The organism is Streptomyces sp. NPDC096132, assembly GCF_044763345.1.
Lineage (GTDB): Bacteria > Actinomycetota > Actinomycetes > Streptomycetales > Streptomycetaceae > Streptomyces.
In genome coordinates this window covers 196592-253105 of the sequence record NZ_JBIWGA010000004.1, presented here as the reverse complement: position 1 = coordinate 253105, position 56514 = coordinate 196592, and the positions used below count along the sequence as shown (strand labels likewise).

General features: G+C 72.3%; 53 protein-coding genes (1 of these 53 running past the window's edge). 19 read left to right on the top strand and 34 right to left on the bottom strand.

The features are described 5' to 3' along the window. On the bottom strand, positions 1–509 hold the 5' portion of the coding sequence (locus ACIRF9_RS11820) for a response regulator transcription factor (RefSeq protein ID WP_189292051.1). Its footprint begins 154 nt before the window's first position; the window shows 509 of its 663 coding nt (coding positions 1–509); the start codon lies at positions 507–509; its stop codon lies off the left edge, out of view. A 311-nt stretch (positions 510–820) separates the two neighbouring features. Continuing rightward, positions 821–1489 (bottom strand): DUF3000 domain-containing protein, encoded by a 669-nt coding sequence (locus ACIRF9_RS11815; RefSeq protein WP_403819437.1) that lies wholly within the window; start codon positions 1487–1489, stop codon positions 821–823. Between the two features lie 175 nt (positions 1490–1664). On the opposite strand from ACIRF9_RS11815, the gene hemE reads away from it, so the two are divergent. Beyond that, the gene (gene hemE, locus ACIRF9_RS11810; RefSeq protein ID WP_403819435.1) at positions 1665–2732 is read left to right on the top strand and encodes a uroporphyrinogen decarboxylase; all 1068 of its coding nucleotides are present in this window, start codon (positions 1665–1667) and stop codon (positions 2730–2732) included. Between the two features lie 34 nt (positions 2733–2766). Here the strand turns inward: hemE and ACIRF9_RS11805 are convergent, their stop codons facing one another. Beyond that, complete coding sequence (locus ACIRF9_RS11805; protein WP_403819434.1) at positions 2767–3579, bottom strand: rhomboid family intramembrane serine protease; 813 nt, start codon at positions 3577–3579, stop codon at positions 2767–2769. Between the two features lie 125 nt (positions 3580–3704). Here ACIRF9_RS11805 and ACIRF9_RS11800 point away from each other — a divergent pair, with 125 nt between their 5' ends. Continuing rightward, positions 3705–3974, top strand: a complete 270-nt coding sequence (locus ACIRF9_RS11800) for a hypothetical protein (RefSeq protein WP_403819432.1) — start codon at positions 3705–3707, stop codon at positions 3972–3974. Between the two features lie 104 nt (positions 3975–4078). Here ACIRF9_RS11800 and ACIRF9_RS11795 read toward each other — a convergent pair whose 3' ends face one another. Then, positions 4079–5476: an FAD-dependent oxidoreductase gene (locus ACIRF9_RS11795; protein ID WP_403819431.1), complete on the bottom strand. Its 1398-nt coding sequence runs from the start codon at positions 5474–5476 to the stop codon at positions 4079–4081. A gap of 27 nt (positions 5477–5503) precedes the next feature. Beyond that, complete coding sequence (locus ACIRF9_RS11790; protein WP_403819430.1) at positions 5504–6469, bottom strand: DUF4349 domain-containing protein; 966 nt, start codon at positions 6467–6469, stop codon at positions 5504–5506. Positions 6470–6631: 162 nt separating this feature from the next. Here ACIRF9_RS11790 and hemG point away from each other — a divergent pair, with 162 nt between their 5' ends. Together hemG and hemQ are read left to right on the top strand one after the other, a co-directional pair. After that, positions 6632–8152 (top strand): protoporphyrinogen oxidase, encoded by a 1521-nt coding sequence (gene hemG, locus ACIRF9_RS11785; RefSeq protein WP_403819428.1) that lies wholly within the window; start codon positions 6632–6634, stop codon positions 8150–8152. Between the two features lie 5 nt (positions 8153–8157). Further along, the gene (hemQ, locus tag ACIRF9_RS11780; protein ID WP_403819426.1) at positions 8158–8889 is read left to right on the top strand and encodes a hydrogen peroxide-dependent heme synthase; all 732 of its coding nucleotides are present in this window, start codon (positions 8158–8160) and stop codon (positions 8887–8889) included. A 77-nt stretch (positions 8890–8966) separates the two neighbouring features. Here the strand turns inward: hemQ and ACIRF9_RS11775 are convergent, their stop codons facing one another. From ACIRF9_RS11775 to zapE, 13 genes are all read right to left on the bottom strand, one after another. Next, on the bottom strand, positions 8967–10565 hold the full coding sequence (locus ACIRF9_RS11775; RefSeq protein WP_403819424.1) for an alpha/beta hydrolase: 1599 nt from the start codon (positions 10563–10565) through the stop codon (positions 8967–8969). Positions 10566–10760: 195 nt separating this feature from the next. After that, entirely contained in the window at positions 10761–11555 is a 795-nt protein-coding gene (locus ACIRF9_RS11770) for a TIGR04222 domain-containing membrane protein (protein WP_403819422.1), read from the bottom strand. 90 nt (positions 11556–11645) lie between these two features. Beyond that, a complete protein-coding gene (locus ACIRF9_RS11765) occupies positions 11646–12392 on the bottom strand; it encodes a DUF4142 domain-containing protein (protein WP_403819421.1) in 747 nt (248 codons plus the stop codon). 87 nt (positions 12393–12479) lie between these two features. Further along, positions 12480–13823 (bottom strand): DUF692 domain-containing protein, encoded by a 1344-nt coding sequence (locus tag ACIRF9_RS11760; protein ID WP_403819420.1) that lies wholly within the window; start codon positions 13821–13823, stop codon positions 12480–12482. A gap of 117 nt (positions 13824–13940) precedes the next feature. Then, positions 13941–14657, bottom strand: a complete 717-nt coding sequence (locus tag ACIRF9_RS11755; RefSeq protein WP_403819419.1) for an aminoacyl-tRNA hydrolase — start codon at positions 14655–14657, stop codon at positions 13941–13943. Between the two features lie 52 nt (positions 14658–14709). Beyond that, on the bottom strand, positions 14710–14889 hold the full coding sequence (locus tag ACIRF9_RS11750; protein WP_403819418.1) for a hypothetical protein: 180 nt from the start codon (positions 14887–14889) through the stop codon (positions 14710–14712). Positions 14890–14917: 28 nt separating this feature from the next. Further along, complete coding sequence (locus ACIRF9_RS11745; protein ID WP_403819416.1) at positions 14918–15811, bottom strand: polysaccharide deacetylase family protein; 894 nt, start codon at positions 15809–15811, stop codon at positions 14918–14920. 78 nt (positions 15812–15889) lie between these two features. Then, positions 15890–17290 (bottom strand): PhoX family protein, encoded by a 1401-nt coding sequence (locus ACIRF9_RS11740; RefSeq protein ID WP_403819414.1) that lies wholly within the window; start codon positions 17288–17290, stop codon positions 15890–15892. A 90-nt stretch (positions 17291–17380) separates the two neighbouring features. After that, positions 17381–18232, bottom strand: a complete 852-nt coding sequence (locus ACIRF9_RS11735) for a slipin family protein (protein ID WP_403819412.1) — start codon at positions 18230–18232, stop codon at positions 17381–17383. A gap of 103 nt (positions 18233–18335) precedes the next feature. Beyond that, on the bottom strand, positions 18336–19844 hold the full coding sequence (locus ACIRF9_RS11730; protein ID WP_403819410.1) for a SulP family inorganic anion transporter: 1509 nt from the start codon (positions 19842–19844) through the stop codon (positions 18336–18338). An 8-nt stretch (positions 19845–19852) separates the two neighbouring features. Next, the gene (locus ACIRF9_RS11725) at positions 19853–20434 is read right to left on the bottom strand and encodes a carbonic anhydrase (protein ID WP_403819409.1); all 582 of its coding nucleotides are present in this window, start codon (positions 20432–20434) and stop codon (positions 19853–19855) included. Between the two features lie 109 nt (positions 20435–20543). Next, positions 20544–20951, bottom strand: a complete 408-nt coding sequence (locus ACIRF9_RS11720; protein ID WP_403819408.1) for a hypothetical protein — start codon at positions 20949–20951, stop codon at positions 20544–20546. Between the two features lie 154 nt (positions 20952–21105). Then, positions 21106–22254, bottom strand: coding sequence for a cell division protein ZapE (gene zapE, locus ACIRF9_RS11715; protein WP_403819406.1), 1149 nt, complete (start codon positions 22252–22254; stop codon positions 21106–21108). Between zapE and ACIRF9_RS11710 the strand changes: the two genes are divergently transcribed. From ACIRF9_RS11710 to msrB, 4 genes are all read left to right on the top strand, one after another. Beyond that, positions 22253–23035 carry a pyrimidine reductase family protein gene (locus ACIRF9_RS11710; protein ID WP_403819405.1) on the top strand — a complete coding sequence of 261 codons (783 nt, stop codon included), beginning with the start codon at positions 22253–22255 and terminating at the stop codon, positions 23033–23035. The two genes, zapE and ACIRF9_RS11710, sit on opposite strands and share 2 nt — an antisense overlap. A 132-nt stretch (positions 23036–23167) precedes the next feature. Further along, positions 23168–23641, top strand: coding sequence for an indole-3-glycerol phosphate synthase (locus ACIRF9_RS11705; RefSeq protein WP_403819404.1), 474 nt, complete (start codon positions 23168–23170; stop codon positions 23639–23641). An 88-nt stretch (positions 23642–23729) separates the two neighbouring features. Next, complete coding sequence (gene murC, locus ACIRF9_RS11700; RefSeq protein WP_403819402.1) at positions 23730–25115, top strand: UDP-N-acetylmuramate--L-alanine ligase; 1386 nt, start codon at positions 23730–23732, stop codon at positions 25113–25115. Positions 25116–25128: 13 nt separating this feature from the next. After that, positions 25129–25536, top strand: a complete 408-nt coding sequence (msrB, locus tag ACIRF9_RS11695; RefSeq protein ID WP_403819400.1) for a peptide-methionine (R)-S-oxide reductase MsrB — start codon at positions 25129–25131, stop codon at positions 25534–25536. A gap of 6 nt (positions 25537–25542) precedes the next feature. Here msrB and ACIRF9_RS11690 read toward each other — a convergent pair whose 3' ends face one another. The 3 genes from ACIRF9_RS11690 to ACIRF9_RS11680 form a co-directional block, all read right to left on the bottom strand. Beyond that, positions 25543–26610 (bottom strand): YbhN family protein, encoded by a 1068-nt coding sequence (locus ACIRF9_RS11690; RefSeq protein WP_403819399.1) that lies wholly within the window; start codon positions 26608–26610, stop codon positions 25543–25545. A 202-nt stretch (positions 26611–26812) separates the two neighbouring features. Further along, on the bottom strand, positions 26813–28267 hold the full coding sequence (locus ACIRF9_RS11685) for a sensor histidine kinase (RefSeq protein WP_403819397.1): 1455 nt from the start codon (positions 28265–28267) through the stop codon (positions 26813–26815). Continuing rightward, positions 28264–28956 carry a response regulator transcription factor gene (locus ACIRF9_RS11680; RefSeq protein WP_403819395.1) on the bottom strand — a complete coding sequence of 231 codons (693 nt, stop codon included), beginning with the start codon at positions 28954–28956 and terminating at the stop codon, positions 28264–28266. Before ACIRF9_RS11680 ends, ACIRF9_RS11685 begins: the two co-directional genes overlap by 4 nt. A gap of 152 nt (positions 28957–29108) precedes the next feature. Between ACIRF9_RS11680 and ACIRF9_RS11675 the strand changes: the two genes are divergently transcribed. Genes ACIRF9_RS11675 through ACIRF9_RS11665 form a run of 3 tightly spaced genes read left to right on the top strand, consistent with a single transcriptional unit; the run spans position 29109 to position 31900 of the window. Continuing rightward, on the top strand, positions 29109–30446 hold the full coding sequence (locus ACIRF9_RS11675; RefSeq protein ID WP_403819393.1) for a ferric reductase-like transmembrane domain-containing protein: 1338 nt from the start codon (positions 29109–29111) through the stop codon (positions 30444–30446). Positions 30447–30456: 10 nt separating this feature from the next. Then, positions 30457–31161 (top strand): FMN-binding protein, encoded by a 705-nt coding sequence (locus ACIRF9_RS11670; protein ID WP_403819391.1) that lies wholly within the window; start codon positions 30457–30459, stop codon positions 31159–31161. A gap of 1 nt (position 31162) precedes the next feature. After that, positions 31163–31900, top strand: coding sequence for an FAD:protein FMN transferase (locus ACIRF9_RS11665; protein ID WP_403819389.1), 738 nt, complete (start codon positions 31163–31165; stop codon positions 31898–31900). Positions 31901–32308: 408 nt separating this feature from the next. Here ACIRF9_RS11665 and ACIRF9_RS11660 read toward each other — a convergent pair whose 3' ends face one another. Beyond that, a complete protein-coding gene (locus ACIRF9_RS11660; protein ID WP_403819387.1) occupies positions 32309–34378 on the bottom strand; it encodes an ArnT family glycosyltransferase in 2070 nt (689 codons plus the stop codon). Further along, positions 34375–35235 (bottom strand): dolichyl-phosphate beta-glucosyltransferase, encoded by an 861-nt coding sequence (locus tag ACIRF9_RS11655; protein WP_403819385.1) that lies wholly within the window; start codon positions 35233–35235, stop codon positions 34375–34377. The genes ACIRF9_RS11660 and ACIRF9_RS11655 overlap by 4 nt, the downstream gene beginning before the upstream one ends. A gap of 225 nt (positions 35236–35460) precedes the next feature. On the opposite strand from ACIRF9_RS11655, the gene ACIRF9_RS11650 reads away from it, so the two are divergent. The 3 genes from ACIRF9_RS11650 to ACIRF9_RS11640 are packed head-to-tail and all read left to right on the top strand — an operon-like array spanning position 35461 to position 37942. Beyond that, positions 35461–36600 carry an ABC transporter ATP-binding protein gene (locus ACIRF9_RS11650; RefSeq protein WP_403819913.1) on the top strand — a complete coding sequence of 380 codons (1140 nt, stop codon included), beginning with the start codon at positions 35461–35463 and terminating at the stop codon, positions 36598–36600. After that, positions 36597–37277: an ABC transporter permease gene (locus tag ACIRF9_RS11645; protein ID WP_403819383.1), complete on the top strand. Its 681-nt coding sequence runs from the start codon at positions 36597–36599 to the stop codon at positions 37275–37277. Before ACIRF9_RS11650 ends, ACIRF9_RS11645 begins: the two co-directional genes overlap by 4 nt. After that, the gene (locus ACIRF9_RS11640; RefSeq protein ID WP_403819381.1) at positions 37274–37942 is read left to right on the top strand and encodes an ABC transporter permease; all 669 of its coding nucleotides are present in this window, start codon (positions 37274–37276) and stop codon (positions 37940–37942) included. The genes ACIRF9_RS11645 and ACIRF9_RS11640 overlap by 4 nt, the downstream gene beginning before the upstream one ends. Positions 37943–38007: 65 nt before the next feature. Here ACIRF9_RS11640 and ACIRF9_RS11635 read toward each other — a convergent pair whose 3' ends face one another. From ACIRF9_RS11635 to ACIRF9_RS11620, 4 genes are read right to left on the bottom strand one after another with little or no spacing between them, the layout of a single operon-like run. Further along, positions 38008–38607, bottom strand: coding sequence for a GTP-binding protein (locus ACIRF9_RS11635; RefSeq protein ID WP_403819380.1), 600 nt, complete (start codon positions 38605–38607; stop codon positions 38008–38010). Further along, complete coding sequence (locus tag ACIRF9_RS11630; RefSeq protein ID WP_403819378.1) at positions 38594–39034, bottom strand: DUF742 domain-containing protein; 441 nt, start codon at positions 39032–39034, stop codon at positions 38594–38596. Before ACIRF9_RS11630 ends, ACIRF9_RS11635 begins: the two co-directional genes overlap by 14 nt. 31 nt (positions 39035–39065) lie before the next feature. Continuing rightward, complete coding sequence (locus ACIRF9_RS11625; RefSeq protein WP_403819376.1) at positions 39066–39542, bottom strand: roadblock/LC7 domain-containing protein; 477 nt, start codon at positions 39540–39542, stop codon at positions 39066–39068. Further along, on the bottom strand, positions 39539–42370 hold the full coding sequence (locus ACIRF9_RS11620) for an ATP-binding protein (RefSeq protein ID WP_403819375.1): 2832 nt from the start codon (positions 42368–42370) through the stop codon (positions 39539–39541). The genes ACIRF9_RS11625 and ACIRF9_RS11620 overlap by 4 nt, the downstream gene beginning before the upstream one ends. A 345-nt stretch (positions 42371–42715) precedes the next feature. Between ACIRF9_RS11620 and ACIRF9_RS11615 the strand changes: the two genes are divergently transcribed. Continuing rightward, a complete protein-coding gene (locus ACIRF9_RS11615) occupies positions 42716–43675 on the top strand; it encodes an ABC transporter substrate-binding protein (protein ID WP_403819373.1) in 960 nt (319 codons plus the stop codon). 9 nt (positions 43676–43684) lie between these two features. After that, a complete protein-coding gene (locus ACIRF9_RS11610) occupies positions 43685–45862 on the top strand; it encodes an aromatic amino acid lyase (protein ID WP_403819371.1) in 2178 nt (725 codons plus the stop codon). Positions 45863–45884: 22 nt separating this feature from the next. Here the strand turns inward: ACIRF9_RS11610 and ACIRF9_RS11605 are convergent, their stop codons facing one another. Beyond that, on the bottom strand, positions 45885–47255 hold the full coding sequence (locus ACIRF9_RS11605) for a glycoside hydrolase family 43 protein (RefSeq protein ID WP_403819370.1): 1371 nt from the start codon (positions 47253–47255) through the stop codon (positions 45885–45887). Positions 47256–47412: 157 nt separating this feature from the next. Between ACIRF9_RS11605 and ACIRF9_RS11600 the strand changes: the two genes are divergently transcribed. Then, complete coding sequence (locus tag ACIRF9_RS11600; protein ID WP_403819369.1) at positions 47413–47862, top strand: ankyrin repeat domain-containing protein; 450 nt, start codon at positions 47413–47415, stop codon at positions 47860–47862. Here the strand turns inward: ACIRF9_RS11600 and ACIRF9_RS11595 are convergent. The 6 genes from ACIRF9_RS11595 to ACIRF9_RS11570 all read right to left on the bottom strand — a co-directional run bounded on the left by ACIRF9_RS11595 (position 47834) and on the right by ACIRF9_RS11570 (position 54186). Then, on the bottom strand, positions 47834–48433 hold the full coding sequence (locus tag ACIRF9_RS11595) for a GTP-binding protein (protein WP_403819367.1): 600 nt from the start codon (positions 48431–48433) through the stop codon (positions 47834–47836). The genes ACIRF9_RS11600 and ACIRF9_RS11595 overlap by 29 nt on opposite strands. Next, on the bottom strand, positions 48420–48776 hold the full coding sequence (locus ACIRF9_RS11590) for a DUF742 domain-containing protein (RefSeq protein WP_403819365.1): 357 nt from the start codon (positions 48774–48776) through the stop codon (positions 48420–48422). The genes ACIRF9_RS11595 and ACIRF9_RS11590 overlap by 14 nt, the downstream gene beginning before the upstream one ends. 1 nt (position 48777) lies before the next feature. Continuing rightward, a complete protein-coding gene (locus ACIRF9_RS11585) occupies positions 48778–49212 on the bottom strand; it encodes a roadblock/LC7 domain-containing protein (RefSeq protein WP_055638744.1) in 435 nt (144 codons plus the stop codon). A gap of 11 nt (positions 49213–49223) precedes the next feature. Next, positions 49224–51965: a nitrate- and nitrite sensing domain-containing protein gene (locus ACIRF9_RS11580; protein ID WP_403819363.1), complete on the bottom strand. Its 2742-nt coding sequence runs from the start codon at positions 51963–51965 to the stop codon at positions 49224–49226. 69 nt (positions 51966–52034) lie between these two features. Continuing rightward, complete coding sequence (locus ACIRF9_RS11575; RefSeq protein ID WP_403819361.1) at positions 52035–53057, bottom strand: substrate-binding domain-containing protein; 1023 nt, start codon at positions 53055–53057, stop codon at positions 52035–52037. Between the two features lie 328 nt (positions 53058–53385). Then, on the bottom strand, positions 53386–54186 hold the full coding sequence (locus ACIRF9_RS11570) for an SAM-dependent methyltransferase (RefSeq protein WP_403819360.1): 801 nt from the start codon (positions 54184–54186) through the stop codon (positions 53386–53388). A 194-nt stretch (positions 54187–54380) separates the two neighbouring features. Between ACIRF9_RS11570 and ACIRF9_RS11565 the strand changes: the two genes are divergently transcribed. Then, entirely contained in the window at positions 54381–54734 is a 354-nt protein-coding gene (locus tag ACIRF9_RS11565; protein ID WP_403819358.1) for an ArsR/SmtB family transcription factor, read from the top strand. Continuing rightward, positions 54685–56514: cation-translocating P-type ATPase (locus ACIRF9_RS11560; protein ID WP_403819356.1), on the top strand; the 1830-nt coding region annotated here is incomplete at its 3' end. The genes ACIRF9_RS11565 and ACIRF9_RS11560, both read left to right, overlap by 50 nt.

The window sequence follows — 56514 nt, the reverse complement described above, 5'->3', positions numbered from 1 at the left end:
ACCAGGCGCAGCACCTCGACCTCGCGGCCGGAGAGCTCGCGGTAGCCGCCCGGGTGGCTCGGGGCACCCGGGGGGCGGCGGTGCAGACGGGCGGCCGCTGCTCCGATGGGGGCAGCACCGGGCCGGGTGGGGAGCCCGACGTTGGTGCGGGTGCCGGTGACGACATAGCCCTTGACACCGCCCGCGAGGGCGTTGCGCACGGCGCCGATGTCGTCGGCGGCGGAGAGGGCGAGTCCGTTGGGCCAGCCCGCGGCGCGGGTCTCCGAAAGGATGGTGAGACCGGAGCCGTCGGGGAGGTGGACGTCGGCGACGCAGATGTCGCGGGGGTTGCCGATGCGGGGACGAGCCTCCGCGATGGACGAGGCCTCGATGACGTCGCGCACACCGAGGGCCCAGAGATGTCGGGTGACGGTGGAACGCACGCGCGGGTCGGCCACGACCACCATCGCGGTGGGCTTGTTCGGGCGGTAGGCGACCAGGCTTGCGGGCTGCTCGAGGAGAACGGACACCAGGCCTCCTGGGTGGGGGACGGAGCCGGTTCGGGGGGCTTGTGGGGAGAGAGCCGGGACGAACCGTGCTTTCAAGGTCACAGTCGTCTTCGGCAGCGGACCCGGCGTCCTTTAGAAAATGATCACGATCTAGTGAGTAACAATACGTGCAATTCGGACACGCGATCGATCATCCGAAGATCGAATCGGTTTGGGTGTATGTCGTACGGGATCGAAAGTGGCCGTATCGACAAAGAGATGGTCAATGAGGACGGCCAAACGGGTCGGTCGCCGTTTCCCGGCGACCGATACACCTGTATGAGTTACATCCGTCAGCGCGGCTGCGGCCCCCGCCGCTGCGGCAGCGTCACCACCGACGCGTCCCCCGGGCCGGCCGGCGGCAGCCCCGCCACCTGGGCCAGCAGATCGCACCAGGACGCCAGATGCGCCCCCGAGTCCGGCACCCCGCCCAGCCCCTCACGGGGCGTCCAGGAGGCCCGGATCTCGATCTGCGAGTTCGCCGGGCGCTCGGCCAGACCACCGAAGTAGTGCGAGCTCGCCCGCGTGACCGTCCCGCTCGGCTCGCCGTACCCGAGACCGCGCGCCTGCAGCGCCCCGGTCAGCCAGGACCAGCACACCTCCGGCAGCAGCGGATCCGCGGCCATCTCCGGCTCCAGCTCGGCCCGGATCAGGGTCACCAGCCGGAACGTGCCGCGCCAGGCGTCGTGCCCGTCCGGGTCGTGCAGCAGCACCAGCCGCCCGTCGGCCAGATCCTGCTCACCGTCCACGACGGTCGCCTCCAGCGCGTACGCGAACGGGGCGAGCCGCTTGGGCGCCGGGGCCGGCTCGACCTCGATCTGCGGCCGCAGCCGCACAGCCCTCAGCGCGTCGACGGCGGCCCGGAACGGCAGCGGTGCCGACCTGCTCCCATCGCGGTCCCCCTCGTTCGCCTCGTCCATCCCGCCAGCGCCGTCCGACAGTCGTCCCTGAGCCGCAGCCATGCGGGGAAGATTAAGGGGAACTGCGGCCTCGTGCAGGGCATGACACCCGCCCGGAGGTCACGGGCGGCTGCGCGCTGGGCGAACACGCGCCCCGGCCGCAAGGGCCGAACGGGTATGTCCGGGGCACGGCAGGGGGCGGCGTCGGCGCCCGCGGCGCCGTGCGAGACTTGCCGACGTGAGCCTGAACGAGAGCCCTGCGGGCCGGCAGCCGACAGCGACGTACGACAGCGCCTTCCTGAAGGCGTGCAGGCGCGAACCCGTGCCGCACACGCCCGTGTGGTTCATGCGGCAGGCCGGACGCTCCCTGCCGGAGTACCGCAAGGTCCGCGAGGGCATCCCGATGCTCGAGTCCTGCATGCGGCCCGACCTGGTCACCGAGATCACCCTCCAGCCGGTGCGCCGGCACAACGTGGACGCGGCGATCTTCTTCAGCGACATCGTCGTCCCGCTCAAGGCCATCGGCATCGACCTCGACATCAAGCCCGGCGTCGGCCCGGTCGTCGAGCACCCGATCCGCACCCGCGCCGACCTCGCCCGGCTCCGCGACCTCACCCCCGAGGACGTCTCCTACGTCACCGAGGCCATCGGCCTGCTCACCGCCGAGCTCGGTGCCACCCCGCTGATCGGTTTCGCCGGCGCGCCTTTCACCCTCGCGAGCTACCTCGTCGAGGGCGGCCCGTCCCGCACGTACGAGAACGCCAAGGCGATCATGTACGGCGACCCGCAGCTCTGGGCCGACCTGCTCGACCGCCTCGCCGACATCACGGCCGCGTTCCTGAAGGTCCAGATCGAGGCCGGCGCGAGCGCCGTCCAGCTCTTCGACTCCTGGGCCGGCGCGCTCGCCCCCGCCGACTACCGCCGCTCGGTGCTGCCGGCCTCCGCGAAGGTCTTCGACGCCGTCGCCGGGTACGGCGTCCCGCGCATCCACTTCGGCGTCGGCACCGGCGAGCTCCTGAAGCTCATGGGCGAGGCCGGCGCGGACGTCGTCGGCGTCGACTGGCGCGTCCCGCTCGACGAGGCCGCCCGGCGCGTCGGCCCCGGCAAGGCGCTCCAGGGCAACCTCGACCCGACCGTCCTGTTCGCCGGCACCGAGGCCGTCGAGGCCGAGACCCGCGAGGTCCTCGACACGGCCGCCGGCCTGGAGGGCCATGTCTTCAACCTCGGCCACGGTGTGATGCCGTCCACCGACCCGGACGCCCTGACCCGCCTCGTCGAGTACGTGCACACCCAGTCCGCCCGCTAGGGAACCGGGCGGAGAGAGCGTCCGCCCCGGCCCCTCACCACGTGTGCCGGGGCCGGGCCCGTCGGCCGAACAGCAGGCCCCGTGGCTCCGGTGGCGGAGGCGTGCCCGGCTTGAGGGGCCAGGCCAGGAGCATGCCCGCGAGGAAGCCCACGATGTGCGCCGCGTACGCCACGGTGCCCGCGTCGGAGACGCCCTCGCCGGAGGAGTACACCGCCTGGAGCACGAACCAGAAGCCCAGCACCAGCCAGGCCGGCAGCCGCAGCGGCAGGAAGACCAGGAAGGGGACCAGGACCCACACCCTGGCCTTCGGATACAGCACCAGGTAGGCGCCCAGCACCCCCGCGATCGCCCCGGACGCGCCGATCAGCGGGTCCGTCGAGTCGGCGTTCAGCAGCGCGAAGCCGTACGACGCCGCATAGCCGCAGGCGACGTAGAACAGCGCGAAGCGGATGTGGCCCATGCGGTCCTCGATATTGTTGCCGAAGATCAGCAGGAACAGCATGTTGCCCAGCAGGTGCAGCCAGCCGCCGTGCAGGAACATCGCGGTGAGGACGCTCAGCGCCGGGGACTTGTCGTAGTCCGGCGGGCCCAGCAGACAGCCGCCGCCGCGGACGGCTCCTGTCGGGACGATCTGGGGGAGCTGATGGTGGATCAACTCGCGCGGTACGGCCGCGTAGTGCTCCAGGAAGGCGTGCAGATGACACGTCTGGGCCAGGGTGCTGTCGCCGGCCACGGAGCCGGACAGGCCCGGCATGAACAGGAAGACGAGGACGTTCGCCGCGATCAGGGCGTACGTCACCACCGGCGTGCGGCGCACCGGGTTCACGTCATGGACGGGGATGACCACAAGGAAGTACTGCCCCCGATCCGTTCGGCGAATCGGTGAACACGGCTCCCGGCGGGCGCGTATGAACCGGCAACCGTCCGCGGCACGGGGAAGGCGGGTCGCGGGGACGACGTGAGGAACAGGCGATGAACGACCGAGTTACTCCTCCGATGCACGCCACGCCCGACGGCGAGGCGGAGATCGCACTGGTCATCAGGCTGCCGTGGGAGGACGTGGCGCGGCTCGGCCAGGAGGCCGGGCGGCTTGCTTCGCAGATGCAGCGGCCGGTGACGCTGGATGAGGCCGTTTCGCACCGGCTGCGGTCGCGGCCGGCCGCGGCTGCGCATGCGAAGCCGGCCGAGCAGCCCGCTGCGGCGCCGGTTTCTGCGTTGCCGCGGCTGAGCGGTACTGCGTAAGGAGCGTTGTCGGGTGCGGGTGCGTGGGGGCTGGTCGCGCCCACGCGGCGGAGCCGCAAAGGGACACAGCCCCGCGCCCCTGCGTTGGCCGCCCTCGCGGTCGGCTAAAAGTTCCGCACCTTTGCCGCCGCCTTTCGTGCCGCCACCAGTACCGGGTCCCACACCGGGCTGAACGGTGGGGCGTAGCCCAGGTCCAGGGCGGTCATCTGGTCGACCGTCATGCGTGCCGTCAGTGCCACCGCCGCGATGTCCACCCTCTTGCCCGCGCCCTCCCGCCCCACGATCTGGACGCCCAGGAGGCGGCCCGTGCGGCGTTCGGCGAGCATCTTGACCGTCATGGGGGAGGCGCCGGGGTAGTAGCCGGCACGGCTGGTGGACTCGATGGTGACCGTCTCGTACTGGAGACCCACCCTGCGCGCGTCCTTCTCCCGCAGGCCCGTGCGGGCGATCTCCAGGTCGCAGACCTTGCTGACGGCGGTGCCGACGACGCCGGGGAAGGTGGCGTAGCCGCCGCCGACGTTGGTGCCGATGACCTGGCCGTGCTTGTTGGCGTGGGTGCCCAGCGCGATGTGGCGCTCCTGGCCGGAGACCAGGTCGAGGACCTCCACGCAGTCGCCACCCGCCCAGATCGTCCCGTCGGCGAGCGGGCCGCGCACCCGCATCGCCAGGTCGGTGAGGAGACCTCCGTGCGTGCCGAGGGGCAGGCCGGCGGCCTCGGCCAGGGTGGTCTCCGGGCGGACGCCGATGCCGAGGACGACCACGTCCGCCGGGTACTCGGCGTCCTTCGTGACCACCGCCCGTACCCAGCCGTCCTCGCCGGTGAGCAGCTCGGTGACCTCGGCGTCGTCGACCATGGTGATGCCCAGGCCCTCCATGGCCTCGTGGACGAGGCGGCCCATGTCCGGGTCCAGGGTGGACATCGGCTCGCTGCCGCGGTTGACGACCGTCACCTCGTAGCCCCGGTTGATGAGCGCCTCGGCCATCTCCACGCCGATGTAGCCCGCGCCGACGACCACGGCCCGCTTGCCCCGCGCGCGTGTCAGCGTGTCGAGCAGCGCCTGCCCGTCGTCCAGCGTCTGCACCCCGTGCACGCCCCGCGCGTCCATGCCCGGCAGATCGGGCCGGATCGGGCGGGCCCCGGTCGCGATCACGAGTTTGTCGTACGACGTCCAGTACGTCGATCCAGCACCGGAATCGACGTCACGCGCGTGTACCCGCCGTCCGGCCACGTCGATCTCCGTGACCTCGGTGCGCAGCCGCAGGTCGATCCCGCGCGCGCGATGCTCCTCGGGGGTGCGGGCGATCAGGTCGTCCCGGTCGGTGACGTCGCCGCCCACCCAGTACGGGATGCCGCACGCGGAGAAGGACGTGAAGTGACCGCGTTCGAAGGCGACGATCTCCAGCTCCTCCGGTCCCTTGAGCCGGCGGGCCTGGGACGCCGCGGACATGCCCGCGGCGTCCCCGCCGATGACGACCAGTCGTTCCCGTCCTCGCATGCTCATGCGAACACGCTACGGGGGAGGCGTATTTCAGTCCTGCTCGGGCGTGCCCGGCGCACCCGCGGTGCCGGTCGAGCCCGCGGCACCCGCCGTGCTTGTCGTGCTTGTCGTGCTTGTCGTCTCCGGCTTCCGGCGGCGCGGCAGCCGCAGCCAGGCCAGCACCAGCAGGACCGCCGCCGCGAGGAACGGCAGCACCGCGCCGAGGACGACGGCGAGCCAGCGCAGCATCGTCACGAAGGCGTCCCAGCCGCCCGCCAGCGCGTCCAGGAACCCGGGTTCGTCGTCCTCGGCGGCCTTCTTCTCGGCCGGCTTCTCGGACAGGTTCAGCGTGATGGTGGCCAGGCTGGTGCGGTCCTTCAGGGACGCCTGCTGGGCGAGCAGCGCCTCCAGGTCGGCCTCACGGCTGCTCAACTCGCCCTCCAGGGCGACCACGTCACTCAGTTTGGTGGCGCGGTCCATGAGCTCGCGGACCCGGGCGACACTGGCGCGCTGCGACTTGATGCGGCTGTCGACGTCGACGACCTGGTCGGTGACGTCCTGGGCCTTCGCCGTGCGCTCCAGCAGCTTGCCCGCGCCCTGGAGGTCGGTGAGGACGTCGTCGTAGCGCTCGACGGGCACCCGCAGTACGACACGGGTGCGCTCGGCGCCTTCCTCGTCCCGGGTGGTGGTCTCGTCGCCGACGTAGCCGCCCGCGTTCTCGGTGGTGGCACGGGCCTCGTCGAGGGCCTTCGGCACATCCTTGACCTGCACGGTCAGGGAGGCGGTGCGGATGATGCGGTTCGCGGTGAGCTTCGGCGCCGAGGAGGCCTTGGAGCCGCTCGCTTCCGCACCCTGCTTGGCGTCCTCCTGGACGCCGGCGTCCCCGGCGGCCTTGGCGGCGGAGTCGGAGCTTCCGCCCGAGCTGGCGGCGCCGCTGCACCCGGTGAGCGCGAGGGCGGCGGCGAGCAGGATCCCGGCCACCGTGTGGACCGGCCGTACCGAACGTCGTGTGCGCATGTGGGCGTACCCCCCGAGGGTCGTGGTGACGACTGACGTTCCTTCGACGCCCGGGCCGGTCCGGACGTTGGGGGGAGTCGGTTCCGAAGCGGTCACGGTCGGGACTCGACAGGGCCACATGGCCCTGGCCGGGCTGTCGGTGGGGTCTGAGAGAGTGGGGGCATGAGCGCAACGGGTACGGCTGCGGGGCAGCACGTCGTCGTCATCGGAGCCGGGATCGCCGGTCTGGCCGCCGCCCACCGGCTGCTGGAGCGCGGGGCGCGGGTGACCGTGCTGGAGGCGTCCGGGCGGCTCGGCGGCAAGCTGCTGCCCGGCGAGATCGCGGGTGTGCGCGTGGACCTCGGCGCCGAGTCGATGCTGGCCCGCCGCCCCGAGGCGGTCGCCCTCGCGCGCGAGGTGGGACTGACCGAGCACCTCCAGCCGCCGGCCACCGCCACGGCCTCGATCTGGACCCGCGGCGCCCTGCGCCCCATGCCCAAGGGCCATGTCATGGGCGTCCCCGGCACCGCCGCGGCCCTGTCCGGCGTGCTCTCCGACGAGGGCCTCGCCCGCATCGAGCGCGACGCCGACCTGCCGCGCACGGAGGTCGGCGAGGACGTGGCGGTCGGGGAGTACGTGGCGGCGCGCCTCGGCCGCGAGGTCGTCGACCGGCTGATCGAGCCGCTGCTCGGCGGGGTGTACGCGGGCGACGCCTACCGCATCTCGATGCGCTCGGCCGTCCCGCAGCTCTACCAGGCCGCCCGGACCCACACCTCCCTGACGGAGGCCGTCCGCGAGCTCCAGGCGAAGGCCGCCGCCCACCAGCAGACCGGTCCCGTCTTCATGGGCATCGAGGGCGGAGTGGGCCGGCTGCCCCTCGCGGTCGCGGACTCGGTCCGCGCGCGGGGCGGCGAGATCCTGACCGGGGCGCCGGTGACGGAGCTGCGCCGAGTGGCCGCGCCGGCCGGGACCGACGCCACCGGCGGGCCGCCCGGCCACGCCTCCGCGGCGGCGCGGCCGCACGCGTCCTGGCGGGTCGTCGCCGGGGACCGCGTCCTGGCCGCCGACGCCGTGGTCGTCGCCGTTCCCGCGCCCGTAGCCGCCGGGCTGCTCGCCGCCGAGTCCCCGGCGGCCGCCGCCGAGCTGCGCACCGTCGAGTACGCCTCGATGGCCCTGGTCACCCTCGCCTACCGCCGCTCCGGCACCGCCCTGCCCGAGGGCAGCGGCTTCCTCGTCCCGCCCGTCGACGGACGCACCATCAAGGCGTCGACGTTCGCCTCGCAGAAGTGGGGCTGGATCGCCGAGGAGGACCCGGACGTGATCGTGCTGCGCACCTCCGTCGGGCGGTACGGCGAGACGGAGATCCTCCGGCGGGACGACGCGGACCTCGTCGACGTCTCCCGGCACGACCTGCGGGAGGCCACCGGCCTGGACGCCACCCCGCTCGAGACCCGCGTCACCCGCTGGACGGACGGTCTGCCCCAGTACCCCGTCGGCCACCACGCGCGCGTGGCCCGCATCCGCGAGCACGTCGCAAAGCTCCCCGGCCTCGCCCTGTGCGGCGCGCAGTACGACGGCGTCGGCATCCCGGCCTGCGTCGCGAGCGCGTACGCGGCGGTCGACCAGATCCACGGCGACCTGAGCGCCGTACGCGAGCTCACCGCCAACCCGGTGCAAAGTCTGCACGGCGGAGCAGGAGAATGAGAACCATGAGTGACGACGCCCCCACCACCGAGTCCGGCAGGATCCCGAACAAGGGCAAGCTGGCCAAGGACCTCAACGAGGTCATCCGCTACACGCTGTGGTCGGTCTTCAAGCTGAAGGACGTGCTGCCTGAGGACCGCACGGGCTACGCCGACGAGGTCCAGGAGCTGTTCGACCAGCTCGCCGCGAAGGACGTGACGATCCGCGGCACGTACGACGTGTCCGGTCTGCGCGCCGACGCCGACCTCATGATCTGGTGGCACGCCGAGACCAGCGACCAGCTCCAGGAGGCGTACAACCTCTTCCGCCGTACGAAGCTGGGCCGCGCCCTGGAGCCGGTCTGGTCGAACATGGCGCTGCACCGCCCCGCAGAGTTCAACCGCTCGCACATCCCGGCGTTCCTCGCCGACGAGACGCCCCGCGACTACGTCAGCGTCTACCCGTTCGTGCGCTCCTACGACTGGTACCTGCTGCCCGACGAGGACCGCCGCCGCATGCTCGCCGACCACGGCAAGATGGCCCGCGGCTACCCCGACGTGCGGGCCAACACGGTCGCCTCGTTCTCGCTGGGCGACTACGAGTGGATCCTGGCCTTCGAGGCCGACGAGCTGTACCGCATCGTCGACCTCATGCGCCACCTGCGCGCCTCGGAGGCCCGTATGCACGTCCGCGAGGAGATCCCGTTCTACACGGGCCGCCGCAAGTCGGTGGCGGACCTGATCGCCGGCCTCGCGTAGAGCGCCCCGAAAGGGAGCGGGGAACTGCGCGACCAGCCACCCACGGTCCGCAGTTCCCCGACGGCCTCACCTCCTCCTCACCTCTTCGACGCACTCGCCTTCGGCTCGGCGTGCCCCGCGCACGCGGCACGCCGGCCCGGCAGACGGCCCTCCAGCAGATACGCGTCGAGGTGCCCGTTGACGCACGGGTTGGCCCCACCCGCGATGCCGTGCGTACCGGAGTCCCGCTCGGTCACCAGCACCGACCCGGACAGGCGGCGGTGCATCTCCAGGGCCCCGTCGTACGGCGCGGCCGCGTCCCGCTCGGCGGCCAGGATCAGCGTCGGCGCCAGCTCACCCGGCCCGGTCCGCACGTCCAGCGGCTTCTGCCGGGCCGCCGGCCAGTACGCGCAGGGCAGGTTCGCCCACACGTTGTCCCAGGTCTCGAACGGCGCCACGCGCGCGAGCCGAGTGTTGTCCCGGTCCCACACCTTCCAGTCCGTCGGCCAGGGCCCGTCGTTGCACTCCACGGCCGTGTAGACGGCGGTGGAGTTCTCCGCCTCCGCCGCGGACTCCATGACCGGGCCGGCCTGCGCGATCAGCTCCTTCGGGTCGCCCTTCAGGTAGTCCGACAGCGCCTTCGCCCGGTGCGGCCAGTAGTCGTCGTAGTACCCGGCCTGCAGGAACGCGCTCTGCAGCTGCGCCGGCCCGACCTTCCCGCCCGCCGGCTCCGCGGCCAGCCGGGCCTGGGCCCGCTCATAACTGCTCAGCACCTTCTCGGCCGTGTCCCCCAGCCCGTACACCTTGTCGTTCTTGGCGACCCACTCCCGGAAGTCCGCCCAGCGGCTCTCGAACGCCATCGACTGGTCGAGGTTGTTGCGGTACCAGATCCGCTCGGGGTCCGGGTTCACCGCCGCGTCGAACACCATCCGCCGTACGTGCGAGGGGAACAGCGTGGCGTACACCGCGCCGAAGTAGGTGCCGTACGACGCGCCCATGAAGTTCAGCTGCTTCTCGCCCAGCGCGGCCCGCAGCACATCCAGGTCGCGCGCGTTGTTCAGCGAGTTGTAGTGCTGCAGGGCACTGCCGGCCCGCTGGGCGCAGCCGCGTGCGTAGGCCTTCGCCTCGGCGATGCGCTCCCGCTTGTACGACTCGGTGGGGTGCGTGGGCGCGGGGGAGGGGCCCTTGAAGTACTGCTTGGGGTCCTGGCAGGACAGGGGGGCGGAGCGGCCGACGCCGCGCGGGTCGTAGCCGACGAGGTCGTAGGCGGCGCCGATGCGCTTCCACTCCGGGAGCAGGCCGATCAGCGGGAAGTACAGGCCGGAGCCGCCGGGACCGCCGGGGTTGAAGACCAGTGAGCCCTTGCGGGGTACGCGGTGCTTGCTGTTGTGCGGGTCCCGGTGGGTGGCCCCGACCCGGCTGACGGTCAGTTCGATCTGTTTGCCGTTCGGGCGCGCGTAGTCGAGCGGGACGGCGACCGTGCCGCACCGCATACTGCCGGGCAGGTCCTGCGCGTCGGCGCACTTCCCGAAGTCGATGCCCTTCGCGGCGGCCCGGGCGGCGGCGAGCGCGACACCGGCGGGAACACCGCCGGCGCCCGGGGTGTCCGGGGTGCCGGGGAGGCCGCCTGCCGGGGCGGCGGAGAGGGTGGTCAGGAGCAGGGCTCCCATGGCCGAGTAAAGCGCGGCAGCTCTCATGCGTGTGTCCCTTCGGTGCACGGCGGCGACAAAAGGGATGTTTCGTACGGTCATGGAGGAAGGCAAGCACCGCCCCCGGGTGTCGGCCCCAATGCTCCAAGTGCGCCCCCCGGGAGGCGAATACGCACCCTCCGGCGTGGTCCGCCGGACGGGGCCCGGACCCCGCGACCCCCGGCAGGATCCGAAAGAGAGGCCCTACTCCTCGCGGTGGGCGAAGGCCGCCCGCAGGTCCGGTTCGTCGACCGCACGGAGGCCGAGGACGGCCACGGAGGTGAGGTAGGTACGGTCGTCGCCGGGCCCGGCGACCGCGCCCGGGCCGCCGGCCCGTCGGGCCAGCGTGCCCAGCAGCCGCTGCCCGGCCGGGGAGGCCCAGCGCGAGTACGGATGCACCTCGACGCGCGCTATGGCCAGACAGCTCAGTGTGAGCGCCAGCGGCAGCGCGAACCACAGGGCGACCAGACCGCGCGGCATGTCGGTGCCGCCCGCCGGGGTCGTCGGCGTCAGCAGCGCGACCGCGCCCACCGCCAGGACGAACACGGCCGCCAGCCGCACCTGCCGCACCCCGGCCGCCACCGTCGTACGGGCCCCGTCGGGCACCGCGAGGCCGGCGCTGACGAGCCGGTCGGCGAGGCCGCGCACCGCGTCCGCGGCCGCCGCGGCGGCCCGCACCGGGGCTATCCGGGACTGCCCCTCGGGTCCGATGGCCCCGATCACCGACCGCTCCATCTCGTCGCGCCCGCGCGGGTCCACGACGGTCGCCCAGCCGGTGTGGGCGAGCAGCAGCCGCTGCTGCCGCGCCATCGACACCATGGTCAGATCGGCGACCCGGCCCGGCCCGCCGGACAGGAACGCCGCCTCGTAGAGCGTCAGGTCATGTCCCTGGCCCGCGTCCGTGTCGACGGCGGCCGCACGTACGGCGGCCAGGCACAGCCGGGTGCACGCCGTGCCCGCGACGGCCCAGGCCAGGAGCAGGAGAAGGACCCAGAACATGTCACGTTTCTATGCCGTGTACACGGGAAAACGCCATGCCTTGTTCATCATCCGGACGGAGCGTTGTGGGTATGTGACGTTCCGCTTGGCTCAGGAGCCGGTGGGCGCCGGGCTCGCCGCGGCGGGCGGCAGCGTGAAGGTCGGCGACGGCGTCAGCGGGACGACGGTCCCGGGGTCGGCCGCGGGAGCGGGGGTGCCGGTCGCGGCCATGTCCCGGGCCAGGGCGTCGAAGTCGACGTACCCGGTGTCCTCCAGGATCCTGATGTGGTCCAGGACGGTCGTGTTGGCGTCGTCGGCGAGGGCGCGCACCAGCGAGTTCTGGGTGACGGCCCGCACCTGCGCCACGACGGAGAACACCCGGCCGTGCGCGAGCCGCAGGATGTTGGCGAACTTCCGGTCGTAGTCCACGCCCTGTGCCGCGTTCAGCTCCGCCAGCCAGCCCTTCTGCTGGTCGTTGGGCTCGTTCGGCAGGCCGAGGCCCAGCTTCGACGCCACGTCGCGCACCCGCGCGTCCAGGAAGGTGTGCCCCTCGACGAGGTGCTGACCGGCCGTCCGTACGGCGGCGGTCGTGCCCTTCTGCTGCGCCTGCTGCCCGGCGGGCAGTTCCCACAGCCCGGCCAGCCGGACCTTGGTGATGAACTCCCGGTCGAGCTCGGACAGCGGCCCGTACTGCGTCGCCACGACCTCGGCGTTCAGTACGTCGACTCCGTTGTTCGACTGGTTCTCGTACGACCAGAGCGGGAAGAGGAGCGCGACGAGGGTCGCGGCCAGGCCCGTGACGATGATCCCGGTGCCACTGAAGATGCCTCTGCCCTTGACGGGGGGTCGCGGTCGCATGGTGCCTCCTGCTCACGGCACCGCACGCTGGTGCGCTTCGGGTGCGGAAAGGCATATTACTGCGCCGTCAACCTCGACACGCGTGGGCTACCGCCGGATCAGCGACCGTCCCACCCGTCCGACCCGGGCCAGCCGCGACCACGACCTCGGCGCGGGCCCCGACCGGTCCAGCCACCACCTGCGCAGCTCCCGCCGTGCCCGCCCCTCCTCCAGCCGCCCGTCGAGCAGCAGCTGCTCCGCGAAGTCCAGGGCGTCCTGACGGTAGCCGCCGCGCATCGGGTGGCCCTGGGCGTACGCGAGGAACGCCGGACGGTACCCGTCGCCGAGGATGACCGGCAGCTCCGGCGCCACCTTGGCCACCACACCGGCCCGCTTCGCCGCCAGCGCCCGCGCCTGCACCCCGAGCCGCGCCCGGTCGAAGCCCTCCGGCACCGGAGTCCCGGCGACCAGCGCGGACAGCAGCGAGGCCTGGGCGACACCGAGACGCTGGCGAACGGCATCGTCGACCCCGGCCTCCACCGCCCGCGCGCCCCGGCCGGGCCGCGCGGGCTCCCGTGTCCCGGTGCGCGCCTCCCCGGCCCGCAGCGTCTCCCGGACCGCGCGCCGCTCGCCGGCCCGCACCGCTTCCCGGATCGCGCGCAACTCCCCTTCCAGCTCGGCCGGTTCGGGGAAGTTCTCGTCACGCTCCAGCAGCACGCCGGGCGGTGACACCCGGGACGCGAGGTCGGTCAGGATGTCGAGGACCAGGGGCGGGACGGGGTGGGCGTGGCTGTCGTGCCAGACGCCGTCCCGTTCGAACCCGCCCGCGACATGGACGTAGGCGATGGCCTCCAGGGGCAGTTCCGCGAGCGCCTTGGCGGGGTCCTCGCCGCGGTTGACGTGGTTGGTGTGCAGGTTCGCCACGTCGATGAGCAGTCGCACGCCCGTCCGGTCGGCCAGCTCGTACAGGAACTGCCCCTCGGTCAGCTCCTCGCCCGGCCAGGCGATGAGCGCGGCGATGTTCTCCACGGCGAGCGGCACGGGCAGCGCCTCCTGCGCGATGCGCACGTTCTCGCAGAGCACGTCGAGGGCGTCCCGGGTGCGCGGCACCGGCAGCAGGTGCCCGGCCTCCAGGGGCGGGGTCGCGGTCAGCGGGCCGCCCGCGCGGACGAACGCGATGTGCTCGGTGACCAGCGGCGAGCCCAGCGCCGCGGCCCGCTCGGCGAGCGCCGTGAGCCGCCCCTCGTCGGGCCGCTCCGCGTCGCCGAGGCCCAGCGAGACCCCGTGCGGGACGACGGTGACCCCCCGCTCGCGCAGCCGTACCAGCGACTCCGGGAGGTGTCCCGGACAGGTGTTCTCCGCGACGACCTCGACCCAGTCGATGCCCGGCATCCGCTCCACGGCATCCGCGATCTCCGGCCGCCAGCCGATACCCGTCCCCAGTCGCATCATGGTCACCGTCTCCTCTGGTCCCCCCGGTGGTGACGGGGGTATGACCCCGCCCCCGACGGACGAACCGCCTCCGGCCCACCTTCAGAGCAACATTTGAGGTTCGGCCGCGGGGGAGCCTCAGCGCAGGGCGGGATGGTCCGCGACGACCGTGCAGCTCCCCGGCGCGATCTCGGTGAACCCCGCGTCCCGCACCAGCGGCAGTCCGCTCGCCGTCAGCTCCCGCCACCGCTCGGCCGGGGCGGTCCGCACGGCGAGCGCGAAACCGGTCTCGCGCCAGGCCTCCCGCTCCTGACGCGACAGCTCCCACCAGGCGAGCTGGGCACCGTGCCCGGCCTGCGCCATCGCCTTGCCGGCGGACATCTCGAGGTCGGGGTTCAGCCAGATGACCGGCGTCGCGGGATCGGCGTCGACGGGGGGCTCCGGGTCGTCGAGATCGGTCCCGGAGACCTGCAGCCGCGCCAGATCCTTCGGCCACCCGTCCAGCGGCACCGGCGGAAACACCCGTACCTCGGCCGTCTTCCCCGTGACCGTGATCCCGGGCAGCGCCTCGGCCCGCCGCCACTCGGCCCCCCGAGCCCGCCGTACCACCTTGCGGATCCGAGCGTCCTGCCAGTCCCGCACGGCCTGCGCCCACTCCCCGTCCCCGAGGGACCGCTCATCACTCAACATGACGAGCACGGCACGAGCGGCGACCTCCAGAGCGTCGGTACGGGCAGGCGGCGCCGCCTTCTCCACCCGCACGACCAGAGGCAGCACGAACTGCGGCGCGGAGTCGCGCGGACTGGCTTCGGCCTGGAAGGGACTGTTGCTCGGGGACCGTTCGTCATGGCTCACGTCCGCCAACCCTAAAGGGCGCCCGAACACCCGCGCGCTCCCCTCCCGCCGATCACCCCGAGCAGGCGGTCCGCTGGGCTTCCTGCCACTCGCACACGGGGCACAGCGTGATCCCCTTGTACGACTCCGGGTACTCGGTCGGCTTCCGGCACAGCACGCACTCCGCATACGGCGGCCCGTCGGCTTTCGGCGGCTCGGCCGGGTCGGTCAGGCAGTACGAGTCCTCGCTCATACCTCCAGCGTACGAGCCCGTACGAGCCCTACGACCGCTTCCGCGCCGCTCCGATCAGCTCCGACACCTTCACGAACCGGTATCCCTGCCGGCGCAGCTCGGGCACGATCGCGCGCACCGCCCGCTCCGTCGTCGGGGCGGCGCTGCGGGTGCAGTGCATGACGACCACGGACCCCGGCTTCACGCCGTTCAGCACCTCCTGGGTCACCTCGTCCGCGTCGGCCGCGAACGCGTCCCCGCTCACCACGTCCCACTGCACCGCGGTCACGCCGGCGCCGCTCACCGCCCGCAGCGCCCACTGGTCGTAGCAGCCGCCGGGGAACCGGAAGTAGGGCATCGCGTTCGCCACGCCCACCTCGCGGAACGCCGTGTACGCCCGCTCCACGTCCGCCCGCATGCCGTCGGTGGGGACGGTCGGCAGGCCGTAGCAGTCCTCGATGAAGCCGTAGTGGCTGTAGGAGTGGTTGCCGACCTCGAACAGCGGGTCCCGTCCGATGGACCGCGCCTGCTCCGGGTACTCCTCGGCCCACCGGCCGGTCATGAACACGGTGGCCGGCACCTTCAGCTCCCGCAGCGCCGCGATCAGGCCCGGGTTGTCGAAGTGCTCACCGGCTGCCGCCCGCGCCCCCTGATCGGCCGTCATGTCGGCGTCGAAGGTGAGCGCGACGATCCGGCCGGCCGTGCGGGGCCCGTTCTCGAACACCGGGGTGAGACCGGCCGGTCCCGGCGCCAGGGTCGGCGGCCGGGAGGGGGCGGCGGAGGAGGACGTGGAGGGAGAGGCCGAGAGGGAGACCGAGGGAGAGGACGGGGTGGGGGCGGGTGACGCCGGGCGGTCGGCCCGGGGTGCCGGTTGGGTGCCGCAGGCGGTGAGGGCGGCGCCGAGGGCACAGACGGCTGCCAGGTGACGTACGGAAGTGATCACCGTATGAAGGTACGAGAGGTCAACCCGTCGATATGACTGTCCGATCGAGCCTCTCCGATGGCGTCACCCGCCCGGCCGTCACCTGCGCCAGGGACCCGTCACCGCGAACGTCGTCCCGGGCGTGTAGCAGTTGACGTACATCGTCGCGCCGTCCGGCGAGAAGGTGACGCCCGCGAACTCGCCCCACTCGGGGGCCTCCGGGGTGCCGCCCGCTGCGGTAGCGGCTGATGTGATCGCCTGCCGGCCCCGCGCCATCGCGTACACCTCGCCGCTCCGCGTCACGCCGAAGACGTGCTGCGCGCCGTTGCCGTCCTCACAGACCATCAGGCCGCCGCTGGGGGCGAGGCAGATGTTGTCGGGCGACTCCCCGGGGAGCTGGACGTCCGTGTCGGGGCCGAAGACGATCACCAGGGTGAGGCGGCGGCGCGCCGGGTCGTAGCGCCAGATCTGGCCGAAGTGGTCGGCCGCAGAGCCGTCCGCGCCGCGGGCGAAGGAGGAGACGAAGTACACGCACCGGCCGCCCCAGTAGCAGCCCTCCAGCTTCTGCGCGTGGGTGATGCCCTTCGGGCCGAAGTCCTGCAGACGGACGGGGGTCTCGACGGCCAGCGGGTCCGGTACGTCGACCCACTCGATGCCCTCGAACGTGGCGCCGGTCTCCTGGATCGAGGACAGGTCCGGTACGCCGGGGACGCGCATCGCCTGCAGCCGGCCGCCCGCGCGCAGCGAGCCCACCCCGCCCAGCGGCTTCTCGGGCAGGAAGCGGTAGAAGAGCCCGAAGGGCTTGAGGAACGCGTCCTCCGTCTCGTACACGACCCCGAGGTGCGGATCGACGGCGATCGCCTCGTGCTGGAAGCGGCCCATCGCGGTCAGCGGGACGGCACCGGTGCGGCGCGGGTCGGACGGGTGGACCTCGAAGATGAAGCCGTGGTCCTTGGTGTACCCGTTGGTGCCGGCCTTGTCCTCGGTCTCCTCGCAGGTCAGCCAGGTGTGCCAAGGGGTCGGCCCGCCCGCGCAGTTGACGGCCGTACCGGCGATCGCGACCCGCTCCGACAGCACCCTGCCCCGCGAGTCCAGCGTCAGGGCCGTACAGCCGCCTTTGCCGGCCGGGTCGTAGGTCAGGCCCTCGACCGTGGGGACCGGGTGGGTCGCGGTGGGGCGGTTCTCGTGGTTGCGGACCAGGTGGACACGGCCGTGATGGCCGGGGAGGGCCGTCATACCGTCGTGGTTGGAGGGGACGGGGCCCTCGCCGGAGCGCAGCGGGTCGCCCTCGCGGGAGAGGACCCGGTAGCGGAATCCCTCGGGGAGGTCGAGCAGACCGTCCGGGTCGGGCACCAGGGGGCCGTAGCCGGTGCGGCCGAGGTCCTGCGCGGCGGCGGTGCCCGCGAAGAGGTCGGAGAGGGCGCCGGTGAAGGCGATCCCCACCCCCAGCGCACCGGTGCGGGCGAGGATCTGACGTCGTGTCGCAGACGAGCGGGACATGCGGGAACCTTCCTGCTGGCGGACAGGAACTGTGACCCCGCTGTGTCTATCACCCCGCGCGCGCCCCGGGAACCACGCGCGTAGCACGTGTCACCGGTCGGTCTCCAGGGGTTCCGGGGGAGCCTCCCGCGCTTTCGGCGGGGTGACCTCCAACAGCGTCTCCAGGGAGGCCGGGGGCTGTTGCTGGCCCCCCTTCTCCAGGAAGCGCAGCAGCTCCACCGGGATGGGCAGCACCAGCGTGGAGTTCTTCTCCGCCGCCACCGCCATCACCGTCTGCAGCAGCCGCAGCTGGAGCGCTGACGGCGTGTCGGCCATCTGCTGCGCCGCCTCGGCCAGCTTCCTCGACGCCTGCAGCTCGGCGTCCGCGTTGATGATCCGGGCGCGGCGCTCACGGTCGGCCTCGGCCTGGCGGGCCATGGAACGCTTCATGGTGTCCGGCAGGGACACGTCCTTGATCTCGACCCGGTCGATCTGCACGCCCCAGCCGACGGCCGGGCTGTCGATCATCAGCTCGAGACCCTCGTTGAGCTTCTCGCGGTTGGACAGCAGGTCGTCCAGCTCGCTCTTGCCGATGATCGACCGCAGCGAGGTCTGCGCCATCTGGGAGACGGCGAAGCGGTAGTCCTCGACGTTGATGATCGCGGCCGCCGCGTCCACGACCCGGAAGTAGACGACCGCGTCGACCCGCACCGTCACGTTGTCGCGGGTGATGCCCTCCTGCGCCGGAATGGGCATGGTGACGATCTGCATGTTGACCTTGCGCAGCCGGTCCACGGCCGGGATCACCATCGTGAACCCCGGCGACCGGACCTCCCCGCGCAGCCGTCCGAGCCTGAGGACCACCCCGCGCTCGTACTGCTTGACGACCCGCGCGGCCGCCCCGGCGTACACGACGCCGACGGCGCCCACCGCCAGGACCACACCCAGCAGCTCCTGGACCATGACGACCTCCTCGACAAGAGGGCCGTTTTGTCTGCTCCTGCAACGATATGCCCGCTGTCCGGCCCGGGGCCACGCCCCGGGTCCCGGGCCGGACAGCGGGTCGCTACGCGCCCGGAGCCGCCGTCAGCGTGACGGGCTCCGCCGTCACCTTCACCGGCTCCGTGCCGGCCGCGCTGTGCTGCTGGGCCCAGGTCTCCAGGGCCGTGCGGCAGGCGTGGTCGAGATGGTGCAGGCCGGCGAGGTCCAGCTCGACCGGGCGGTCCTGCGGGAGGGCCTCCAGGCTGTCGAGGATCTTCGGCAGCTTCAGGAAGGTCGCGTTGCCCGACAGGTACGCCTGGATGGGCCCGGCGCCCTTGTCGACGACCTCCAGCCCGAGGTGCGAGGCCTCCCACGCCGTCTTCGCCACGGCGAGCGCGAGACCGATGAGGACGCCCTCGAACATGCTGACCGCGACGATCGACACGGCCGTGACCACCAGGATCAGCGCCTCGCCGCGGTGCTCGCGCCACAGGGAGGCGATCGCGCGGACGGGGACCAGCTTGGCGCCGGCGTGGACGAGGATGCCCGCGAGGGCCGGGATCGGGATGTAGGCCAGCACCTGCGGGAACAGGGCCGCGAACAGCAGCAGCCACACGCCGTGCAGCACCCGGGACGCCTTCGTCCGCGCGCCCGCCTGGACGTTGGCCGCGCTGCGCACGATCACCGCCGTCATCGGCAGCGCGCCGAGCATGCCGCAGATCGCGTTGCCCGCCCCCTGGGCGACGAGCTCCTTGTCGTACTCGGTGCGCGGACCGTTGTGCAGCCGGTCCACGGCCGCCGCGCTGAACAGCGACTCGGCGGACGCGATGAGCGTGAACGCGACGATGGTGCCGAGCAGGCCGATGTCGGCCGGCTCGCCGAAGGCGGACGGCGACGGAGGCTGGACGGACCCGAGCAGGCCCTGGACCTCGACGGTCGCCACCGGCAGGTTCAGCACCGGCGCCGCCAGTGTCGCGAGACCGACCGCGGCGAGCGGGCCGGGCACCACGCGCGCCTTCGCCGGCATCCGCTTCCACAGCACCAGTACGGCGACAGTCCCGGCGCCGAGCGCGAGCGAGGCCGACGCGCCGGCGCTGCCGACGGCGTCCACGAGCGCCCCGGGCAGCCCGGCGATCTTCGCGAGGCCGGAGTCCGGCGCCTTGGCGCCGACCACCGAGTACAGCTGGCCGGCGATCAGCACCAGACCGATGCCGGCGAGCATGCCCTCGACCACGGAGACCGAGATGGCCCGGAAGTACCGGCCCAGTTTCAGGGCGCCCATGGCGATCTGCAGGGCGCCCGTGGCGAGGACGATCACTCCGAGGGCGGGCAGGCCGAACTCCTGCACCGCCTCGAAGACCAGCACGGTCAGACCGGCCGCCGGTCCGGAGACCTGCAGGGAGCTGCCCCGCATCAGGCCGGTGACGATGCCCCCGACGATGCCGGTGACGAGCCCCAGCTCGGCCGGCACGCCGGAGGCCACGGCCACGCCCACGCACAGCGGGAGCGCGACCAGGAAGACGACGAGTGAGGCGGCGAAGTCCTGCCGCAGATGGGGGAACCCGGATATTCGGGTGTTCTTCCGCTGGGTCATCGGGGCGCTCACAGGGCCTCGAAGCCGTCGGTGTCGACGCGGTGCTCGAGCACCGCTCCGGTGTGCACCTCGTAGTACCAGCCGCGCACCCGCAGCCGGCCGTCCGCGAGCCGCTTCTCCACACAGGGGTAGGAGCGCAGCCGCAGCAGCTGGGCGAGGACGTGGTTCTGGACCGCGAGGGCGACCGTCGGGTCGTTCGGGTCGGCGGCTCCCGGCTCGTCCGCGGCGTGCGCGAGCCAGTCACGTACGGCGGGGACGGCGTCGAGGTCGTCGCCGCGCACCAGCGCGCCGACCGCGCCGCAGTGCGAGTGGCCGCAGACGACGACGTCCTGGACGCCGAGGACCTCCACCGCGTACTCGATGGTGGCGGCCTCGCCGGTGGGACGGTCGGAGCCGTACGGCGGCACGATGTTGCCCGCGGTGCGCAGCTCGAAGAGCTCGCCGGGGCGGGCGCCCGTGATCAGGGCGGGGACGACCCGCGAATCGGAGCAGGTGATGAACAGGACCTGCGGGGACTGGCCTTCGGCGAGCTTGGCGAACTCCTCAGGGCGCTGTCCGAACGTACGGGCGTTGTCGATGAGGGGCTGCATGTGGTGACTCCTCCTGGCGCGCGTGGGGGCGCGTCGGACGTGCAAAACACAGGACAGGTGGGGGAACCGCTGTTCTGCTCTGCTCTGCTCGAGAGCAGAGGGAGGTCTCTCAGCAGCGGAAGACCTGGAGTGCCGCCGGAGAGTGGGCCGCCGAGGATCTCGACGGCCGGTGATGGGGATCGGACGGGCGGACCGGTTCGTGGTCGGCCGCGGGATCCAGCGCCTGGGGTGCGCGCTCGGGCTCCTGGGGGGCCGAGGTCCCGACGAGGGTGGCGCGGTGGCGGTCGCGGGAGCGCAGGGGGTCCGCGGGGCCGCCCGCGCGACCGCAGTCGCGGACGGTGACGTACTCGTCGCGCAGGGTCTTGCCGGAGAGCTTGATTCCGGTCTTGGTCCTGGCCTCGGTCTGATGTGCGGTGTGCGCGTGTGCGAAGGCGGACGTAGGTGCGAAGAACGGGAGGGCGAGCAGGACGGCGGCGAGGAGCGCGAGCGCGGTCCGGGCCGTCGCACCTCGGAACATGTGCCCCCCTCCCGGCGATGCCCGCTTCTAGTCCGGACCAACGGTTGGTCAATGACTGGTCAAGAAACACGTTAACCCTGCAAAGTTGTTTGCAGGGTTAACTGAGCGTTTCGAGAAGAAGTGCGCCTCAAAAGTGAGGGGTGTGTGGCGCGAACTATCCCTTGACAAGCCGCCCGGCGTCACGGGCCAGCGCGGTGAGCCGGGAGATCGCCCGGAAGTACTTCTTGCGGTAACCGCCGTTCAGCATCTCCTCGCTGAACAGCTGGTCGAAGGGGAGTCCGGAGGCCAGCACCGGGACCTCGCGGTCGTAGAGCCGGTCCGCCAGGACGACGAGCCTGAGGGCCGTCGACTGGTCGGGAATCGGCCGCACATCCGTGAGACACACCGCCTTCAGGCCATCGGTGAGCGCTCCGTACCGGCTGGGGTGGACCTTGGCCAGGTGGTCCAGCAGGTGCGGGAAGTCGTCGAGCGAGGCGCGCGGAGTGGCGTACGCCGTCTTCGTCACCTGTTCGTCGGAGTACGGCGCCGGCGCCTCGGGCAGGCCGCGGTGGCGGTAGTCCTCGCCGTCGATGCGCAGCGTGCGGAAGTGCGCCGACAGGCCCTGGATCTCGCGCAGGAAGTCGACGGCCGCGAACCGGCCCTCGCCCAGCTTGCCGGGCAGGGTGTTGGAGGTGGCGGCCAGCGCGACACCCGCGTCGACCAGCTTCCCGAGCAGGGTCGAGACGAGCACGGTGTCGCCCGGGTCGTCCAGCTCGAACTCGTCGATGCACAGCAGCCGGTGGCCGGACAGCGTCTGGACCGTCTTCTGGAAGCCGAGGGCGCCGACCAGGTTGGTCAGCTCGACGAACGTGCCGAACGCCTTCAGCGCGGGCTCTGCCGGGGTGGCGTGCCAGAGGGAGGCGAGCAGATGGGTCTTGCCGACGCCGTACCCGCCGTCGAGGTAGACCCCGCGCGGTCCGGCGGGCACCTTGGCCGCCTTCGTCTTCGCCTTGCCGAAGCCGAAGAACCCCCGCTTGGCCCCGCCGACGGCGTGCGCCCCGCCGAGCCCGCCCGCGAAGCCCTCCAGGACCCGGACGGCCTCGGTCTGGCTGGGCTGGTTCGGGTCGGGGATGTACGTGCTGAAGCGCACCGAGTCGAAGCGCGGCGGCGGCACCATCTCGGCGACCAGCCGGTCCGCCGGGACGTACGGCTCACGGGCGCACAGGGACAGCGGGGCCGCGTCGGCTATCTCGTCGACAGGGGCGGCAGGGGTGGAGGACGACACGGTTCCCCATGCTAATCCGCGTGCCAGACTGCGAGGCATGCGACGGCTGTTCCCTGTGACCGACCAGACACCCGCCACGCCCCCCGGCGACCGGGAGTGGAGCCTCGACGAGCTGGCCGAGGCCTACGCCTACCCCGAGCCCGCGCCGGGGGAGCCGCGGGCCTGGCTGCGGGCCAACATGGTGTCCACGCTCGACGGCGCCGCCCAGCACGACGGGCGCTCCCAGCCCATCTCCACCGCCGCCGACATGCGGATCTTCGGCACGCTGCGGGGGCTCGCGGACGTGGTGGTCGTGGGTGCGGAAACGGTACGGCAGGAGGGGTACCGGCCCGCACGCGCGCGTGCGGAGTTCGCCGGGCGGCGGGAGGCGGCCGGACAGGGGCCCGCGCCCGCGATCGCGGTGGTCACCGCGAGCCTGGACCTGGACTTCTCGCTCCCGCTGTTCACCTCGCCGCTGGTGCCGACGCTGCTGCTGACCGGCGCCGCGGCCGCCCCCGACAAGGTGGCCGCCGCGGAGAAGGCGGGTGCGCGGGTGGTGATCGCCGGTGACGGCATGGGCGTGGACCCCGCGCGGGCCGTACGGGCGCTCGCCGAGCTGGGGCACACCCGGCTGCTGACCGAGGGCGGCCCCCGGCTACTGGGTCAGTTCGTCGCCGCCGGGGTACTGGACGAGCTCTGTCTGACCGTCTCGCCGATGCTCACCGCGGGGGACGCGCAACGGATCGCGGGCGGGCCCCCGGTCGCGGTGCCGCGGCGGTTCGCACTGGTGTCCCTGCTGGAGGAGGAGGGTTTTCTGTTCGGCCGCTACCAGCGGTCCTGACATCGTTCAGTGGTGCCGATGGTCCCGAAAATGGCGGAATCTACCGTTCCGCTTAGCTTTCGGCGGGCACACTGAGTCTCGCAGTCCCCGTGACATCACGGGGCAGGATGGTTTCCGCAGAAGGGGCGCCCGGTGTTCACAAGCGTATTGATGATCGAGAAGGCCCTGACGTCCGCCGACGTGGAGTTCGTCACCACCTTGCACGGCGAGGAGCAGGTCTCCTTCCATGTACTGCTCCAGCCGCGCGGCGACCAGGCGGACCGGTTGCTGCGGGCCATCGACGACGTCGCCCTCGGTGAACTGGACGAGGCGGCGCGCGAGCGGGAGACGCCGGAGGGGGACGAGGCGAAGGGGTTCGGGGTACGAGCCCTCGAGGTGTCCCTGCAGGCGCTGCTGGCGTCCGGCAGTCAGGCGGTGGGGCGGCTGGTGGAGGACCATCCGCTGGACGCGCTGAAGTCACTGGTGGACGAGGTGGGGGCGGACGAGGTGATCGTCCTGACCGATCCTCATTACGTGGAGGAGTTCTTCCACCGGGACTGGGCGTCGCGGGCGCGGCACAAGGTCGGCGTACCGGTTCTGAAACTGTTCTCGCACAGCAAGGCGTAGCGACGGCCGGGTGTCCACCACGGTCGGTGGCTCGGCATAGGCTTGGCCGCTGAACGACCGCCGCACCAGCACGCACAGGGAGACACACATGGCACCCGGCCTTCCCCCCGCCATGGACCGACCGCACTTCATCGGCATCGGCGGCGCCGGGATGTCGGGGATCGCGAAGATTCTCGCCCAGCGTGGGGCGAAGGTCGCGGGCAGCGACGCCAAGGAGTCGGAGACGGCCGCGGCGCTGCGGGCGCTCGGTGCGACCGTGCACATCGGGCACGCCGCCGCGCACCTCGCCGACGACGCGAGCTGTGTCGTCGTGTCGTCGGCGATCCGCAAGGACAACCCGGAGCTGGCCCGCGCGGCCGAGCTGGGCATCCCGGTGGTGCACCGGTCCGACGCCCTCGCCGCGCTGATGGACGGGCTGCGGCCGATCGCGGTCGCCGGCACCCACGGCAAGACCACCACCACCTCCATGCTGGCGGTCTCGCTGTCCGAGCTCGGGCTGGATCCCTCCTACGCCATCGGCGGCGACCTGGACGTCCCCGGCTCCAACGCGCTGCACGGCGACGGCGAGATCTTCGTCGCCGAGGCCGACGAAAGCGACCGCAGCTTCCACAAGTACGCCCCCGAGGTCGCGATCGTCCTCAACGTGGAGCTGGACCACCACGCCAACTACGCGTCGATGGACGAGATCTACGAGTCCTTCGAGACCTTCGCCGGGAAGATCGTGCCCGGCGGCACGCTGGTGATCTCCGCCGACCAGGAGGGCGCCCGTGAGCTGACCCGGCGGGTCGAGGGCGTGCAGGTGGTGACGTACGGAGAGGCCGAGGACGCGGATGTGCGGGTGCTGTCCGTCGTACCGCAGGGGCTGAAGAGCCGGGTGACCGTGGTGCTCGACGGGCGGGAGATCGTCTTCACCGTCTCCGTGCCCGGCCGGCACTACGCGCTCAACGCCGTCGCCGCGCTGACCGCGGGCGTGGCCCTGGGCGTCCCGGCCGACCGGCTCGCCCCCGCCCTGGCCGCGTACACCGGCGTCAAGCGCCGGCTCCAGCTCAAGGGCGAGGCGGCGGGCGTGCAGGTCATCGACTCCTACGCCCACCACCCCACCGAGATGACCGCCGACCTGGAGGCGATGCGCGCCGCGGCCGGTGACGCCCGCATCCTCGTCGTCTTCCAGCCGCACCTGTTCTCCCGGACGCAGGAACTCGGCACGGAGATGGGCGAGTCCCTGGCCCTGGCCGACGCCTCCGTCGTCCTCGACATCTACCCGGCCCGCGAGGACCCGGTCCCGGGCGTGACGAGCGCGCTGATCATCGACGCGGCCCGGGCGGCGGGCGCGGACGTGACGGCCGTGCACGACAAGGGCGAGGTGCCCGAGGTCGTGGCGGGAATGGCGAAGCCCGGTGATCTCGTTCTCACCATGGGCGCGGGCGATGTGACCGACCTGGGCCCGCGCATTCTGGACCGTCTTTCGCAGTGAGGGGCTGAGGATCGTGCCGTACGACGTCGAGAAGCCGGACGAGCAGTGGCAGGCGGAGCTGACGCCGGCCGAATACGCCGTGCTGCGGCAGGCCGCGACGGAGCCCGCCTTCACCGGTGAGTACACCGACACCAAGGCGAAGGGCGTCTACTCCTGCCGGGCCTGCGGCGCCGAACTGTTCACCTCCGACACCAAGTTCGACTCGCACTGCGGCTGGCCGTCCTTCTTCGACCCGAAGGACACCGACGCGGTCGAGCTGATCGAGGACCGCTCCCACGGGATGCTCCGCACCGAGGTGCGCTGCGCCCGCTGCGGATCCCATCTCGGACACGTCTTCGAGGGCGAGGGCTATCCGACCCCGACCGACCAGCGGTACTGCATCAACAGCATCTCGCTGCGGCTGGCGCCGGACGCGGGCTGACGCCGGTCACAGCTGTTTGCGCTGTACCAGGGCCGACAGCACCAGCATCCCCGGCAGCAGCGGCAGCCAGACCGTCAGGGTGCGGTAGCCGAGGACGGTGGCGGTGGCCAGGGACAGGGGGGTGCCGTAGCCGGCCAGGGTGAGGATCAGGGCCGCGTCGATCGGGCCGATGCCGCCCGGGGCGGGGACGGCACCCGCCGCGGTGCTGGCGGCGAGGAACGCGAAGAGCAACTGGGGCCAGGACAGGGGAAGGTCGAGCGCCTTCCCCACCGAGGCCACCACGCTCGCCTGGATCAGTGGAGCGGCCGCGGCTCCGCACCACAGGGGCAGGACGCGGGACGGGCGGGTGTGCAGGTGCCGTGCGTCCGTGAGCGCCGTACGGACGAAGTCCATGACCGTGCCGCGCAGCGCGCGCACCAGGGCCAGCACCACCGCGGCCGCGGCGGGGATCAGCAGGAGCCCGGCCACGGCCCCCAGCAGTGTCCGGCCGTCCGGCAGGAGCGCGGCCGGGCGGACGGCGGTGGGGGCGAGCAGCAGGAAGGCGAGTACCACGGGGGTCTTCGCCACCGCTCTGACCAGGGAGTACAGGGCGATGGAGGCGGTCGCCCGGGGGAGCGCGACGCCCTGGCGCTGGAGGAAGCGGACGGTGACCGCGTGTGCGCCGATGCTCGCGGGCAGGACGTGGTTGGCGGCGCCCGCGGCGATCTGCGAGGCCACCAGCAGGCCCTTCGGCAGGCGTTCGGGGACCGCGCCCTGGCGGACACAGGCGGCGGCCACCGAACCCAGGTAGCTGAAGAAGAGCCCGGCGAGCAGCCACCAGGGGTCGGCCCCTGCCAGGCGGGCGGTGCCGTCGCGCACGGCGTCCCAGTCGACCGCCGCCCACACCCCGAGGTACAGCAGGGGGAGCAGGCTCACGGCATGGCGGGCGGAGATCCGGGGGCGTCGGGGGGCGGCGGTCGTCTGCGGGGGCGGGGAGGCGTCGGACGGAGCAGGGGCGGCTGGAGTGGTGGGGGCCAGGGGGGTGTCACTCAGGGCCGGGCTGGCCGGAGTGGTGGGGAGCGGCAGCAGGGTCACGGCGCACGTCGTCCTTCCGCGGCGCCTCGTCGGCGCCGTACAGGCCCTGAGCGGGGAGGGGAACGGGGGGAGAGATTCCCCTCCGGTGTGACGGCGCGATGTCCGGGAGCCGACGAGGTGCGGGCGGAGGGGCGACCGGGGTGCGGTGGGCTGTGAGATGTCTGCCCCCGCACGGCACGGCTCATCCCGGCCGGCGCCGCGCTCAGCGAGCCGCGGCGGCCGGTCCCAGGGGCAGGGTCAGCAGGAAGGCGGTCGTGTCCGGTTCGTCGGCCAGTTCCAGCGTGCCGCCGTGCGCGCGGACCAGGGAGCGGGCCACCGAGAGGCCGAGGCCGCTGCCGCCGCGGTCGCGGCTGCGGGCCTTGTCGACGCGGTAGAAGCGGTCGAAGATCCGGTCCCGGTCGCCGGGCGGGATGCCGGGGCCCTTGTCGGCGACGCGGACGCGCGCCGCGGCGGCGATGACGGACACCTCGACCGTCACCGGGGTGCCGGACGGGGTGTGCACGGCCGCGTTGGTGAGGAGGTTGTCCAGCACCTGGCGGATGCGGTGCGGATCCATCCGCAGGCGTACGGCGGCGGGGGCCGGGGCCACCGTCAGCGGGTGCCCGGGGTGGCTCGCGCGGAACGCGTCGGCCGCCTGCTCGGCCAGCTCCACCAGGTCGGCGTCCTCCATCCGCAGCGGGGTCTCCACCTCCGCCGCGTCCAGCCGGGCCAGCAGGAGGAGGTCGTCGAGGAGGACGCCCATCCGGGCGGCCTCGGCGCGCAGCCGGGCCAGGTGCTTGTCGCGTTCCTCGGGGGCGTTGGCGGCCGCGTACTGGAAGAGGTCCGCGTAACCGCGCACCGACATCAGCGGGGTGCGCAGTTCGTGCGAGGCGTCCGCGACGAAGCGGCGCAGCCGCTGCTCGGCCTTGGCGCGGACGGCGAGCGAGTCGTCGATGTGCTCCAGCATCGTGTTGAACGCCGTGCGCAGCTCCTCCACCTCGGGGCCGCCGCCCGGCCGGTCCGCGCGCAGCGGCAGCCGGGACGCCGACTCGGTGAGGTCGTGGGAGGCGATGCCGTGCGCGGTGTGCGCCATGTCGCTGAGCGGCTGCAGACCGCGCCGCAGCATCGCCCGGCCGAACACCACCAGCGCCAGCAGCGCCAGGACGAACGTGACGACCTGGATCGTGATCAGGTGCTGCACGGTGTTCTCGATGTCGTCCATGGGCGCGCCGCTGACCAGGACCACACCGGGTTCCACCTCGCAGGCGCGCAGCCGGTACGCGCCCTCGCCCCTGAGATGCTCGGTGCGCAGCACCTCCGTGCCGGCGACGGTCTGCGCCCTGGCCAGGGCGGTGAGGTCGGCGACGTCGTCGGGCACGTCACCGGGGTCCTCGGGTTCGCGCAGCACGGGCGTGCCGTCGCGCACGTCGTACACGGCGTAGTACCAGCGCCAGTACTTCTTACCGGTCAGCGAGCCGGAGTCCACGATGCTCTTGGACTGGGCGACCTGGGCGAGCGCGAGCTGATCGTTGAGCTGGGCCGACAGATAGTCCCGCATGTACGTCGTCAGGGCCGTGCCGACCACGGCGAACACCACCAGGGCCATCGCGCCCAGGCCCAGCGCCAGCCGGGTGCCGAGCCGCAGCCGACGGTACGTCTGCCTCAGCCGGCCTATCACTCGGCCGCCTGCCGGATCACGTACCCGAAGCCCCGTACCGTCTGGATCAGCGGATCGTCGCCCGTCGCGTCCAGCTTGCGGCGCAGCCGGCTGACGACCAGCTCCACGACGTTGGACCGGCCGCCGAAGCCGTACTCCCAGACATGGTCGAGGATCTGGGCCTTGGTCAGCACGGTCGGCGACTTGCGCATCAGATAGCGCAGCACCTCGTACTCGGTCGGGGTGAGCGTGAGGAGCTTCCCGGCCCGGCGTACCTCGCGGGTGTCCTCGTCCATCGTCAGGTCCGAGACCCGCAGTACCGAGCGCTGGAAGCCGGGGCCCGCGCTGCGCCGCAGCACGGTCCGCAGCCGGGCCATCAGCTCCTCCACCGCGAACGGCTTCACCAGGTAGTCGTCGCCGCCCCGGGTCAGCCCCGCCACCCGGTCGGCGACCCCGTCCCGGGCCGTCAGGAACACCACCGGCACCATGGTCCCGGACTGGCGCAGCCGGTCCAGTACGCCGAAACCGTCGATGTCGGGCAGCATCAGGTCGAGCACCACGATGTCCGGGTGGAACTCGGCGGCGCGCCGCAGCGCCTCCTCACCCGAGTTCGCGGTGACCGCGTCCCAGCCCTCGTAGCGGGCGACCGTCGCCACGAGATCGGCGATCGGCGGGTCGTCGTCCACGACGAGGAGTCGTACTTTTTCCACCCGCTCATACTGCGCCACACGCCCCCCGGCGCGGGACCCGCGTCCCACGCGCGCGCGGATCGATAAACTCTTGAAAGTTGTACGACAGGAAATCGACAGCAATGCACGGACAAGCTCTGTGTTCTGAGGACCCGATCAAGGAGTTTGCGTCCGTGACGACCGTCCAATCGCCTCCCGTACCCCCCACGGCGATACGTCCCAAAGTAGTGGCCCGCACCGGCCTGTACGCCGTGCTGGCCGCGAACGCGGCCGTCGTGACCCTGTTCGCCGTCCAGGCGGGCTTCGCCTCCAACGCGCTCGTCGTGATCGGCAGGTTCGCCGGTCTGTACGGCGCGCTGCTGATGGCGTTCCAGCTGCTGCTGGTGGCCCGGCTGCCCTGGCTGGACCGCCGTATCGGCATGGACCGGCTGACCAACTGGCACCGCTGGACGGGCTTCGGCCTGCTGTGGACGCTGGTCGGGCACATGGTGTTCATCACCCTCGGCTACGCCGAGTCGTCGTCCATGGACCCGGTCAGCCAGCTCGTCGACCTCGCCGAGACCGTCGAGGGCGTGCTCCGCGCGGCCGTCGCCATGGTGCTGATCCTGGTCGTCGGCGGCGTCTCGGCCCGCTGGGCCCGCCGCCGGCTCGCCTACGAGACCTGGCACTTCATCCACTTCTACACCTACGTCGCCGTGGTGCTGGCCTTCACCCACCAGGTCGCCGTCGGCACGACGTTCACCGCGTCCTCCGCCGCCACCGCGTACTGGTACGGGGTGTGGGGCGTGGCCCTCGGCTCGGTCGTCCTGGGCCGGTTCGTGCTGCCGCTGTGGCGCAACTGGCGTCACCAGCTGCGCGTCGAGGCCGTCGTGCCCGAGTCGGACAACGTGGTCTCCGTCTACATGACCGGCCGGGACCTGGACAAGCTGCCCGCACGAGCCGGTCAGTTCTTCCTGTGGCGGTTCCTGACGAAGGACCGCTGGTGGCAGGCGAACCCCTTCTCCCTGTCGGCCGCCCCCGACGGCACCCGGCTGCGCCTGACCGCCAAGGCGGCCGGTGACGGCTCCGCCGGACTGCGCCACATCAAGCCCGGCACCCGCGTCTTCGCCGAGGGCCCCTACGGCGCCTTCACCGCGATGCACCGCACCCGCCCGGAGTCCCTGCTCATCGCGGGCGGCGTCGGCGTCACCCCGATCCGGGCGCTGCTGGAGGAGATCCACGGGCACGCGGTCGTCATCTACCGCGTCGGCGGCGAACGCGACGCCGTGCTCTACGACGAGCTGCGCGAGCTGGCCGTCGCCAAGGGCGCCGAACTGCACCTGGTCACCGGGCCGCCGGTGCCGGACCGGCTGGCGCCGCGCTCGCTCGCCGCGCTCGTGCCGGACATCGCCGAGCGGGACGTCTTCCTGTGCGGGCCGCCCCCGATGATGAACGCGGTCCTCGGCTCCCTGCGCGAGCTGGACGTGCCCAGGACGCAGATCCACTTCGAACGCTTCAGCCTGGCGGGATGAGAGAGACACAGTGAAGCGAGCCATACCTGTCCTGGTCCTGAGCGTGGCGGGGCTGATCCCCGTCTGGCGCTACGAGCCGTCCACCGCGGCCTCGTCGTCCTCCTCGGCCGCGGCGGAGTCGACGACCCCCTCCACCTCCGCCTCGGGCACCACCTTCACCGGTACGACCGTGACCACCGAGAAGGGCGACGTCCAGGTCCAGATCACCTACGACGGCGACAAGATCACGGCCGTCAAGATGCTGAAGCAGCCGAACCATCCGCAGACGACGGCGGCGGTGCCGAAGCTGATCGCTCAGACGCTCGAGGCGCAGAGCGCGGACATCGACACCGTGTCCGGCGCCACCCTCACGAGCGACGGCTACAAGGAGTCGCTCCAGGCGGCCATCGACAAGCAGGCGGCCGCCGCCTCGGCGTCCCCGTCGGCCTCGGCCTCCTCCTCGGCCTCCGCGAGCGCGTCGCAGACCGTGGCGGGCACGACCGTGAGCACCGAGAAGGGCGACGTCCAGGTCCAGGTGACCTTCGAGGGCGACGAGATCACGGCCGTGAAGATGCTGAAGCAGCCGAACCATCCGCAGACGACTGCGGCGGTGCCGAAGCTGATCGCGGAGACCTTGGAGGCACAGAGCGCGGACATCGACACGGTGTCCGGTGCGACCATCACGAGCGACGGCTACAAGGAGTCCCTCCAGGCCGCGATCGACGCGAAGGGCTGACATGCACAGGGTCGAGCACGTCATGGGCTTCCCGGTCTCGCTGCGCATCGACGACGAGCGGGTCCCCGACGGGGCCGTGGACGCCGTCTTCGCGTGGCTGCGGGAGGTCGACGAGCGGTTCAGCCCGTTCAAGGAGGACAGCGAGGTGTCCCGGCTCGACCGGGGCGAGCTGTCCCCGGACGAGGTGAGCGCCGATCTCGCCGACGTGCTCGACCTGTGCGAGGAGTACCGCGTCGCCACCGGCGGCGCCTTCGACGTACGGCTGCCCGGCCGGGGCCTCGACCCCTGCGCGGTGGTCAAGGGCTGGTCGGTGCAGCGGGCGGCGGAGCTGCTGACCGGGGCCGGGCTCACCCGCTTCTGCCTCAACGCCGGCGGTGACGTGGTCGTCTCCGGCGGGCCCTGGCGGGTGGGCGTCCGGCATCCGGAGTTCGCCGACAAGCTGTGCACGGTCCTCGCGTTGACGGACGCGGCGGTCGCCACCTCCGCGCGCTACGAACGCGGCGACCACATCCTCGACGGCCGCACCGGCCGGCCCGCCACCGGCCTCGACAGTCTCACCGTCGTCGCCCCGACCCTCACCCTGGCCGACACGGTCGCCACCGCCGCCTTCGCGATGGGCGCGGAGGGCGTGGAGTGGGCGGCCTCGCGGGAGGGCTGCGAGGTGTTCGCGGTGGTTTCCGGCGGCGGTGTGCTGCGTACGCCGGGCTTCCCGACCGCCGGGGAGCGGACGGCGGCGTAGGGCCTGTCCGGCGGATCAAGCCCTGGACCGGCACCAAGCTCTCGAGTTCCTCAAGTCGTGCTTGGCATGGCGTTCCTACGGGGCATCCCCCTGCCACACAGAGCCGCATCGGGCCTGTGTCGGGAGAGACGGGGGCAGGACAGATGGAATTCCTGGTGATCGTGGGGTTCGGGCTCGTCGTGATGTTCGCCGTCGGGGCGATCCGCGGAACGGGGACGTCGTCGCGGCGTCGGCGGCGGGGCGGCTGGGGAGACGGCGGCGGGGGCGGCTGCTCAGACGGCTCGTCCTGCGGCGGAGGCGGCGGCTGCGGGGGTGGCGGCGGGGGCGACTGATCCCCGCACCACGCACACGCCGACGGGCGGGCCGCCGGAAGGGAATCCGGCGGCCCGCCCGTCTTCGGGGGAGGGGTCAGCTGACGTCGGAGGCATCCAGGCGGTACAGACCGCTGTAGTCGGAGACCGCCGAACCGTTCTTCTTCACCCAGGTGGAGATCTCGGAGTTCGAGGAGCCCTGGCCGCTGTCGCTGATGACGATGTAGTGCAGCTTGCCCGCCTTCACCAGGCTCTTGAGCTTGGCGAGCGTCATCGCGTTGTCGCTGCCGGACCAACCGCCCATCGAGATGACCGGCTGACCGGACTCCAGGATGATCGAGGAGGCCGTCTGGTCGGTGGCCACGGCCACCAGCCAGGTGGCGCCGTCCTGGTGCTTCTTCAGGTACGTGATCATCGCGGAGGAGACCTGACTGCCTCCGCCCATGCCGCCCCTGTTGGAGGTGGAGGAAGACTCGCTGGAGGAGGAGCCGCCGGCCGACGGGGGCTGGCCCATCGACTGGCCGTCCGAGCCGGAGCTGCTGCTGGAGCCGTTGGAGTTGGAGCTGGAGCCGCCGGGGCCGCCGCTGGGCCGCTGACCGCCGCCCATGCCACCGCCGCCGCCCATGCCGCCCCCGGTGCTGGGGCCGGCCGTCGGGTTGGTGCCGTTGGTGCTGGAGGTCGCCGCGGAGACCGAGTAGGCCGCCGGACCGGCGAGCAGGGCCACGACCGCCGCGAGAGCCGCGACGCCCATCAGACGCTGCCGCCGGGTGAAGCGGCCGGCCAGCAGACCGAGGACGGACACCGCCCCGGCGACGGCCACCACGATCTCAGCGACCGTGTACAGGGTTCCCGAGCCGGAGACCCGCTGGAGCAGGACGACCGCCCAGACCGCGCTCACGGCGATCGCGGCCGGGAGCACCCACCCCCACTTGGCGGCGGGGCCCTCACGGAAGGCCTTGTACAGCATCACCCCGCCCGCGCCGGCCAGGGCGGCGATACCGGGCGCCATGGCGGTGACGTAGTACGGGTGGAAGGTGCCCTCGGCGAGGGCGAAGGTCAGGTAGTGGAGGACGAACCAGCCGCCCCAGAGGAGCAGGGCCGCACGCCTGGCGTCGGTGCGGGGCGCGCGGCCGCGCAGGACCAGTCCGGCCACCAGGGCGATCGCCGCGAAGGGGATCAGCCAGGAGATCTGGCCGCCCATGATCTCGTTGAACATCCGGTACAGACCGGCCTCGCCGCCGAAGCCGGCGCCGTTGCCCTGCGAGCCCACCGACGAACTCGCTCCGAAGATCCGGCCGAAGCCGTTGTAGCCGATGACGAGGTCCCAGACCGTGTTGTCGGTGGAGCCGCCGATGTAGGGGCGGGAGGACGCCGGGATCAGGTCGACGACCACCATCCACCAGGCGCTGGAGACGACCAGCGCGACCGTGCCGGCGGCCAGGTTGCGGATCCGGCGGCCGAGGCTGCCCCGGGCGGCCCACAGGTAGACCAGGAAGAACGCGGGCAGGACGACGTACGCCTGCATCATCTTCGTGTTGAACGCGAAGCCGATCGCGACCCCCGACCACACCAGCGGCATCATCCGGCCGGTGCGCACGGCCTTCAGCAGGGCGGCCGCGCCCAGCAGCATCAGGAAGACGAGGATCGGGTCGGGGTTGGTGTCGCGGGTGATGGCGACCGTGATCGGGGTGAGGGCGAGGGTCAGCGCGGCGATCGTCGCCGCGACCGGCCCGAAGTCACGCTTCACCAGGCGGTGCAGGAGGGCCACCGAGCCGACCCCGACGGCCACCATGGGGAGCATCAACTGCCAGGTGCCGTACCCGAAGACCCGGGCGGACAGCCCCATCACCCACAGGGCGAAGGGTGGTTTGTCGACGGTGATGAAGCTGCCCGCGTCCAGGGCGCCGAAGAAGAACGCCTTCCAGCTCTTGGTGCCGGAGTAGACGGCCGCGTCGTAGAAGGTGTTGCCGGTGATGGAGGACAGGTTCCACGCGTACAGGGCGGTGGCGAGGACGAGGATCGCCCAGAGAGCCGGGCGGGCCCAGCGCGGGTCGTCCGGGGCACCGGTGAACAGACGCCGCACGAGGCCGCTTCGGTCGGGCGGGGCGGCCCGGTGACGGGGGACGTCCTCCCGGACGGGGGCGGGCGGCGGGGCGAGGGTCGTCATGACGCGTACTCCAGGTGGCTGTTCGCCCCGGTGGGCAGAGCGGAGGGGGAGGAAGAGGCGCGCGCGGCCGGCACCTGGGGGGTGCTCGTGCGGCGGGGTACGGCGGGGATCCGGGTGCGGCCGGTGAGGGTGGAGCGGAGCATCCGGCTCATGCCCTTGAGGTCGTCGACGGCCGTGCGGACGATGTCGACCCGGCTGTCGGGGTCGTCGGTCCAGTCGACGGGGACCTCGTGGATGCGGAGCCGGTTGCGCTGGGCCAGGACCAGCAGTTCGGTGTCGAAGAACCAGGAGCTGTCCTCGATGTGCGGGGCGAGGGCGCGGAAGACGTCGGTGCGGACGGCCTTGAACCCGCACTGGGCGTCCGAGAAGCGAGCGCCGAGGCCGGCCTTCAGCAGGGCGTTGTAGGAGCGGGAGACGAACTCCCGCTTGACGCCCCGGACCACGGCCGACTGCCGGTGCAGCCGGCTGCCGATCGCCAGATCGCTGTGGCCGGACAGCAGCGGGGCGACCAGGGGGAGGAAGGCCTCCAGACCGGTGGAGAGGTCCACGTCCATGTAGGCGACGACATCCGCCGTGGACCGGGACCACACGTGCTTCAGGGCGCGGCCCCGGCCCTTGAGCTCCAGCCGCCGGGCGTGGACGTGGGGCAGACGCAGGGTCAGGTCGGTCGCCACGCTCCAGGTGGCGTCCGTGCTGGCGTTGTCCGCGATCGTGATGCGGAACGGGAACGGGAAGGACTCTTCGAGGTGTGCGTGGAGACGGCCGATGCTGTCGGCGAGGACGTGCGCCTCGTTGTACACCGGCACCACGATCTCGACCGACCGGCGCCGGACGCCTCCCGCGTTCGTTGCGTTCATGGCCATGACGATGGGGGCCGTGTCTGGGTGATCCCTGAGCCGCTTCTGAGGGGAGAGTGAGAATCAGGGGACTCACAGGTTGCGCACAGAGGGAGGGGGGTTGAAGCGCGCCATACACCCGCCGTCCGTCTGAAACGCAACCGGTCTAGACTCTCCCCGCAACAGTCCGAACTCGGGTGGTCGAGAGCGGGCGGGAACGGCCAGACCCGAAGGGTGTTCGGCGTTTTGATACGGATAGATTCAGTCACCAAGCGGTACCCGGACGGCACGGTGGCCGTCGACCGGCTCTCCCTCGAGATACCGGACCGCGCGATCACCGTCCTCGTCGGCCCCTCCGGATGCGGCAAGACGACCACGCTGCGGATGATCAACCGGATGGTCGAGCCCAGCGAGGGCACGATCTCCATAGACGGCCGGGACGTCCAGCAGCAGCCGGTCAACACCCTGCGCCGGTCGATGGGTTACGTCATCCAGAACGCCGGACTCTTCCAGCACCGCACGATCATCGACAACATCGCCACCGTGCCCCGGCTGCTCGGCTGGAGCAAGGACAAGGCGCGGGCCAGGGCCCGGGAGCTGATGGAGCGCGTCGGGCTCGACGCCTCGCTCGCCAAGCGGTACCCCTACCAGCTCTCCGGCGGCCAGCAGCAGCGCGTCGGCGTGGCGCGGGCGCTCGCCGCCGATCCGCCGGTGCTGCTCATGGACGAGCCGTTCTCCGCCGTCGACCCCGTCGTCCGCAAGGGTCTGCAGGACGAACTCCTGCGTATCCAGGATGAGTTGGGCAAGACCATCGTCTTCGTCACGCACGACATCGACGAGGCCGTCAAGCTCGGCACCATGGTCGCCGTCCTGCGCACCGGTGGCAAGCTCGCCCAGTTCGCGCCGCCCGCCGAACTGCTGTCGAACCCGGCCGACGCGTTCGTCGAGGACTTCCTCGGCGCGGACCGCGGCATCCGGCGCCTGTCGTTCTTCTCCGCGGCGGAGCTCGAACTCCTCACCGCCCCGATCGTCGCGATCGACGCCACCGCCGAGCAGCTCGCCGCCCGCGGCGCCGACGCGCCCTACCTCCTCGTCACCGACCTGGAGGGCAGGCCCCTCGGCTGGAGCGAGCCGGGCGCGCTGACCGCCGGGGGGATCGACGCCGGACGACTGCTGCCGTACGGGCGGCCGTTCACCGCCGGGGAGGACTCCCTGCGGGCCGCCCTCGACTGCGCCGTGCTGTCGCCCACCGGCTGGGCGGTCGCCGTGGACGGCGAGGGCCGGGTCACCGGTGTGGTCTCGCAGGCCACCATCGCCGAGGCGATCCGGGGCGCGCACGCCGCCGGTGCCGGGGATCAGCCGGCCGCTCAGAAGGCCGTCCGGTGAACCGCTTCTTCGACATCCCCAGCGATCTCCAGCACGACTGGTTCGGCCTGATCGTGCTGCACCTGCGCGAGGCCCTGCTGCCGGTCCTGGGCGGCCTGCTGCTGGCCCTGCCGCTGGCCCAGCTCTGCGTAAGGCTGCGCTGGCTGTACCCGCCGGTGCTGTGGGTGACGACGGTCCTGTACGCCATCCCCTCGCTGGCCTTCTTCGTGGTCCTCATCGACTACACCGGCCAGACCGAACTGACGGTGATGATCCCGCTCACCGTCTACACCCTGGTGGTCCTGGTCCCGGCGATCGTCGACGGCGTCCGTTCGGTGCCGCAGGAGACCCTCGCCGCCGCGACCGCGATGGGCTTCGGACCCGTACGCCGTTACGTCCAGGTCCAGTTGCCGATCGCGACGCCCGCGATCATCGCCGGGCTGCGGGTGGCGACGGTGTCGAGCATCAGCCTCGTCAGCGTCGGCATGCTGATCGGCAACCAGGGCGCCCTCGGTAACCTCCTGCACGACGCGCAGATCTACAACCGGCCCGAACTCGCCTGGAACTCCGTGCTCACCACGGCCGTCCTCGCCGTCCTGGTCGACGCGCTGCTGGTCGGCGTACGGGTCCTGCTCACCCCCTGGATGCCCAGTGGGTCGGGCACCACGCGCACCCGGAAGGAGGCCGCGGCCCGGTGAACGTCCTCAACTTCGTCAACTCCTTCTTCAGCGACGGCTCCCACTGGCACGGCTACGACGGCATCCCCACCCGGCTCCTCGAACACCTCCAGTACTCCCTGGAGGCGCTCGCCCTCGCCGCCCTGATCGGACTGCCGATCGGCCTGGTCACCGGCCACTACGGCAAGGGTGGCAACGCCCTCTCCCTGATCGCCACCGCGGCCCGGGCGCTGCCCACCTTCGGCCTGCTGGTGCTCATCGTCATCATCGAGGGGTTCGGTCTGCTCCCCGTGATGATCCCGCTGGTCGTCCTCGCGGTCCCGCCGATCCTGGTGACCACCTACGAGGCGGTGCGCTCCGTGGACCCGTCCCCCGTGGACGCGGCACGGGGCATCGGCATGGCGGAGCCGCGGATCCTGCTCCAGGTGGAACTCCCCGTCGCGCTGCCGATCATCCTCGGCGGACTGCGCTCGGCGGCCATCCAGATCGTCTCCACGGCCACCATCGCCGCGTACGTCGGTCTCGGCGGCCTCGGCCGCTACATCGTCGACGGCCTCTACCAGCACGACTACGAGAAGGTCGTGGGCGGCGCCACCCTGGTGGCCGGCCTGGCCCTCGCGACCCTCGGCCTCTTCTGGGCACTGGGCCGCGCGGCGGTGTCGCCGGGGGTACGGCGCGCGGGCTGAGCAGGTGAGAAAACGGCCCCCGGGAGATGTCCCGGGGGCCGTCACGTGTCAGTGGTCAGCGGCGCTCACCCCTCCGTACGCGCCAACGCCTGCTCCAGCACCACCAGCAGAGCGTCCCGTACCGAGCCGCGTTCGCGGGCGTCGAAGACCAGGACCGGGACCCCCTCGGAGACGTCCAGGGCCCAGCGGACCTCGTCCAGCGTGTGCGCGACCTGGCCGTCGAAGGCGTTCACGGCGACGGCGAACGGGATCTGCTTGTGCTCGAAGTAGTCCACGGCGGCATAGCAGTCGTCGAGGCGGCGGGTGTCGACGATGACCAGCCCGCCGACCGCGCCCTCCACGATGTCGTCCCACATGAAGCCGAAGCGCTCCTGCCCGGGCGTGCCGAACAGGTACAGCTTCAGCGTCGGGTCGATGGTGATGCAGCCGAAGTCCATCGCCACGGTCGTGGTGGTCTTGCGCGGGGTGTGGCTGAGGTCGTCCACCCCCGCCGCGACCTCGGTGATGGCCGCTTCGGTGGTCAGCGGCTCGATCTCGGAGATCGAGCCGACGGCGGTGGTCTTGCCCACGCCGAAGCCGCCCGCGATCACCAGCTTCACCGGCAGCGGCGGCCGTACGGCGGCCTGGCCGGCGGCGGACCGGACGAGCGGTTCAGTCGGAGTCACGGAGTACCCCCCGGGAGTCGGGGATGGCCCTGAGGCCATCGATAACCCTGCGCAGGACGGATGCGTCATGGGTGACGCCGGAGTCGGGCACGTGCACCGAGAGCTGCCCCGCCACCCGCAGATCCTCGGCGAGGACCCGCACCACGTTCAGGTGCAGCCGCAGCCGGGCGGCGATCTCCGCGATGGACTGCGGCTGCCGGCAGGCGGCAACGATGTCGTGCTGTTCGAAGGAGAGCCGGTGGAGTGCGTCGAGCCCCTCGGCGGTGGCGACCAGCTGGGTCTCGACGGGCATGGTCCGGCTGGACGTGGTCTCGCCCGCGCCCGCGACCCGGCCGGCGGTCACCAGGAAGGGCCGTACGGCGCTCGCGGGGCCGACGGGGACGCCCTCGTCCCCTCCGGCGCCGCGCGGAATGCGGCCGTCCGCCATCGGTGCTCGCTTCCTCTGCGGTGGCTCGCGGTCAGCGCGTCCTGGTGACGCCGACGCTGTTCTTCAGCTCCAGGACGAGCTGCGGGCTCAGGGCCGCGCCGGCGCGGTTGGCGAACACCGTCATCTCGTAGGCGATGTTGCCCAGCTTGGCCTCCTTGTCGGTGACCACGCCGAGGACGGCGCCGCTGCCGATCGCGGAGACCAGGACGTGGCCGCCCTCGAGATCGATGATGACCTTGTTGAGGCCGCCCAGGCCGTAGTTGCCGGAAGCGCCCGCGGCCAGGCTGGTGATGCCGGAGACGATCGCCGCCAGCCGCTCGGAGTCGGCGTGCTCGCGCAGCTCCGACACGGCGATGAGCAGCCCGTCGGAGGACACCGCGATGGCGTCCACGACGCCCGCGGTCTCGGTGGCGAAACGGTTGAGCAGCCAGGTGAAGTCGGCTGCTGCGGCCCGCAGATCGGTCGGCGTGGCGGCTCCGGTGGGAGTGTCACCTGTCGACGTGCTCACTGCTCGGCTCCTTCCGGAAGGTGGTTCTGGTGGTGCGGTGGGTTCCGGTGGTCGTCCGGGACCCGTCGGTCGTGCGGGTGGTACGTGTCACCGGGGCGCGGGTGTTCACCCGTGTCGCCGCCGGAGTCGCGGTGGGCGCGTTCCACGGCCGCCTCGAACTCCTCCAGCGCGCTGCGCACGGCGTCCGCGTCGGCGGGCCGCGCGGGCTGCCGCGCCGCCAGTTGGGTGGAGGCGTCCGCGGTCGTCCGCAGGGTGGCGCCCCGCACCCGCCGCCGCAGGGGACGGGAGCCGTCGGCGGGGGCCGAGTGCTCCGTCGGACGGGCGGGGGAGCGCTCGGTGAGAGCGGGTTCGGGCGTACGGGTGTGGGCCGCGGGGGCGGGCGTACGGCCGCCGGGCGCCGCCGGGCCGCCGGTCGACGGGGCAGCCGTGACGGCGTCGCGCGCCGGGGCCGCCGCCGTACCGGCGTCGTGACGGCGCTCGGCCGCGGTGGCCTCCGAGCGGCGCTCGGCCGCGGTGGCCTCCGACGGGGTGGCGCCGCGGCGGGGAAGGGCGGGGGCCGCCGTACGGTCGTGCGTGCCCGCCTCGGGCGTACGGCCGTGAACTCCCGTGTCCGTGCCGCTCGGGTCCGTCGCGGTGTCCGTCTCCGCGCCGCCCGTCACGGGCGTCGGGTCCGGCTCCGCCCACGACGGCTGTTCGCGGCGCGGGACCCGGCGGGGGAGGGAGGTCGCCTCGTCGCCGACGGGTGAGGTCATGGCCGGCAGCGAGGACGCGGGGGACGGACCGGCGGCGGGGGCCGACGGGGCGGGCAGGGGCTGCGCGGCGGTGGCCGTGGACGGCATCCCGACGCCGCTGAGGGTCAGCAGCAGCGTGGAGGGGATGCGGATCTCGGCCGTCACACCGCCGCCGGGCGTGCGGGAGAGGGTGACGTCGACGTCCCAGCGGCGGGCCAGCGCGCCGACCACGAACAGACCGAGCACCTTCGTCGGCACCAGGTCGAGGCGTTCGCGGCGCACCAGACGGGCGTTCTCCTCGGCGAGGCGCTCCGCGCTCATGCCCAGGCCGTGGTCGGAGACGGTGATCGACGCGCCGTCCTGGTCGGCGCCGACCCGCACCTCGACGGGGCTGCCCTCGGGCGAGAACGCCACGGCGTTCTCCAGGAGTTCGGCGATCATCAGCGTCAGGTCGCCGATGATGTCGGGCTCCACCATGGTCTCGGTGCCGGCGTACAGCTGAACCCGCTGGTAGCCCTCGATCTGGCCGAGCGCCGCGCGGACGACGTTGGTGAGTTCCGTCGGTCCGGAGTCGAGCACGGTCTCGCGGATGCCGGCCAGCAGCATCAGACTGTCGGCGTTGCGGCGCAGACGGACCGCGATGTGGTCGATGGAGTAGAGCCGTTCCAGCAGCGCCGGGTCGGTCTCGCCGCGCTCCACCGCGTCGATCAGCGCGAGCTGGCGGGTCGTCAGGTTGGAGACGCGGCGGCCGACGTTGCCGAACATCTCGGCGACGTTGCGTCGGCTGAGCACCTGGCGCTCCAGCAGCGCCGCCGCGGTCGTCTGCACGTTGTTGAAGGCCTCGGCCAGCTCACCGATCTCGTCGTCGGCGGTGACCGGCAGCTCGCGCAGCCGCGGTGAGCCGGTCTCCTCGGCGTCGTCGTCGGCGACCCGGGCGAGCTCGCGCCCGGCGACGTCGGCGACCTCCTGCGCGGCACCGGTGAGCGCCAGCACCGGCCGCACCACGGAGCGCCGTACGAGGATGGAGAAGGCGATCCACAGCGCGAAGCAGACCAGCGCGAGGTTGAGCAGCAGACCGGCCCGCCACTGGGCGCTGACGGAGGCGTCGTCGGCACGGTCGGCGATCTGGTCGATCAGCGAGGTGGTGATCTTCAGCCGGGTCTTGGACTGCGCGCTGTACGCGGGGTACGAGTCGAGGGCCGCCCGGAACGCCCTGCGGATCTCCGCCTTGGAGTCGACCTGCAACGCGCTGGGGTCGACGGCGAGTTCGGCGAAGTGCTGGCTGATGGAGGCCTGCGAGGAGTTGTGCTCGATGCCGCCGAGCTCGTCGGCCTGCGCGTCCGAGGCGAACCGGCCGAAGCGCTGGGCCTGGTAGGTGTACAGCTCGAAGGAGCCGACCGCGCCGGTGTACTCGATGAGCGCGTTGCTGTCGCCGGTGCGCGCGGAGAACACGCCGGTCTCGTAGGCGCCGTGGGCGGCGTCGGCGCGCAGCAGCGAGTCGAGCAGGTTGCCGGTGAAGGTGCTGGCCAGGTTGGAGTCGCGGTCCAGGCCCAGCCCGTCGATGACGGCGTCCGCGGCGCCGGAGTACGCCGGGTCGATGTTGTCGGCGGGCAGATAGCCCTGCTCGATGGTGGTCCGCAGACCCGCCAGGCCCTCGATCTCGCGCAGCGCCTGTGCCTCGCTGTCCGGCAGCCGGTCGCCGAAGCTGTCGACCACCTTGCGCACCTGGGCGTCCACGGCGAGCTGGGCCTGCCGGTAGGGGTCCGTGCTGGGTGTGCCGCCGTCGAAGGCCGCCTGGTGGCGCACCGAGAGCAGGATCGCCTGCTGGTGCTCGTCCTGGAGTTCGGCGACGAGCCGGGCCACCTGGGTGCTGTCGCGCACCAGCTGGGCGGCGTCCTCGGCGCGGTTGGACTCCTGCACCAGCTCGACGAAGAGGTACGTCAGCATCAGGGCGATGACCCCGAGCGGGATGCCGACGAGCAGGTTCAGCTTGCGCTGGAAGGGCCACCGGTCGGCGAATCCCCGCACACCCCGGCGCACGGACGACGGTGCCGAAGATGCCGACCGGGCGGGCGCGTCCACTTGATTCGTGGACACCAGGCCTCCTTCGAAGGGGTGTTGCGGGCGTGCCGATGCACGCGTGTGGCCGAATGTGAACGAAACGGCACTCCGGTGGCCCCCGCACACCGCCGTGGCCGACGCCGACTCGGGCGACGATATCGCTTCTCTGATCGATCGAGCACGTTGCCCTACGTCAAGAATCCATTACGAAGCGCCCCCGAAAACGCCAGGCGGCGCTCCCAAACAACACACAAGTGACCATGAATCGCAGCCAATCGGTAACCGGACCGCTCTTGACTGACCGAGAAGCGGGTGGATTGGATCAGGCCAGGCTTCACTCTCGTCAGTTCCTCATCGCCCCCCAGAGCTCGGAACGGAACCGTGACTTCCAACGCCCACAGCAGCAGGACCAGGTCCCTCAGGAACACCGGCGCGGCGGCCGTCGCGCTCGCCGCGACGACGGCCCTGCTGGCGGGATGCTCTTCCTCCGACGACAAGAGCGACCCGCTCGCCGGTGACAAGGCGGACGGCGGAACCGTCGTCGTCGGCTCCAACAACTTCGCCGAGAGCATCCTGATCGCCGACATCTACGGCGAGGCGCTCAAGGCCAAGGGCATCAAGGTGTCCTACAAGCCCAACATCGGCAGCCGCGAGACCACCTACGGTCTGCTCAAGAACGGTTCCATCACCGTTCTCCCCGAGTACAACGGCTCGCTGCTGGCCTACCTCGACGCGAAGGCCGAGCAGAAGTCCCTCGCGACCGTGAACGCCGCCGTGAAGGCCAAGCTCGACTCGAAGCTGACGCTGCTGGAGTCCTCCCCCGCCGAGGACAAGGACTCCGTCACGCTCAACAAGGAGACCGCCGACAAGTACAAGCTCACCTCCGAGTCCACCCTCGCCGACCTCAAGGACGTCGCGCCCGACCTGGTCCTCGGCGGCTCGCCCGAGTTCCAGACCCGGCAGCAGGGCATGGTGGGCCTGGAGTCGGTGTACGGCCTGAAGTTCAAGTCCTTCAAGGCGCTCGACGCCGGCGGTCCGCTGACCCAGGCCGCCCTGAAGAAGAACACCGTGCAGGCCGCGGACATCTTCACCACCGACCCGACCATCACCAAGGAGGGGTTCGTCGTCCTGCAGGACCCGGAGAACCTCTTCGGCTTCGCGAACGTGACGCCCCTGGTCTACAAGAGCGGGCTCTCGGACGAGGGCGTCGCCGCGCTCAACGCCGTCTCCGCCAAGCTCGACACCAAGACCCTGCTGGACCTGGACTCCCAGGTGCAGCTGGAGAGCAAGGACCCGCTGGACGTCGCCAAGGCCTGGCTGAAGTCGGCGGGCCTGGACTGACCTTCCCCGTTGGACCGCACCACTGACGGACCCGCCCGGGTGTCCCCGCAGCAGCGGGACTCCCGGGTCGTCCTGACCGGCACCACCCTCACCGTCGACGAGCTGATCGCGCTCGCCGACGGTGAGGCCGTGCCCGCCGTGGCCCCCGAGGCCCGCGAACGGGCCGTACGTTCCTGGCAGACCGCCGAGCGCCTCGCCGCCGCCGGGCGGCTCTACGGCCGCGGCACCGGCGTCGGCGCCCACCGCTCGGTGCCCGTCGACGAGGGCGACGAGACCGCGCACAGCCTGCGGTTGCTGCGCAGCCACGCGGGTGGCGCGGGCGCGCTGCTGCCCGCCCGCCAGGTCCGGGCGATGCTCGCCGTGCGCGCCAACCAGCTCCTGGCCGGCGGCTCCGGCATCCAGCCCGCCTTCGTCGACGCCCTCACCGAGGCCCTGCGCCTGGGTGTCCACCCGGCGGTCAACGAGTACGGCGGCATCGGCACCGGCGACCTCACCGCCCTGGCCCAGACGGGCCTCACCCTGATCGGCGAACGGCCCTGGGTGAGCGGCGAGTTGCCCGACCGCGCGGAAGGGGCGATCGACGCCCCGGCGTACGGCGCGACGGACGGCGGCGACCTCTTCGACTCGGCCGGCCGGGCCTGGCGGATCGCCGACCGCGACGGTCCGGAGAAGAGCGCGGGCACCGACGGGGGAATGGTCGGCTGGCCGAACACCTCCTGGCGCGACGACCGCCCGGACCCCACACCACCCACGACAGCACAGCCCACGACAGCACCGCCCACCCCGGCGGCGCTCACCGAGCCTGCCGGGCCCACTGCGCCTGCCGGGCTGACCGGACCTGCCGCGCCCACTGCACCCGCATCAGGTGCCGCGCCGGCCGGGTCCGCCGCGCCCACGGCGTCCACCGCGCTCACCGCCTCTGCCGGGCTGACCGGCTCCGCCGCGCCCACGGCGCCCGCCGCGCTCACCGCCTCTGCCGGGCCGACCGGGTCCGCCGCGCCCACGGCGCCCGCCGCCCTCACCGCCTCTGCCGGGGTGACCGGGTCCGCCGTGCCTACGGCGTCCACCGCGCTCACCGCCTCTGCCGCGCCGACCGGGTCCGCCGTGCCCACGGCGCCCGCCGCGCTGACCGAGTCCACCGCCGCCGGTCCTCCGGCCGTGCCCGCCTCGTGGGCCCTGCATACGGTGGCGGCACAGCCCGGTGTCCCGCCGGCGTCCGCTGTCCCGGCAGGGCCCGGCTTCCTGCCCGCGCCCGTCACCCTGCGGGCCGGGGACGCGCTCGCCCTGCTCAGCAGCAACGCGCTCGCGCTCGGGCAGGCGGCGCTGGCCCAGCACGGGCTGGACGTGCTGCTGCGGGCCACGCACGCCGTCGCCGCGCTGTCGCTGGCCGCGGTGTCCGGGTCGGCGGAGGCCTACGCGGCTCCCGTGCACGCGCTGCGGCCCTATCCCGGCGCGGCGCGGGCCGCCGGGGAGGTGCGGCGGCTGCTCGGGATCGACGACCGGGCGTCCGGGGCCCCCGGCCGGCGCATCCAGGACCCGTTCGGGTTCCGGGCCTTCCCGCAGGCGCACGGCTGCGCCCTGGACGCCTCCGAACGGCTGCGCACGGTCGTGGAGGTGGAGGTCAACTGCCCCTCCGAGAACCCCCTCGTGACGCCCGACGGCACCGCCGCGTACCACCACGGCGGCTTCTTCGCCGCGCCCCTCGGCCTCGCCCTGGACGCGGCCTGCCTCGCCCTGCTGCAGACCGCCCAGCTCTCCGTGGCCCGGCTGGCCGCGCTCGGCGACCCGGCCCTCACCGGCCTGCCCGGCTTCCTCGCCGCCGGACCCGCGAGCAGCTCGGGCACGATGATCCTGGAGTACACCGCCAACTCCGCGCTCGCGGAGCTGCGTTCGTGCACCGCGCCGGCCTCCGCCGGGCACGCCGTCCTCTCGCGCGGCCTGGAGGAGGCCGCCAGCTTCGCCGGCCAGGCGGCCCGCCAGGCCCTCCGGGCCACGGACGCCTACGTCACCGTACTCGCCTGCGAACTCGTGAGCGCCGTACGGGCGTTGCGCCTGCGGCCGGTGCCGCCGCAGGTGACCGCCTTCACCGTGGCGACGGCCGCCCTGCCCCTCGGCACGGACGACCGCCCCCTGACCGGAGACCTCACGGCGGCGGCCGAACTGCTGCCGCGGCTCGCCGAGTTGTGACCCGTACGGCCCGGGCGACCGGTCAGTAGCCCACGTAGAACGTGGCGTCCTGCTGGTCGGTCGACGTCGATATCGGGTCGATGCGCAGGACGTAGTTCGAGTGCCGGATGTAGCGGGTCGGGTTGTTGTACGAGCGGAACGACGACCAGCCCGAGTCCGCGAGGCCCGCCGTACGGTAGAAGGTCGCGTCCCCCGCGAACGTCGACGTGCCGTCGTTGACGTCCAGTTGGAGCTGGTAGTTGTAGTGCCGCAGATAGCGGGTCGGGTAGTTCACCGAACGGAAGGAGACGCCCGAGCTGTCCGCGAGGCCGGGCACGATCGTCCACAGCGAGTCCTTGTACGGCTCGACCGGGTACTCGTCGATGCGGCCGACGTAGTTGGAGTGGCGGACGTAACGGGCCGGGTAGTTGTAGGACTTCAGCCGGTTCCAGGCGGGGGCGCCCCAGTAGGAGACCAGGTTGTTGTACTGGGCGGTGGTGATCGTCGCGATGCCGCAGTGCTTGGAGTTGACCGGCTGGGTGTAGGTCTTCTGGTCCAGCGCGGTCCAGGTGCCGGCCGCGAGGTCGGTGGACTGCCAGGCGTAGAACACGCCGTTCGGTGTGTAGGTGTCTCCCCAGAGCCACCAGGTGCCGGACGTCAGGGACTTGACGAGGGTGGGAGCCTCGGTGCCGCCGTGCGCGACGCCCGTGGAGAACTCCGTGAAGCTCCCCGGGTTCAGGGTGGTGGACCGGGCGCCCACCAGCGTCTGGTTCTTCTTGAAGTACAGGTAGTTGTAGCCGTTCACGCCGACCGCCATGTCGCCGTCGATCACGTCGTAGCCGGGGTCGAAGAAGACCTGGGGCGCCGAGGCGGTGACGAAGTCGGTGGTGTAGTTCACCATGATCACGTTGTGGCCGCTGTCGTTGACGGCGGAGTAGATCAGCGCGTACTGGCCCCGGCCGGCGTCCCAGAACGCCTCCGGCGCCCAGCTGTGGGTGTTCATGTCGTGCAGCTTCAGCCGGTGGTAGCCGGTGAAGGTGCGCAGGTCGGTGGAGTTCCAGACGTGGACGTACTGGCTGACGTAGCTCCAGTCGGTGCCCTTGAGGTCGGTGGCGAGCACCACGAAGGTGCCGTCCTGCTTGCGCAGGATGAACGGGTCCCGCAGCCCCAGCGCGCCCTCGGTGGGGGTGACCACCGGGTTGTTCTGGTTCAGCGGCGTCCAGCGCAGCCCGTCCGTGCTGACGGCCAGGTGCAGGCCGTAGTCGGTGCCGTCGCCGAGGTTGGTCGACTCGGTGAAGTAGCCCATCACATACGCCGAGTCGGCCGCGTGGGCCGCCGGGGTGCCGAGGGTCAGGGCGACGGGGACGGAGGCCGCCGCGCCGAGGAAGAGGCGGCGGGAGGGGTTGGGGGTCATGTGCTCTCCACGGGGGTGCGAGTGCCCAATGGCCGATATATCGAACGGAGTTCGATGAGCCGATCAGAAAGTAGGGGCGCAAGAGGAACGGGTCAATCACTGCGACAGGAAAAACTCCGGCGATCTCCTGGGACCGGCACGGCTAGTGTCGGCGGACGTGAACAGAAGACGGCGCAGGAAGCTGACGCAGCGCCTTGTCGGGGCGGCCACTTGTGACGAGGCCGAGGAGGTCGACCGGCTGCTGCGGGCCGGAGCCGACCCGGCCGCCGCCGACGCCGACGGGACGACTCCGCTGTACGCGGCCTGTGTTCAGGGCTCCGCCGACATCGCCCGCAGTCTGCTCGCGGCCGGCGCCCCGCCCGACGCCGAGAGCGCGGGCCCCGGAGCGGAAGGAACTCCCCTGTGCGCGGCGGCCTGTTGGGGCCACACCGAGACCGTCCGCGTCCTCCTCGCCCACGGCGCCGACCCCGGCCTCCGGGAGGACCACGGCACCGGCTGGACACCCCTGCGGTGGGCGGAGGCGGGACCGCACCCGCAGACGGCCGCCGTGCTGCGCGCCGCGGGCACCCGCCCGGCGGTCAGCGGGCCGGGCTCGACCCCAGGGTGACATCGGCGATCAGCCGGTCGATCAGGGCGATCAGCACGTCCCGGCACGACTCCCGCTCCCGTGCGTCGCACAGCAGCACCGGGACGTCCGCCGGCAGCGCCAGCGACTCCCTGATCTCCTCCGCCGGATAGGGATGCTGCCCGTGAAAGCCGTTGACCGCGACGACGAAGGGGATGTGCCGGCGTTCGAAGAAGTCGATCGCCGCGAAACTGGACTCCGGCCTGCGCACGTCGACCAGCACCACCGCGCCCAGGGCGCCGACCGCCAGGTCGTTCCACATGAACCAGAACCGCTGCTGACCGGGGGTGCCGAAGAGATACAGCACCAGGTCGTCCGAGATGGTGATCCGGCCGAAGTCGAGGGCCACGGTGGTGGACCGTTTCTCCTCGATGCCCTTCAGGTCGTCGACCTCCAGCCCGGCGACCGTCAGCGGCTCCTCCGTGCGCAGCGGCGCGATCTCGCTGACCGCCCCGACCATGGTGGTCTTGCCGACGCCGAAGCCGCCGGCGATGAGGATCTTCACCGTGTCGGGCGCCGTGACCCGCGCGGCGGTGGGCTCAGATCCGGCCAAGGCCGTCCCTCACTTTCTGCAGCAGGTCCAGATCCCCGGCGCCGGAGACCGAACGGGGCGGCCGGGCCGTGATCAGGCCCGCCTCCAGCAGATCGCAGAGCATGATGACGACCACGCTCACGGGCAGGTCCAGATGGGCCGCCAGCTCCGCCACGGCCACCGGCCGGGCGCTCAGCCGCAGGATCCGGGTGTGCTCCGGCTGCGGCCGCGCGGCCCGCTCGGGCGGCGGGTCCACCGCCGTCACCGTCGTGATGAGCGTGAAGTCGGCGCGGCTGGGCCGGGTCCGCCCACCGGTGAGGGTGAACGGTCTGACCAGCCGGCCCGCTTCGTCGCCTGGGCTCACCTCACCCGCCGTTGCCGCGGACGGCCGGACCGATACCGGTCCGCGGCGCCGCGCTCAGGTGCTCGCCGATCTTTTTCACCAGCATGTTCATCTGGTACGCGACCACGCCGACGTCCGCGTGCGAGCCGGCCAGCACCACGAGATGGGCCCCGGGGCCCGCCGAGGTGAGGATCAGGTAGCTGTTGGCCATCTCGATGAGCGCCTGGCGCACCGGGCCGCCGCGGAAGTCCATGCTGACGCCCTTGCTGAGGCTCATCAGCCCGGACGCCGTCGCCGCCAGCCGCTCGGCGTCCTCCCGCAGGAACCCGGTGGACTTGCTGACCACCAGCCCGTCCTCGGAGAGCACGACGGCCTGGTTCACATCGGCCACCCGGTCCACCAGTCCGGTGAGCAACTGGTCGAGCTGGGTGTTCGTGGCGGGGATGGAGTGTGTCATCGCGGTGTCCTTCATGAGCGGTCGGCGGGCGGGGTCGGGGTCTGGGGGGCGCCTGCGGAGGTGACCGCCGGGCCGGGGGCCTGCGCGGCGTCCGCCGTCTCCGCCGGACCGGAGAGCGGTTCGTCGGCGTCGGCGTCGTCGCGTGCCTGCAGCGTGCCGCGCTGGAAACCGGCGAGGGAAGAGGCCGCGCGCTCCGCGGTGAAGTCGTCGGGGAAGCCGTCCTCCTCGCAGGGCGGCGCTTCCTCGCGCAGTTCGGCGGCGAGGCTGGTCTGCGGGATCCGGCGGGGCAGCGGGGTGAGCCCGCCGGGGCGGGGCCGGGCGTCGGCCGACGAGGGCGACGGACGGGCCCTTCCGGATTCGGCGTCCGCCGGGGAGGGGGCGGGTCTGGTCGGGTCGGGTTCGGCGTTCGCCGAGGAAGAGCGGGCCCCGTCGGGTTCGGCGTTTGCGAAGGAAGGGCGGGGCGGGTCTTCGGCGTCGGCCGGGGACGACGAGGTGCGCAGTGCGTCCCTCGCCCCGCTCGCCGGAGCGGACGCGTCGCGTATCGCGGCGGCCTTGTCGCGTCTCGGCAGCGGGGCGGTCCGCTCGCCGCCGGGCCTGCTGTGCTCGGGGTCCGGTCCGGCCGCGGCCTGCGCGGCAGGGGACGCCTCGCCCTCCGGGCCGGCGGGCTCCGACGCCGTACCGGACGGTTCCGGGGCCTCGTCGGGCAGTTCCCGCAGCGCTTTCGACAGTCTTCGTATGGTGTCGGACGGCGCGGCCTCCAGCGCGGGCACGGTCCGTGCGGGCGAAGCGAGGAGTGCCTCCGGGGTGTCGGCGCCGGGGGCCTCGCGGACCACGACGTCGTGCGGGACCAGCACGATCGCCGTGGTTCCGCCGTACGGCGAGGAGCGCAGCGTCACGGCGATGCCGTGCCGGGTGGCCAGCCGGGCGATCACGAACATGCCCAGCCGCAGGTCGTCGGCGAGCGCCACCACGTCGAACTGCGGGGGCACCGCCAGCTGCGCGTTGAAGGAGGCGTAGTCCTCCTCGGACAGGCCGAGGCCGCGGTCCTCCACCTCGATCGCCAGGCCTCTGGCCACCATCGCCGCCCGCACCCCGACCGGACTCGGCGCCGGGGAGTAAGAGGTCGCGTTGTCGATCAGCTCGGCCAGCAGATGGATCAGGTCGGCCACGGCGGGCGGGGCGACGTACACCTCCTCCTCGGTGTGCACCTCCACCCGCTGGTACTCGGCGACCTCCCCGACCGCGCTGCGCAGGATGTCGATCAGCGCCACCGGCTCCGACCAGCTGCGACCGGGCCGGCCGCCGCTGATGATGACGAGGTTCTCCTCGTAGCGGCGCAACTGGCTCGCCGTGGAGTCCAGTTCGTACAGCCCCTTGAGGACCTCCGGGTCCTGGTGGGCGCGCTCCAGCGCGTCGAGCTTGCTGAGCTGGAGGTTGACCAGGTTCTGGCTCTGCCGGGCGATGCCCAGGATGACCTTCTGGAAGCCTCGCCGGGTGTCGGCGAGTTCGACCGCGGTGTGCACGGCGGTGCGCTGCGCCGTGTTGAAGGCCTTGGCCACCTGGCCGAGTTCGTCGCCGCCGTAGTCCAGCGGCGGAGTCGCCGAGTCCACATCGACAGTCTCTCCCCGGTCCAGCCGCGCAACCACATCCGGGAGCCGTTCCTGTGCCAGGCTCAGCGTGGCCATCCGCAGCCCGCGCAGCCGGCGGGACAGTGAGCGGGTGATCCGCCAGGACATCACGATGCACAGCAGCAGGGCGACGAGGCCGCCGGCGCTCAGCGAACCTGCCTTGATCAGCAGCCCGCGCGCGTCCTCGGCACTGCGCTGCAGCAGCGCCGTGGTCTGCTGCCGGATGAGCGCCGAGTACTCGTCGGAGACCTCGATGAGCGCGGCACGCCACTGCTTCTGCACGTCCGGCAGGACGACGGAACCGTCCTTGTTCATGTTCGCGCGGGCCGCGAGCACCTTGTCCTCGACGGACTCCAGGAGCTGCCACTGGTAGCTCGTCAGGATCTTCTCGGTCTGCTCCTTCGCGGTGCCGGTGAGCGAGGGCATGATCTGGTCCTGCACCAGCCAGCGGCGGGTGTTGACCAGTTGCGCGAACTCCGCCCACGTCTTCTGGTCCATCCGCCGGTGCGGCCCGGCCAGGGTGAGCTGCAGGTCCTCCTCGGAGACAATTTCCGCCGCGTGTTCCAGGGCGACGAGCGGTCCGGCCTGCGAGGTGAGGTCGCCGTCGTCGACCTGGGACAGCTCCTGGAAGGCGTGGATCTGGTCGTCGATGATCGAGGTGTACTGGTCCAGCGCCTGGGCGGCGGTGATGTCGGTGGGATCGTCCACCTGGCCCCGGTAGTACTCCAGGCTGCTCACCGAGGCGACGACCGAGTACAGCCGGTCCTTGACGCGGGCGGGTGCCTGCTGGATCTCCTCGGACTGGCCCACCAGCTCGGCGACCGCCGCGTCCGTCTTCCTGCGCGCCGTATCCAGGGCGGCGCGGGAGCCGTCGGGCTTCGAGGCCAGCCACACGGCCGACAGACTGCGCTCCTGCTGCAGCGCGAGCGTCGCCTCGGTACCCATGGCACCGGTCGACCGGCTCAGTTCGGTCTGGGTGCGCAGCCGCAACCCCTCCGAGAACATCTGGATCGTGGTCACACCCCACATGGCGGCGAGGGTGACGCTGGGCACCAGGGCCAGGAGGATCAGGGAGAGACGTATGGAGCCGAGACGGCGGCGCCGGGCACCTGTCCGTGGAGACATAGTCGTCCTAGGGCGATCAGCAGGGGAGCGGGAGGCGGAAGAGAGCGGGGATCGGCGGGAACTGCCGGGTCAGCGCGTTCCGTTGGAGGCGAACCGCGCGACGTCGGCGACATTGGTCTTCGTGACGAAGGCCGGGCCCGTCAGGACGGGGGCCACACCGCCTCCGCTGATGTTGCCGTTCGTCCGGTACAGCCAGAGCGCGTCCACGGCCAGGTAGCCCTGGAGATACGGCTGCTGGTCCACCGCGAACTGCACACTGCCGTCCCGGACGGCCCCGACCAGGTCCTTGTTGAGGTCGAAGGTGGCGACCTTCGCCCTGCTGCCCGCGTCCTTCACCGCCTGCACCGAGGCGAGCGCGAACTGCGCGCCGTTGGCGATGACCTCGTCGATGTCCGGCTCCTGCTGGAGGCGGGTCTTCACCCCGGCGGTCACCGCGTCCATGTCGGTCCCGTCGACGTAGAGGATCTCGGTCTCGCCGGAGAACGTCTTCTTCACCCCCGCGCAGCGCGCCTCCACGGCGATGTTGCCGCGCTCGTGGATGACGCACAGGGCGTGCTTCGCGCCGAGGCCGTCGAGTTTGGCGCCGACGGCGCGGCCCGCGACGCTCTCGTCCTGGCCGAAGTACTCCAGGAGGCCCACGGACTGCCAGGCGTCGATACCGGAGTTGAGGCCGACCACGGGTATGCCGGCCGTCTTCGCGGAAGCCACCGGGCTCTTCATCGCCTGTGGTTTGGCCAGGGTCACCGCGATGCCGTCGACCCGGTCGCGGATCGCGTCCCGCACCAGCTCGGCCTGTCCGGCGGCGTCGGCGTCGCTCGCGTAGGTGAGATCGACGTCGTCCTTGGCGGCCGCCGCCTCGGCGCCCTTGCGCACCAGCTCCCAGAAGGCGTCTCCCTTGGCGCCGTGGGTGACCAGCGCGATCTTGAGCCGGTCGCCCGAGCCGCCCGCCCCGTCCTCGTCGGAGCCGGACGACCCGCTGCCGGAGCAGCCGGCGAGGAGGAGGCAGCAGGCGGCCGCCAGGACGGTCAGGCGTACGGATCCGGGTGATCCGGAGGATCTCCGGGACGGGTGAGCGGGGAGGGGACTGTTCATGGGGGGCTGCACCTCGCTGTGCGGCAGAGCAAGAGGACGGGGCGAGCGCCGCCGGAGCGACGGGGTGTGCACCGGCGAGAGGCTGTCGCTGGCTCGGAGCCAACCGTGTGTGACCGCCGGTAGTCAAGTAAACAACCACCAGGGGTGAGGTGCTGCTGCCGCATTGTGATGTGGACGGGACCGGAAGGGGCGAAAGGGAGCATAGCCGCAGGTGGATTGAATGATCGTCAAATTTGCGGAGTGTGTTCCGGCCACCGCGCCGGCCCGGCCCGGCCCGGAGGGTGGGAGCACCGGACCGGAACCGGGCGGGTAGCGCGGTCAGGGTCGGTCAGGGTTTGCGCGCCACCGCCCCGTACATCGCGATGTCCTCGTCGCGGACCACCTTGGTGCCGGTGCCGTCGGGGCGCCAGTGGTGCACCTGGACGATGCCGGGGTCGACGAGTTCGAGACCCGTGAAGAACTCCGCCGCCTCCGCGTGGGTGCGCAGCCGCATCGGCATGCCGCGGGCCGCGTACTCCCGGGCCACCCGGCCCACTTCGTCGGGTGCGAAGTCCGCGGTGCCGATGGACATCGCGAGGTAGCTCCCGGGCGGCAGCGGGTCGAGCAGGCGGCGGACGATGCCCACGGCGTCGTGCTCGTCGAGCAGGAAGTGGACGATCGCGATCACGGTGAGCGCGACGGGCCGCCCCAGGTCCAGCGTGGTACGGAACTCGGGCGCGGCCAGGATCCCCGCCGGGTCACGCATGTCGGCCTCCAGATAGGCCGTGCGCCCTTCGTCCGTACTGCCCAGCAGGCCGCGGGAGAGGGTGAGGACGAGCGGGTCGTTGTCGACGTAGACCACCCGGGCGTCGGGAGCCTCGGCCTGGACGATCTCGTGGATGTTGGGGGAGGTGGGGATGCCGCTTCCGATGTCGAGGAACTGGCGTATCCCCGCCTCCCGCGCCAGGTGCCCCACCGCGCGGTTCATGAAGTCGCGGTTGGCCCGCATGTGGACGGGGAGCGCGGGCCACTCCCGGACCATCGCGTCGCCGGCCTCGCGGTCCGCCGGGAAGTGGTCCTCGCCGCCGATGATGTAGTCGTAGATCCGCGCGGAGTGCGCCGTCCCGGTGTCGATGTCTTCGTCGCTCATGCGCCCCAACCTCCCACTGCCGATGGCGAGTTGAACAGGAGTCCGAGACGTCTTCAGGTCGAGGGCGCGGCAGGCCTCGCGCACGGCCCCCTGCTCTCTGTGGCAACGTGGAAACGGTCGGGCGGCCGCAAAGTTCCCGCGTTCTAGACTGAACCGGTTCCGCAGGTCCGAGGAGTCCGAGGAGGTCGACCACCGTGGCGTTCGAGGACCCCTCCGCCGACGTGCTCACCCACGCGGCCGAGACCTTCGGGCTGCTCGCCTCCCCGGCCCGGCTGCACATCGTGTGGGCACTGTCCCAGGGCGAGAGCGATGTCACCGGGCTCGCCGAGCGGGTCGGCGGCGCGCTGCCCGCCGTCAGCCAGCACCTGACCAAGCTGAAGCTGGCCGGCCTCGTCCGCTCCCGCCGCGAGGGCCGCCGTCAGGTCTACTTCGTCGACGACCCCGATGTCGTCGACGTCGTACGGCTCGCCGTGGGCCGCCTGACCGACCGCGTCGGCCGTGTCGCAGGGACCGATCGTCCGGGCGCCGCCCGCCTCCGTGGCCTCTGAGGCGCCCGAGGCCGAGACGGGCGCCGACTCCAGGGCCGGTGCCGAGGCCGAGGCCGACGCGGGCGGGGGCACGGCCCTGCAGGTGCTGCGCCGCCTGGAGAGCGGGCCGCGCGGCCTGACCGACGCCGAGGCCGCCGCCCGGCTCGCCCGGACCGGCGAGAACACGCTTCCCGGCACACGTCCCGCCTCCTGGCCCCGGCTGCTGCTGCGCGGACCGCGCGACCCCTTCACCGCCGTACTCCTCTGTCTCGGTCTCGTCTCCGCCCTCGTCGCCTCCTGGGGCACCGCCATCGTGATCCTCGCCCTCGTCGCGGTCAGCTGTGTGCTGCGCGCGAGCGGTGAGCACCGCGCCGACCGGTCGCTGGCGGGGCTGCGCGACCTGGTCGCGGGCACGGCCACCGTGCTGCGCCGTACGTCCGACGGGGAGCCGACCCGCCCCCGCGAGGTGCCGGTCGCCGAGCTCGTGCCGGGCGATGTGATCCGGCTCGGCCCCGGCGACCTCGTCCCGGCGGACGTACGACTCCTGCGCGCCCGTGGGCTGACCGTGCACCAGGCGGCGCTGACCGGTGAGTCGGCGCCGGTCGCCAAGTCCGCGGGGGACCCGCCGGGCCCCCTTGCCGAGTCCCACCTCTGCTTCCAGGGCAGCGACGTCGCCTCGGGCAGCGCCACCGCGGTGGTGCTCGCCACCGGGGCGCGGACCCGGTTCGCCGCCGGGCTCGGCGGGCCGGTGCGGCGGGAGGCGAGCGCGTTCGACCGGTTCGTGCACGGCATCTCCTGGGTGCTGATCCGTTTCATGCTGATCACCCCGCCGCTCGTGCTCATGGCGAACGCCGCCCTGCGCGGCCGGGGCCTGGAGACCCTGCCCTTCGCCGTCGCGGTGGCCGTCGGCCTCACGCCCGAGATGCTTCCGGTGATCGTCACCACCTGTCTGGCCCGGGGCGCCGCCCTGCTCGCCCGCACCCACGGCGTGATCGTCAGACGGCTGCCCGCCCTGCACGACCTGGGCGCGATCGACGTCCTCTGCGTCGACAAGACCGGCACCCTCACCCAGGACCGCCCGGTCGTCGACCGCTCCCTCGGCCCGGACGGCCAGGACGACCCCGCCCCGCTGCACTGGGCCGCCGTCAACGCCTGGTGGACCCTCCAGCTCGCCGAACTCCCCGCCCCGGACGCCCTCGACGAGGCGCTGCTGGAGGCCGCGGGGACGGATCCCGAGCTGTACGACGGGCTGGACGCCGTCCCCCACGACCCCGTCCGGCGCCTGTCCACCGCCGTGCTCCGCGGCCCCCGGCCCGGCACCCACACCCTGGTCGTCAAGGGCGCCGTGGAGGACGTCCTGGACCGGTGCTCGCTGGAACCCGGGGAGCGGCCACGGCTGGACGCGCTCGCCGCGCGCGAGGCGGACCGCGGGCTGCGGCTGCTGGCGGTCGCCACCGCCGGCGTGCCCGCCCGCACGCGCGCGTGCACGCCGGCCGACGAACGCGGCCTCACCTTCCGCGGCCTGGTCGCCTTCCGCGACGCCCTCGCCCCGGACGCCGCCGAGGCGCTGCGCGCCCTGGCCGCCCGGGGAGTCGCCGTACGAGTCCTCACCGGAGACCACCCGGCAACAGCCACCCACATCTGCCACGCCCTCGGCCTGCCCCCGAACCGAGTGACCACGGGCGCGGACCTCGGCCCGGAGGCAGCCCCGGAACTGGACCGCGCGGCCACGGGCCTCGGCCTCGACGGCTCGGCCGCGGGCGGAGGCCCGTGGCCGGAGGTGCCTCCCGAGCTGGACCGC

What these genes read in the sequence shown, in the direction of transcription:
- ACIRF9_RS11815 (WP_403819437.1), bottom strand. Translation starts at nt 1,489, where the DNA reads ATGGCTGCGGCTCAGGGACGACTGTCGGACGGCGCTGGCGGGATGGAC.
- ACIRF9_RS11800 (WP_403819432.1), top strand. Translation starts at nt 3,705, where the DNA reads ATGAACGACCGAGTTACTCCTCCGATGCACGCCACGCCCGACGGCGAG.
- ACIRF9_RS11795 (WP_403819431.1), bottom strand. Translation starts at nt 5,476, where the DNA reads ATGAGCATGCGAGGACGGGAACGACTGGTCGTCATCGGCGGGGACGCC.
- ACIRF9_RS11790 (WP_403819430.1), bottom strand. Translation starts at nt 6,469, where the DNA reads ATGCGCACACGACGTTCGGTACGGCCGGTCCACACGGTGGCCGGGATC.
- hemG (WP_403819428.1), top strand. Translation starts at nt 6,632, where the DNA reads ATGAGCGCAACGGGTACGGCTGCGGGGCAGCACGTCGTCGTCATCGGA.
- hemQ (WP_403819426.1), top strand. Translation starts at nt 8,158, where the DNA reads ATGAGTGACGACGCCCCCACCACCGAGTCCGGCAGGATCCCGAACAAG.
- ACIRF9_RS11775 (WP_403819424.1), bottom strand. Translation starts at nt 10,565, where the DNA reads ATGAGAGCTGCCGCGCTTTACTCGGCCATGGGAGCCCTGCTCCTGACC.
- ACIRF9_RS11770 (WP_403819422.1), bottom strand. Translation starts at nt 11,555, where the DNA reads ATGTTCTGGGTCCTTCTCCTGCTCCTGGCCTGGGCCGTCGCGGGCACG.
- ACIRF9_RS11765 (WP_403819421.1), bottom strand. Translation starts at nt 12,392, where the DNA reads ATGCGACCGCGACCCCCCGTCAAGGGCAGAGGCATCTTCAGTGGCACC.
- ACIRF9_RS11760 (WP_403819420.1), bottom strand. Translation starts at nt 13,823, where the DNA reads ATGATGCGACTGGGGACGGGTATCGGCTGGCGGCCGGAGATCGCGGAT.
- ACIRF9_RS11750 (WP_403819418.1), bottom strand. Translation starts at nt 14,889, where the DNA reads ATGAGCGAGGACTCGTACTGCCTGACCGACCCGGCCGAGCCGCCGAAA.
- ACIRF9_RS11740 (WP_403819414.1), bottom strand. Translation starts at nt 17,290, where the DNA reads ATGTCCCGCTCGTCTGCGACACGACGTCAGATCCTCGCCCGCACCGGT.
- ACIRF9_RS11735 (WP_403819412.1), bottom strand. Translation starts at nt 18,232, where the DNA reads ATGGTCCAGGAGCTGCTGGGTGTGGTCCTGGCGGTGGGCGCCGTCGGC.
- ACIRF9_RS11730 (WP_403819410.1), bottom strand. Translation starts at nt 19,844, where the DNA reads ATGACCCAGCGGAAGAACACCCGAATATCCGGGTTCCCCCATCTGCGG.
- ACIRF9_RS11725 (WP_403819409.1), bottom strand. Translation starts at nt 20,434, where the DNA reads ATGCAGCCCCTCATCGACAACGCCCGTACGTTCGGACAGCGCCCTGAG.
- ACIRF9_RS11720 (WP_403819408.1), bottom strand. Translation starts at nt 20,951, where the DNA reads ATGTTCCGAGGTGCGACGGCCCGGACCGCGCTCGCGCTCCTCGCCGCC.
- ACIRF9_RS11710 (WP_403819405.1), top strand. Translation starts at nt 22,253, where the DNA reads ATGCGACGGCTGTTCCCTGTGACCGACCAGACACCCGCCACGCCCCCC.
- zapE (WP_403819406.1), bottom strand. Translation starts at nt 22,254, where the DNA reads ATGCCTCGCAGTCTGGCACGCGGATTAGCATGGGGAACCGTGTCGTCC.
- murC (WP_403819402.1), top strand. Translation starts at nt 23,730, where the DNA reads ATGGCACCCGGCCTTCCCCCCGCCATGGACCGACCGCACTTCATCGGC.
- ACIRF9_RS11665 (WP_403819389.1), top strand. Translation starts at nt 31,163, where the DNA reads ATGCACAGGGTCGAGCACGTCATGGGCTTCCCGGTCTCGCTGCGCATC.
- ACIRF9_RS11660 (WP_403819387.1), bottom strand. Translation starts at nt 34,378, where the DNA reads ATGACGACCCTCGCCCCGCCGCCCGCCCCCGTCCGGGAGGACGTCCCC.
- ACIRF9_RS11655 (WP_403819385.1), bottom strand. Translation starts at nt 35,235, where the DNA reads ATGAACGCAACGAACGCGGGAGGCGTCCGGCGCCGGTCGGTCGAGATC.
- ACIRF9_RS11630 (WP_403819378.1), bottom strand. Translation starts at nt 39,034, where the DNA reads ATGGCGGACGGCCGCATTCCGCGCGGCGCCGGAGGGGACGAGGGCGTC.
- ACIRF9_RS11605 (WP_403819370.1), bottom strand. Translation starts at nt 47,255, where the DNA reads ATGACCCCCAACCCCTCCCGCCGCCTCTTCCTCGGCGCGGCGGCCTCC.
- ACIRF9_RS11585 (WP_055638744.1), bottom strand. Translation starts at nt 49,212, where the DNA reads ATGACACACTCCATCCCCGCCACGAACACCCAGCTCGACCAGTTGCTC.
- ACIRF9_RS11580 (WP_403819363.1), bottom strand. Translation starts at nt 51,965, where the DNA reads ATGTCTCCACGGACAGGTGCCCGGCGCCGCCGTCTCGGCTCCATACGT.
- ACIRF9_RS11575 (WP_403819361.1), bottom strand. Translation starts at nt 53,057, where the DNA reads ATGAACAGTCCCCTCCCCGCTCACCCGTCCCGGAGATCCTCCGGATCA.
- ACIRF9_RS11570 (WP_403819360.1), bottom strand. Translation starts at nt 54,186, where the DNA reads ATGAGCGACGAAGACATCGACACCGGGACGGCGCACTCCGCGCGGATC.